Genomic DNA, 57,671 nt, shown 5'->3' with positions numbered 1-57,671 from the left:
GCGCCGTTGTCCATCACGTCGATCATCTTGTTGTAGATGTCGGCAGGTAGGTATTTATACATCTTTTGTCGGCTGAATACGTATTTGCCGAAATACTCTGATGGTCTCTCGCTTGGTGCCTCCACATCGAGTGCATGCTTCTTGAAGGCTTCTTCTACCACTTGGAATCTTAGATTGTTTGCCATATTCTGTTTGGGTTGTTTGTTGTTTGCTTGTTGAAGAGAGTTGATTGTCAGTCGATGAACCGTTTGATGATATCATCGTAATGGTCTATGCGTCGGTCGCGAAGGAAGGGCCACCAACGGCGTACCTGTTCGGAGCGTTGCAGGTTGACATCGATAATGGCTGTGGTTTCGCTGTCGCGTGGTGCTTCGTAGAGCAGTTCACCTTGCGGGCCGGCAACAAACGAGGTGCCCCAGAACTCTATTCCGTTGGTTTGTTTGCTGGGGTCTGGTTCGTGGCCGGTACGATTGACGGTCACTACGGGTAGTCCGTTGGCTACTGCGTGGCCACGTTGTACGGTTTGCCAAGCCATGCGTTGACGTTCTTGCTCATCGGGTGTGTCGCTACTCTCGTAACCGATGGCGGTAGGATAGATCAGCATATCTGCTCCCTGTAGTGCCATCAGGCGTGCTGCTTCAGGATACCATTGGTCCCAGCAAACCAGTACGCCAAGTCGGCCTACAGAGGTCTGGATGGGGTGGAACCCCAAATCGCCTGGTGTGAAATAGAATTTCTCGTAGTATGCTGGGTCATCGGGGATATGCATTTTGCGGTATTTTCCTGCTATAGAACCATCTTTCTCTAATACTACTGCCGTGTTGTGATAGAGTCCGGGTGCACGTCGTTCAAACAAAGAGGTGACGATGACCACTTGGAGTTCTCGTGCCAATGCTCCGAAGAAATCGGTAGAAGGGCCTGGGATGGTTTCTGCCAAGTCGAATAGATCGACATTCTCGGTCTGACAGAAGTATAGCGAATTGTGGAGTTCCTGCAGAACGATGAGTTCTGCACCCTGTTTGGCGAGCGAACGTATGCTCTCTGCCAGTCGTTGGCGGTTGTCTTGTATGTCCGCCGTATTGTGCTGTTGAATGATTCCTGTTTTCATCTTAGTAATACTGCATGGTGCAACAATGTAACGATCCGTGTTGCCGGATGACAGCGCGACAGTCGATACCAATGATTTCTCTATCTGGGAAGGCCTTGCCGATGGTGCTTATGGCTTCTTGGTCAAGGTCCGGTTGGTTGTAGGTGGGTACGAGGACGGCGCCATTTATCACCAGGTAGTTGGCATAGGTGGCAGGTAGTCGCTCGCCATCATCATAGATGGGACGTGGCATGGGTAATCGGAGCAATCGGTAGGGATGTCCGTCGATGGTGCGTAGCTGCTGGAGTTCTTGCTCCATGAGCAACAGGTCGGGATGTTCGTCGTCGGCCCCTATATATAATAAGGTGTCGTTAGGAGCTATGCGTACCAGTGTATCAATATGTCCATCGGTATCGTCCCCTATGAGCGAACCATGGTTGATCCAGACGATGCGTTCTGCTCCGAGCCATTCTTTCAGTTGTTGTTCTATCTCTTGTTGTGTAAGAGGTTGGTTGCGATGTGGCGCCATCAGGCAACAGGTGGTAGTGAAGATAGTGCCTTTGCCATCGCTTTCAATACTACCGCCCTCAAGAACGAAATCGAGGTGTGACTCGTAAATGCCTTTCACCAGCTGTTGTTCGTAGAGTTGTCGGTTGATATCGTTGTCGAGTTCTGCGGCAAATTTCTCGCCCCATCCGTTGAATTTAAAGTCGAGCAGAATCAGTTGGCCGTTTTCTTCTACGGTAATGAAACCATGGTCGCGTGCCCATGTGTCGTTGTGTGGTATGTCATCGACTACGACAACGGTTTCTCTGCTTTCTATTTCTCGCTTCATTTCCTCATATACTGCGGTGATTTCTGGCAGTATAGGAGCCCAGTCTGTATCTTTGTGAGGCCATGTCAGTTGTACCGCACTTTGCGGTTCCCATTCGGCCAACATTCGTCTCTTACTTTTTATCATGAGTGCAAAGGTAGTGCAAATCGGGAGAAGTACAAAAGAAAATCACGAATATATTTGGCTTTTTATTCACTATATTGTATCTTTGCCATCAAAAAAACAACCGATGTTAGAATTACACCATGTAAAGATTGACGGACTCTTGGCTGATTGCTCGCTGACAGTGGGCGATGGTGAGATGGTTGGTGTATATGGTGAAGCAGGGACAGGAAAGACCACTTTGCTTCGGGCTGTGCTCGGGATGGTGTCTATCGACGGAGGGCATATCAGTATCGATGGTGAATTGCTAACTCCATTGTCGGCTCCTTTTTTTCGGCGCGCTACAGCTTATGTGCCGCAACAACTGTCGCTGGTAGAGGGCTATGATACAATAGCACAATGTGACGCAACGGTAAATTCGCTGAAAATCAATAGTCGAGAAACTTCAGTACAAGAATCTTCTCAAGGTGAAGAAGATGGTCGGACTTGGTCGCAACTTACTGCAGACGAGCAGTTTCTGTCGCTTGTGCATCGTGCCGTTGGCTTGCGAAAGACGCTCGTCGTTGTGGATGAACCTTCGTCACAAATATCAGAAGCAACACGACAGGCAGCAGACAAAATGCTTTTGGAAGCAGCTCGCAACGGAGCATCGGTATTGGTTGTTAACCCCCAAATTGCTCAAAAGCAGATACAACTATGAATAGTATCATCTTTCAGTTGTTGGCCGGACTCATGCTGTTGGCCATTCCGTTGACCGTCTTTTATAAGAACGACCGCCGACTACTCTATCGTCTGCTCACTACAACAGGTTGTTGGGCTATTGCCATGTTGGTGCTGGTCGTGGTATTTAATTTTGTGTTTCAATCAGCCGTATGGTGGCTTGACGTTCTGTTGCTACTATTGTTGGAGGTTATAGTAACGATGGTTTGTTGCCGAAAAAAGTGGCTTGTTGTACCAATATTAATAGGAGTGGTTCCTGTTACGTTTATTGTGGGGCTTCTGGTGATGGTGATTATGGGTCAGAATCCCTTCGGTAATATTTGGTTTTGGGTGCCTGTAATGGCTCTGCTTCATGGCGAAGCCTTGAGAGCGAGTAGGAGTGGGTTACTCACTTATGCTTTTAATCGCAAGGTACATGCCAGTATGTTTGAGTATTTGCAGGGAAATGGTGCAACGCAAACAGAAGCCTTGCGCCCATTTCTGGTGCGAGCTATGAGTAAAGCACTTAATCCGTTGCTGACCAAGATGCGCGATACTGGACTCGTGGCAGTTCCTGCAATACTTTGTGTGTTGATGCTCAGTGGGATGCCTCCAATACAGGCAGGTATTTTCGCTGTAGTAGCCACTATTGGAATGGTGTGTTGCTCGGTGTTGTCGATACTGCTTTCTGTTATGGTCTATGAGTGGCTTCGACGCTGAGTGAGGCAGATGGAATATTGATATAGCATAAATAAACGGTATGGAAAACTAAAAAAAAAGCATGGGCTATTGTAATTCCATGAATTTTTTGTAATTTTGCAGACCTAAACAAAGTATAGTAATTTCAATACAAGCAATACAATGGGAGGTTTTTTCGGTACGATCTCGACTAAGGACTGTGTAAACGATGTGTTTTACGGTACAGACTACAATTCGCACTTAGGAACCAAACGCGCAGGATTGGTGACTTTTGATGAGGAAAGCGGTTTTCATCGCTCTATCCACTCGTTGGAACGCCAATATTTCCGTTCGCGTTTCGAAGATGAACTTGACGACTTTAAGGGGCATCAGGGACTGGGTGTTATTAGTGATACAGATCCACAACCCATCATCATCAACTCCCATTTGGGACGTTATGCAGTGGTCACAGTGGCCAAAATCAATAATCTTAGAGAAATAGCTGATGAACTGTTGGCCAACCGCATGCACCTTAGTGAAATGTCGGCGAATGTCATCAACCAGACAGAACTCGTGGCATTGCTTATCAATATGGGAGACTCGTTTGTGGATGGTATCAATAAGGTTTATCAGAAAATACAGGGCTCGTGCTCGATGTTGATTCTTACCGAAGATGGTATTATTGCCGCACGTGACTTCCTTGGACGTACCCCTATCGTTATAGGAAAACGTGATGATGCCTATGCAGTATCAAGCGAAACGACAAGTTTTCCCAATCTTGACTATCAAGTACTGCGCGATGTAGGTCCGGGAGAAATAGTAAAACTGCGTGCCGACGGTATCGAAGTGTTGCAAAAACCTATGAGCCGTTGTCAGATATGCTCGTTCCTGTGGGTGTATTACGGATTTCCTGCCAGCGACTATGAAGGAATCAATACTGAAGCAGTACGCGAGAAGAACGGACGCATTGTGGGTGAGAAGGATACTGAAGTGGAAGCCGACCTAGTTTGTGGTATTCCCGATTCGGGAGTAGGAATGGCACTTGGTTACTCACACGGAAAGAAAGTACCATACAAGCGTGCTGTATTGAAATATACTCCAACATGGCCACGTTCGTTTACTCCTGGCAACCAGAAACGTCGTGACTTGGTGGCACGCATGAAACTCATTCCCAACCCTGCCATTTTGAAGGATCAACGTGTTGTTTTCTGTGATGACTCTATCGTACGTGGTACCCAGTTACGCGACAATGTGCGTACCTTCTTCGATAATGGTGCAAAGGAAGTACATGTACGTATCTCTTGCCCACCATTGGTGTATGGTTGTCCGTTTATCGGTTTTACCTCACAGAAGAGCCCTCTTGAACTCATTACCCGTCGCATCATCAAGGATTTTGAGGGCGATGAAAATGCAAAACTGGCAGAGTATGCAAAAACAGATTCACCAGAATACAAGCGCATGGTGCAGGAAATAGCCAAGCAACTGGGACTGACGAGTCTGAAATTTGCTCATGTGGAAGATCTTGTCGAATCTATCGGATTGCCCAAAGATCGGGTCTGCACCCATTGTTTTGATGGTAGTAGCTATTGTCATGAGCATGACAATGATCCAGAATAATCGTTAAAAAATGATAATGTTCATCGGAAGGACTATGTCTTTCCGATGAAAAACAGTAACTTTGCATATTGATAAAATATCATAGAAGCGTGAAAATACAGCAAGTGCTTGACGCCCTTGAACAGTTCGCGCCTCTGCCCTTACAGGAAAGTTGGGATAATGCTGGCCTGCAAGTTGGATTGACAGAGGCGGAGGTTTCAGGGGCATTATTGTGTCTTGACGTCAACGAAAAAATTATTGATGAGGCAATAGAAAAAGGGTGTAACCTGATTATCAGTCATCATCCACTCTTGTTTCGTGGACTGAAACAGATTTGTGGTGCAGATTATGTGCAGCGTACGGTAATGAAAGCCATAGAGCGACATATCGTTATCGCATCGATGCATACTAATATGGATAATGCCAGAAATGGTGTCAACTGGAAAATTGCAGAACGATTGGGGCTTAAGGAAGTGAAATTTCTCCAAGCTAATGGTGAGGCTGACAGCGCACAATCGGGTAGTGGAGTGATAGGCCTGTTGCCCGAAGCCATGGTTGCCGATGATTTCGTCTTGTTGGTGAAACGACAGTTTGACGTGGAATGTGCGCTCTGCAATGAGCTATTGGGACGTCCAATCCGCAAGGTAGCTCTATGCGGAGGAGCAGGTGACTTCTTGCTTGATGAGGCTGTGAACCAACAGGCAGATGCCTTTATCACAGGAGAAATGCACTATCATCAGTATTTCGGATATGAGCAGAGAATCCAGATATGTGTCATAGGACATTATCAGAGCGAACAGTTTACAAGTGAAATATTCCAAGATGTGATACAACGTCAATATCCTGATGTAAAGACATTTATAGCAGAAACAAATACAAATCCAATTATATATCTATAAGCAAATGGCAAAAAAAGATCCATCAGAAATGCCGGTAGAAGAACGTCTGAAGACGCTCTATCAGTTGCAGACTACGCTTTCGGCTATCGACGAGAAGCGTGCGTTGAGAGGTGAACTACCTTTGGAAGTACAGGACCTGGAAGATGAAATCGAAGGATTGACAACTCGTATCGAGAAAATCCAGGCAGATATCAATGAGTATGAGACTGCCATCGTACAGAAAAAAGGCGATATCGAAAACGCCAAAGTCAGCGTGGAACGTTACAAAAAGCAGTTGGACGAGGTTAAGAACAACCGCGAATATGACACTCTGACAAAAGAAATCGAATTTCAGGAACTTGAAATCGAACTCTGTAATAAGAAAATCAGAGAGGCTCAGAATCGTGTGACAGAGAAGAAAGAGGAGCTCGCTGTCAATAAGGAAAACATCGAAGACCGTCGTCAGGCCTTGGAAGTGAAGAAGAACGAACTCGACGAGATCATGGACGAAACTCGTGCAGAGGAAGAAAAACTGAAAATTAAGGTGAAAGACCTTGAGGCTAAGATTGAACCACGTCTCCTTTCTTCATTCAAGCGTATCCGTAAAAACGCTCGCAACGGTCTCGGTATTGTTTATGTGCAGCGTGATGCCTGCGGTGGTTGCTTCAATAAGATTCCACCTCAGCGTCAGCTCGACATCAAAATGCATAAGAAAATTATCGTTTGTGAGTATTGTGGACGTATCCTCGTAGATTCGGAATTGGCTGGTGTTAAGACCGTTACTCCAAAAGCAGAGGAGAAGAAACCCCGCAAGCGTGCTATCCGCAAAACCACGAAGAAGGTTGCTGATGCCAACGATGAGGCTTAATACAAGTCCTAATTCGTTGATAAAATATAAGGCGCAGAATAATCTGCGCCTTTTGTCTTATTTATGAATTGGGGAAAATAAACTGGTCTTATGAGCTAAATATGAAAATCCTATAAATCTTCATAGTTAGGAATGTCAGGCAGGATGCTGTAGCATCGATGCTCATAGTCCATGCGACAACAGAAGTGTTGCATGCCATTGCTAATCATTAGATAGTCAACATGTAGTAAAAGGTTGTAGGACGAAACTTGGTCGAACACCTTCTGACTTAACGCAACAGTAGGGGCTTTATACTCGATTATCATCATGGGTTGGGCCTGCTTATTGTATAGGATAGAGTCACAACGTAGGCGCTTGCTACCGCATTGTAGCGCAATCTCGTTGCCTAATAATCCTTTGGGGTAGCCTTTTTCTGTCACCAACCAATGTACAAAATGCTGGCGGACCCATTCTTCTGGGGTCAGCTTTACATAGCGACGACGAAGAAAGTCGAATATCTCCGGTTTTTCGCGAGTGCCACCCAACTGGATGGGAAATGAGGGAAGGTTTAATTGAAACATATTGCAAACTTACCGCTTTTTTTCTTGATATTGAAGAAATATCTGAGAAAATTAAATATCTATGAAGAAAAAAGATAGAAACACAAAATAAATGAGTAATTTTGCAGCAATTAAGCACCTAATGAACATTCGAAGGATCATTCTAATGGCCGGAATCGTTGTGCAGGCTCAATGTACTACGATGGCTCTTGCTGGAAACAGTAATGACAGACAGGTTGATTCCATTCACCACGCTATATTGTCGTTCGAAGGACAAGCGCTGTTGGATGCCTATCGGCATGTGTATTATGTTCAAATCTATTCAGGTGATAATGAGCGGCAAACCATTGCTCAAATGCAGCGAGAGGCAGAATTGCAAGATAATATTCCAATGCGCTGTTTGGCAAAGGCGGCTCTTGTCAACTACTATGTATTCAAGGACGGATGTGCCGATTCATTGCGGCATGTGTTTCCTGAGACACACCACTTCCTGCATCAACAGAAGAGCTGGAACTACTATTACTCGACATGGTCTCTGTGGGCTAATTTCCTTATTTTCGCCAATGAAGGCAGTAAAGCGCAGAATGAGGTGCGCAATATGTATGAAGATGCCAAGAAGAGAAATAATATATATGGCATAGGATTGGCGTAGTATGTACTGGCAAACCTATATCGTAATATGGGTGAAAACAAAGAGGCTATACGCAACTATAAGCAGTGCATACAGACCTTGAGTAATATCGAGTCTTATCATGCGGCTCATATCTGTATATATCCATTCTATTGTGGGGCATTGGCAGATGAAAAACTCTATGGTGATTTGAAGGATGCTACGGAACGTTGTCAACAAATACGCCATATATATAAGGAGAAATTGGGCGTCTCTGAAGAATGTTTGAGTAAATCACCCAACTATGTGTATTTCTGTTTGGTGCGCGCTATAGTGCTCAGAGAAGAACATCGGGTGTCAGAAGCATTGAAGATCTTGTAAGGAGCCGAGCGTATCACTCGTAATCGTTCGGATTATGTACGGCGTGATGTGCTTTACCGTATGGCAGAATTATATATCAATGAAGGTGATTATCAGAAAGCCCTTCATTATAATAGTATGGCTGATAGCTGCCGTTCACTATTACTTCATTATATGGGTGATCAGCTGCGCGTAGTGCGACAAAGGGCAGATATATATATTCGAATGGGAAATTGTGAAAAGACTGCTGTAATCCTGCGAAGTGTGATGGATTCTGTTGATGAGAGAAATCTGATAGAAACTCGTAATCAACTTAATGAGCTTAATGCACACTATCAGATAGATAGGCTACGACAGGAACAACAACAGGACAAGGAACATACCATCTATGCTTTTTTTACTTTGGTTATTGTGTGCATGTTGTTGCTTGTTGCCGTTGTGGTTTTCTTTATGCACCGTATTCATAAGAAAAATGCCCAGTTGCTGGTAGTGCTCGACCGTTCGAAAGAAAGTACTCGTATGAAGGATTCTTTTGTCAAGCATATCAGTCATGAGTTGCGCACACCACTTCATATCATTACGGGATTTTCGCAGGTTATGGCAAATCCTGACTATTCACTCAGTACTGAGGCGCGAAAAGATGTGGTGAAACGAATCACCGATAACACCCAGTTGATAACAAGTCTGATTAATGAGCTCCTCGAGTTGTCTGACGAAGAGAGTCGGCATAACTATGCTCCCGACGATGAGATCAATGTAAAAAGGGTTTGTGATGAGATGATTCGCCAATTGGAACAGGCAGATAAAGGACGTTTGCAGGTGCATTATAGAATTGATGTGGACGATGATTTTATGATACATAACAATCTTGTAGGACTCAAGAAAATACTATGGCACTTGGGAAACAATAGTCTGAAATTCACAGAAAACGGTAGTGTGTAGGGTGTCATACAAAACTTTCTACCGATAAGAAATGGGTGGAGTTTCATATGAGTGATACGGGTATAGGTATTCCTGAAGAACTGCGTGAACGTATCTTTGAGAAATTCTATAAGATTGATCCCTTTAAGAAAGGACTTGGACTTGGACTTTCTGTTGCGCGACATATTGCAGAACAAATGGGAGGAACGTTGGTTTTTGATCGTGAATACGAAGGCCCTGGAACGTGTTTCGTAATAAATAAGGTACGTTGTATTCTTTCCTAATAGGGGATCTCGCTCGCTTATTCGTACCTCAGCATCTGCGATGCTCAGGTACTCACGCTCGGAAAAACAAAATATAATTTGGTTTTTCGCTCGCTTATTCGTACCTTTGTAAGCAATATGGCACAAGAGAAAGTGACTTATGAGAATGTAATGCGCGACCTGAAAGCGCGTAAGTTTAAGCCTGTCTATTATCTGATGGGTGATGAAGCTTATTATATCGACAAGATTGCAGACTGGATTGCTGATAATGCACTCCTGCCTGAAGAGCGTGATTTCAACCAAACAGTATTGTTTGGATCAGATGTCAACGCTGCACAGATTGTAGATGCTGCCAAACGCTATCCTATGATGGCAGAACATCAGGTCATTATAGTTAAAGAGGCACAGAATGTAAAAGATACTGAGCCGTTAGAACGCTATTTTAAGTCACCCATGTCTTCCACAATTCTTGTGATGTGCCATAAAAACGGTACTGTGGATGGACGAAAACGCGAATATATGAAAGCTATCCGTGATGCTGGTGTGCTTTTTGAGAGTCAAAAGCTCAAAGACCGAGATTTGCCAGCGTTCATCGAAAAGTATCTTAATGAACGCAATGCATCCATTGATCCTAAATCAACTCAAATTATTGCCGACTATATTGGAGCAGATCTTCATAGATTGGTGGGGGAACTCAATAAGGTGCTTGTTTCGTTGCCTGAATCCAATCGAAGGGTAACACCTCAGGTGGTGGAAGACCAAATAGGGGTGAGCAAGGACTTCAATGTGTTTGAATTGAAGAATGCTATTATTAACCGCGATGTGTTTAAGGCAAACCAGATAATGAATTATTTTGACAGCAATCCAAAGAGTGGGGGGCTCTACTCTGTTCTCCCATTTCTCTTCAATTATTTCCAAAATCTCATGATTGCCTATTATTGTCCAGATCGAGGCAATAGAGATGCTATTGCACAATGGCTGGAAATGCGTAATGCGTGGGGGGCTAACGACTATATCACGGGTATGCGAAATTATACCGCAATGAAGGTTTTCCAGATAATTTCCAAGATTAGAGAGATTGACGCAAAAACCAAAGGTCTGGATAACCCTAATACGCCTCCGGAAGAGCTTGCAAAGGAGTTAATCTTCTATATTTTACACTAAAAAAGAGCCTTTTTGAGGCTCTTTTTTTCTATTTCACAGTTTTTTGAATACATAAAAAAATGGCCTGAAACGTTGATTCTGACTCATCTTTCTGACTTTTTTCCCCTCTGAGAATCGCGTATTTTTGAGCATTTCAGACCTCTGTTCACAATTCATCCAAAATAAAAAAAACTGCGTTTTTGGGAAGTTCAAAATTTGGCGTTAACGTTTATTTTTATTTTGCTTTGTAAATATCAAAATCAAAACATGATGCAATTTTGGTTCAAATTTACAATTTACAAACATAAATATCGAAATTTAACCATCAATTTTGAGCTTTGAATTTCAATATTAAAACATAAAACTTGCAGTATCAAAATCAATATTGATATTTATACATGATTAAGATATATAAATAACATGCTTAAACTCAGTATTTTATGTAAAATACAACAAGGAACCAATAAAAGATTATGTAGTTTTTGCCTACTTAACATTGCATAGATGCTTTCTTCTGAGCATATTTTCGTAAATAACACAATAGTAGCCATATAGTTAAGAAAAAACGCTAAAATCGTGCGGGATATCACTTTTAGTACTTGAAATTTTGGTTTTAAAATCAAAATCTAAAAACAACCCCTTCGATGCTTTGGAGTTTTAAATTCTGAATTTGAAAGCTATAATTTTAAAACGCAAATTCCTTCTACATTTGTTGTGTATCTCAAAAATTCTGTTTACCTTTGTAAACCGAATCCAAAATACTAATTTTGCACTAAAATCATACCTTATGGAGATGAAAGATCGCATCAGGCTCGTCATGGAAGAGCAGCATATGAGTCAACAAGTGTTCGCCGACTTCGTTGGATTGTCGGCTGCAACATTGAGCAGTATATTCAATGGACGTACCCGTCCTACCCTTAACATTGTCGAGGCCATCAAAAAGAAGATACCTGTTATAAACACCGACTGGTTGTTGATGGGTATCGGAGACATGCATATAGGTGCCTCTTCAGAACCTGTCGATAGCTCTTTATCAGCCACTTCCACCCCATCGGAGCCAACATTAGATTTTGATTCTGCAGTTCAAGATCGTGCAGAACCGGCTTATCAACATAGTTATTCACATGGTGTAAAAAGTACACGATTGGATTTTTCTGCATGTGATATGAAAAACATTGACAGACAACCGCGCAAGGTTACAGAGATTCGCGTTTATTATGATGATCAGACCTACGAGACCTTTGTACCTGCGAAATCGAAATGATGAGTGATTATTTATCAGTTTAAGTCCATAGAATATGTTATTCAAGTAGTGGCTTAAGAGATTTTATACGAATCATAACAGTCCCCAACCGATTGCTGCTAAGGTGTCGATTGGGGATTGGATTTTATCCCTCGTATTCTTGCGATGGCATATTTTTCTTGTATTCACGCTCTCTCCACGCTCTCTCCACGCTCTCTCCACGCTCTCTTCACGCGTGAATGATGCTGTCCTTCTTATGATTCTAACATAGGCCATTATTGATGTGGCATGAGGTACTTCGGCTTATTGTTTCCGATTATTGTGAATGTTGTTAGTCTATGTGTTGATAACAACCCTCAAAACATGTTAACTTTGGTTAATATTATGGTTGTAGCTTTATGGTATTTTCGTATGTCTTGTGATATTGTAGTATCTTTGTAGAATAACAAAATATAATAGATTCATGACCATAACTATAATTGTATTGATTATAACTATAGCCATGTTTATCTGGGGAAGGGTGCGTGGCGATATTGTTGCCTTATCTTCTCTCATGGTTCTTACTGCAACAGGTGTTCTAACAACAAGTGAAGCACTAAGTGGTTTTTCATCGCCAATTCTTATCATGATGGTGGGACTTTTTGTTGTTGGTGGAGCAATATTGCAAACCGGATTAGCTCAATCGGCAGGTAATAGCATTTCGAAAATGGCTAAAGGTAATGAGACCAGAGCTTTGATATATGTGGTATTGGCCACTTCTATTATTGGTGCTTTTGTGAGCAATACAGGAACGGTTGCTATTATGATGCCCATCATTATGAGTATGGCTGCAAGTTCCGGCATACGTTCGTCGCGTCTGTTAATGCCAGTTGCCTTTGCTGGTAGTCTTGGTGGTATGCTGACATTGATAGGTACTCCTCCTAACCTTGTTATTAGTGAAACACTTGAAGAGAATGGTTATGCTCCGTTGAAGTTCTTTTCTTTTTTCCCAGTTGGTGTTATTGTGATTGCTATCGGCCTGGCTGTATTGTTGCCAATGAGTTTGTTGCTCATTAAGAAGATAGGCAAACATCAAAACGGTGGTCAAGGCAAGAGCGTTGATGATTTGGCAGTTCAGTATCAGCTTCATGAAAATATCTATAAGTATAGTGTAGGCAACAACAAAGGAGGATTGGCTGGCATGCGAGTGCAAGATTTGGACTTGCAGAATAAGTATGGATTGACGATACTTGAAATACGCAATGAAACGAAGAACGCGTTGGGCAAGGAAATCCGTCAGAATATGGCTTGGGCGGACACTATGATAGTGCAGGGTGACATCTTATATTTCTATGGCGACAAACAGGCAATGGAGACATTTGCCCGTGAGCGTCATCTTGTCAGCATGTCAACCGACCGACTTGATTTCTATGATATAGGCATTTCTGAGATTGTAGTACTTCCCACCTCGCGCCTTATCGGAACCCGTATCAGGGATTCCCGTCTGCGTGAGGATTACTCGGTCAATATTCTCAGTATTCACAGAGATAAGAAGTATATTAAGGAAGAACTCAGTGAACATCGCTTGCAAAACGGTGACATCCTGTTGGTGCAGGGTCAGTGGGAAAAAATCATGCAGATGAACCACGAAAATGAAAACTGGGTAGTATTAGGTCGTCCTGACAAGTTGATGGAGAGGGTTTCCCTTGATTACAAGGCACCAGTAGCTGCAGCTATCATGCTTTTGATGATCGTGATGATGGTGTTCGATTTCATTCCCATAGCGCCTGTGGTTGCGGTTGTGTCAGCAGCCTTGCTGATGGTTTTTGCAGGTTGTTTCCGAAGTGTGGATGCTGCGTATAAGACCATCAATTGGGAGAGCGTTATGTTGATTGCAAGTATGATGCCTATGTCAATTGCTTTGGAAAAGACGGGTGTGTCACAGATAGTGTCTGAAAATCTAGTAAGGAGTCTGGGAGCGTTAGGTCCTTATGCCTTATTGGCAGGTATGTATTTCACCACTTCATTGATGACTATGTTTATTAGCAATACAGCAACGGCGGTATTGATGGCTCCTATTGCCCTTACTGCAGCCCAACAAATCGGAGTGAGTCCATACTCATTCATGTTTGCCGTAACATTGGGAGCCAGTATGTGTTTTGCATCGCCATTTTCAACCCCTCCCAATGCTTTGGTGATGAAAGCCGGTCGATATACTTTTATGGATTATATTATCGTGGGATTGCCTTTGCAGATTATCATAGGCATTGTCATGACGATAATTCTTCCATTGCTTTTCCCATTTTGAGTTGATAGGTAAAAACAGTCCGCAGAAACGTTCCATTTCATGGCACCTTTTCTCGCCATGGCATAGTTCAAGTGAACTTAACTCTGCTCATTTGGCTTAACTTTCATATCATACTATTGCTTCCCTGTGTGTTCGGGTCATCATCGGGATATGTTCGGGTTTTGTTGTTTCATGATGTGATATTTTCTCGCTCTCAACATTCCCACATCGTGGTATTCTCCTGTTCTGTTCCTTGTTTCTCCCATCTTTGTCACATCATTGTCCGCTAAATATTGGGACTTAGTGCGGAGTCACTTGTGACTTACTTAGGAGTTGACTACGACTGTGTGCGGACGGAATGTTTTGTGCGATGAGTGATTCTCTCTTGAACCACGTTGCAAAGATACAACATCCCCAAAAACCAATCATACGTTTCTTGCGATTTGAGGACATTTTTATCAAAATGTTTACTACCCATAAATGAACTTGCTTCACAAGGCGGAAACCAGTTTATATGGCCTTGACGCCAAGGAGAGGGAAATCCTGCCACTTCATCACCCGATTGACAGGTCGTTTTCGATAGAGAAAGAATCTCAATCACAGTTATCTCAATTATAAAATAGTCACATGAAAAACGAAACCCCCTTCTTTATATACTTATAACTATTTAATAATCAATAATATATATATAAGAAAGTAAAGTTAGGGGGTATGTTTTTTTTAATTGAGAGAACTGAGATTGAGATTACGGCACAACAAGTAACAAGTAATTTAAATGATTAAAAAATTAATTATCAATGACTTACGATATTTTTAGTACTACCGCTCCAACGATGCTAAACACTGGTAGGGGCACTCATTTTATCAAATTTATCCTCTCCCAGGCGTCTCGTGAGATGCGAGAACCGCTTGTTCCGATGGTAATACCGGCCTTGGCAACTCACTTACATGAAGTCTCATTGATGTATTCGGACAACAAATATTATGATATCTGCGGACAAATGGGGCATTTGATAGGTCCTTCAGGTTTTGTAAAGGCCCTACAGAGACATCTTCTGGAGTCTATAATGCGCGCAAAAAAGAAGACCCTTCCTGCATATATGATAGAAGGGTCTTCTTAGTATGGCGTAAATGCTTGTAGCCATGTGCTTGTCAATTCTTGATTCTTGTGGCTTTCTGCCTAAGTTTTCTCGCCATGAAATGGCACATTTCTGCGGATAGTGGTTTATTCTACAGAAATTACTTGGCCATTTGGTAGATTTTCACGATGTCAGCAGCATGAAGTATTTTCAGTCCACCGATAGTGGTGGTGTCTCCATTGGTGCATTTCTGTGCCATTTCTTCAATTTCTGCATCGGTGATATCTTTGCCAACGAGAGTATGTATGTCTGTTGGCATACCTATTGAGCGGAAAAACTGCTCCATCGCTTTGATACCCGTTTCAGAAGCCTCCATATCGCTCATATTAGTGGTATCGATGCCCATTACGTTGTGGGCGAAGCGTGCAAAGCGAGGAAGGTTCTCGTTGCGAGTGTATCGAGCCCAGCTCCCCCAAACTGCCGCAAGTCCTGCTCCATGGCTCACGTCAAACAGTCCAGAGAGCTCATGCTCAATATTGTGAGTAGCCCAGTCGCCTGTTGTTCCACATCCTGTGAGGTCGTTGTGTGCCAGAGTACCTGCCCACATGATATTTGCCCGACAGGTATAGTCGGTAGGGTTGGCTAATGCCAAAGGCCCTTCTTTCATGCAAGTGCGTAGTATAGCCTCTGCAATGGCATCAGTTGTTTCCATGTCATCATCTTTGCTGAAATAGCGTTCCATGGTGTGCATCATCATGTCTGTGATACCGCATGCTGTTTGCCAAGCAGGGAGTGTGAATGTCAGTTCTGGGTTCATGATGGCAAATTTGCATCTGAACTCATCTACGCAATAGTCTTTTTTGAGCCAGCTCTCTACCTCATCATTGGTGATTACCGAGCCGTTGCTCATCTCGCTGCCAGCTGCGGGGATAGTCAGGATACAGCCGATAGGAAGATATTGTGTTGCGTGATCCTTGTGCTCGTATAGTGTCCATACATCACCTAGGTAGAATCGTCCAGATGATATGGCTTTGCAGGAGTCAATGACAGATCCTCCGCCTACGGCAAGGAGAAAATCTACATTTTCCTCCTTACAGAGTTCTATGCCCTTTCTTACGAGTGAAAGACGTGGGTTGGGTTTTACGCCTCCCAGTTTTACGTATGCTATTCCTGCTTCTGTGAGGATCTGTTCTACTTTCGCCAAGAGGCCAGAGCGTATGGCGCTTTGTCCGCCATAATGTATTAAAACCTTTGAACCTCCGTGTTTTTTTACGAGTTCTGCCACTTGGCTTTCTGTATTGCGACCAAACGCAACTTGTGTTGGAGCATAATAGTTGAAATTCTTCATATAGCTTGTTTTTTATAGTTTTTCGTATGCAAAATTACGCATTCCTGATGATTTTTCATCAGAAATGCGTAATTAATGGTATGTTCGTGTGAGGACTTCTTTAGTTGGATGCGCTGGTATTTACCACGGGTTGGGCAGCATCATCGCTACAGAGTACGACAAGCAGATTGCTCACCATCGCTGCTTTTTTGTCGTCGTCAAGTGTCATTACTCCCTCGTTGTTTAGTTTGTCGAGTGCCATTTTAACCATTGATACGGCCCCTTCTACAATCTTTTCGCGTGCAGCAATAATGGCTGTAGCTTGTTGGCGACGCAGCATCACGGCAGCAATTTCCGGTGCATAAGCCAGATAGTTGATTCGTGCTTCAATTACTTCTATGCCAGCCATCGCCAGTCGTTCGTCGATATGTGCTTCCAGTTGTTTGTTGATTTCATCGCTTCCGTCGCGTAGTGTCAGCTCTTGGGTGTTGTTGTTTTCGTTGTCATAAGCATATTGTCCAGCCACTTGTCGTAGGGCGGCATCTGCTTGAATGCTTACGAAGAGTTCGAAGGCGTTCATGATTCCTGCTGCGGTAGCGATTCCTTGTGTTTGTTGGCTTGCCATGGTCTGTGAGTCAATTTCAAACATGGCTTTATAGGTATCTTTCAGCTTCCATACCAGTACCATTCCAATCATTACAGGATTTCCCGTTTTATCGTTTACCTTAATGGGTTTCCCGTCAAGGTTACGTGCTCGGAGTGATAGTTTCTTTTGGTTTATGAAGGGGTGTATCCAATAGAAACCGGCCTTGGTGAAGGTTCCTTTGTATTTGCCGAAAAACATCAGGACACGAGCTTCTCCCGGTTCTACGAGGATGAATCCTCCTGCCATGATAAGCGAGAGTAGTATAAGAAGTCCTCCGGCAATACCGCTGGTGATGGAGCAGGCGAGTTCCCATTCTTCCATGCTGATGGCTGTAATGACTAATGCAATACCTCCGAAGAAGCATAACAGATTGAGCACGAGCATTATGATACCGTTGAGACACATGCCTGAGTAGTTGAATTCTTTAGTTTCCATATGATTAATTGTTTTTTAATAATAATATTTAATTGTGATCATTTCTATGGCGTTAACCTATGGGGATTCGTCGGTCGGTTTACCAAGATTGATGCAAAGGTATATGTTTTTTTTCAGATTCGTTTACATCAAACGGAATTTCTGATATTCAGATTCGATTATTCTTCGATATGCGATAGGGAATGGATGAAGTTTCCCAAAAGATTGAATGGTGACTCTTGTGGGAAAACATACATGTATCTGAAGGAGTGTCTCACGTGCCAGATAAGAGAACTGGAATTGTTGGTGCCGACAAAGACATGGTCTCCTTGTGTGAAGTACCATTCATCGAGTTCGTTGCCTGAAATCTTCATGAATTCGCGTATCAGTTGCTGTGCTTCTTTGGGTGAAGATGCCTCTGCAAATGGGATATTGCCGGCATCGAAGTCGAAGAGACTGACCAATACGGAAGCTGTCAGACTGGCAACATGTTCCATGTAGAGTTGTGTTATCCATGAACGGATGTGTTCATAGTCGATGTTGTCGCGTGTGGTTCGTAGATAGATGGCCAGTTCTACGAAGCGCCGTAGATGTATGCCTTGTGTGAGTAGGTTGCGCGAGATTCCTACCAACCGTAGCATGAAAGCCTTAGTAGCTTGCAGGCTTTCTATCGATATTTCCTTTTCAGCTTGTTGGAGCAGTCGGCGCAGTTTTCTGTTGAGTAGGGGATTGGACAACCGTTGTTCTTCGGTTTCTTGTTTGTCGATATCGGCTTCTGCTTGCTCTGAAACGGCATGAATAGTTGCTTGTTGCCAGTTGGCCAATAGACTTGCGTCAAGACGTAGGAAGAAGTCATCGGCAGACTGTCGTATTCCGTCAAATACCCATGGTGTAATATCATGGATTTGTGCAAAGACGAGTGCGCGTTCCCATTTCCATGCCGACATGGGTTCAAGCGTCAGATGCTCGTTGAAAGCCCCTTCGCGTAGCAGACGGATACAATTGCGCTGGATGATGTTCATAATCAGGATACGTGTTTAGGATAACGCAACAAGATGGCGAGTAGGGCAGTAAAGCCGATTGCCATTGGATAATAGAGATAAGGCAGAATGCTGATGGGGTTGAGTGCAGCCAGTCCTGCAGCCATTAGCATTTGTGCTCCATAGGGTATAAGTCCCTGCATCATGCATGAGAAGGTGTCGAGTATGGATGCGCATTTCCGATTATCTACTCCGAAACGGTCGCCTATTTGCTTGGCAATACCTCCTACGGTAATGATTGCCACGGTATTATTGGCTGTACAGAGGTCAACGAGCGATACCAGAGCGGCGATAGCGAGTTCTGCTCCCCGTTTGGTGTGGATATGACGCGTCATGCGCTGGATAAGGAAGTCTATTCCTCCCTGGTGTTTGATGATTTCCAGCAGGCCTCCTGCCATCATGGTGATAATGATGAGTTCACCCATTCCCATGATACCTTGCCCCATGGATCCCATCCATCCGTAGAAGTCAAACGATCCGTCGATAAGGCCTATGGCTCCTGTGAGTGCGATGCCCAGCGTGAGTACTGCCATGACGTTCATTCCGCAAACTGCTGTCAGCAGAACGACGAGGTATGGTATAACCTTTAGTAGCGATACTGGTCCTACCTTTTGTGGTGCCTGAGTATGGAGTCCCATGACCACATATATGGCGAGGATAGCGATGGCTGCAGGAATGACGATATAGGAGTTGACTCGGAATTTGTCTGAGAGTCTGCAACCTTGGGTTGAGGTAGCAACAATTGTCGTGTCGGATATGAATGAGAGGTTGTCGCCGAAGAACGAACCGCCAACTACGACTGCCACCATGAGTGGTAGTGCTGTACCGGTCTGACTGGCAACGCCTGCTGCAATAGGGGTCAGGGCGACGATTGTGCCTACGCTTGTTCCCACAGAGAGCGAAATGAAGCAAGCCGCCAGAAACAGTCCTGCCAGCAGCATGTTGGCGGGCAGTAGTGTAAGTGCTAAATTGACGGTAGCGTCGATAGATCCCATGGCCTTTGCGCTATTGGCAAAGGCTCCTGCCAAGATAAAAATCCATATCATCAGCATCATCTGTCCTGTTCCTGCTCCTCGGCTGTAGATGTCTATGCGTTTGCGTAGTGGGATTCCTCCTGCCATAATGACCGCATAGATAGAGGCCACCATGAAAGCCACGGTGATGGGCACTTTGTAAAAGTCACGAGCAATGATACTCGTGACTAGATATAGGACGATGAACACCAATAGTGGTGATAGTGCGATGATGCCTTTTTTCACGATTGTGTTACACCTTTTTTGTGATTATACTTTTATTATAACGTAACTCCATTTTTGAAGATGGATATTTCGCGATAGCCATGTTCTTCGTTTCGTGCCTGTTGTCCGCTTGCCACAGCCAGTACTTTGTCGATGAATTCAGGCAGCAGTTCTTGCATGGTGCGTCCTTCTATGAGTTGTCCGGCAGAGAAATCTACCCAATGTGGTTTGTTTTTTGCCAAAGTGGGGTTGGTGGCAATCTTCATGGTGGGTACGAAAGTGCCGAATGGTGTTCCGCGTCCGGTAGTGAAGAGTACGATATGGCAACCGCTGGCAGCCAGAGCGGTAGATGCAACGAGGTCGTTTCCTGGTGCAGAAAGCAGGTTGAGTCCGTCGTGTTGCAGTCGGTCTCCGTATTCCATGACGCCGCTCACAGGTGCTTTTCCGCATTTTTGTGTGCATCCTAATGCTTTGTCTTCGAGGGTGGAAATGCCTCCTGCTTTGTTTCCTGGGCTTGGGTTTTCTCCTACGGGTTCTCCGTGTGCGAGGAAATACTCTTTGAAGTTGTTGACCATAGAAACGGTTTGCTGGAAGAGTTCTGGAGTTTTGCAGCGGTTCATGAGAATGGTTTCTGCTCCAAACATTTCAGGAACTTCTGTCAGAACGCTTGTTCCGCCTTGTGCTACGAGCCAGTCGCTGAATTCTCCCACGAGTGGGTTGGCTGTGATTCCGCTGAATCCGTCGCTACCACCGCATTTCAGTCCGATGCGGAGCTTGCTGACGGGTACGTCAACGCGCTTGTCCTGACGTGCGTTTTGATAGAGTTGGCGTAGTTCCTGCATGGCGGCTTCTACTTCGTCTCCTTCAACACGTTGTGTGACAAGCAGTTTGATGCGGTCTTTGTCGTAGTCTCCCAACATAGCCATGAAGTCTTCGGGTTGATTGTTCTCACATCCGAGACTGAGTACGAGTACACCACCTGCATTGGGGTGTAGGCAGATGTCGCGTAGCACTTTTCGAGTATTCTCGTGATCGTCTGAGAGTTGTGAGCATCCGAAATTGTGGTGCCAAGTCCAAATGGCGTCAATACCTTCGCAGTGGGTTTCTGCTTGCAGTCTGTGTGCCAGTTGTTCTGCAATTCCGTTGACGCATCCCACGGTCGGAACGATCCATATTTCGTTTCGTACGCCTACGTCGCCGTTTTTGCGTAGATAACCTTTGAAGGTGCGGTGTTCGTCGGCAATATTGAGTGTTGCATCAACGGGTTGATAGGTGTATTCAAGTGTTCCGCTGAGGTTTGTTTTCAGATTGTTTTCGTTTACCCAGTCGCCTGCTTTTAGGTCAGTCTTTGCATGTCCGATAGGGTAGCCGTATTTGATGATGTCTTCGCCTTGTTTCACATCCTTGATGAGCACTTTGTGTCCGGCAGGAGTGTCTTGATTGACGATAATCTGTTGGTCGTCGATTTCGATGATGTCGCCTTTCTGTTTGGCTTCGAGACATACTACAACCGAGTCGGCTGGATTGATTTTGAGATAAGTCTTGAGTGGTTTCATTTTGTATAGTAGTTTAGTTTGTTTTCTGAAGCTGTTTATCCGATGTTGTTACGTCGGTAGAAGTCGATATTCTCCTTGGTGAGGAGTTCGATGGGCATATAATTGATGGGTTCCACCTTTTTTTTCAGTACGATGGCTCGGAAAAGTGCATCGACACAGGTGTATCCTTGCATGAATCCATGCTGTGCGATAAGAAATGAGATGCTTCCCTGGCGTACGCATTCAGCATTCTTGGGCACCATGTCGTATCCCATAATCTGCACGTTTCTTCTGTTGGAGCGTAGTAGAAATTCTCCTACCAGATGTGCCTTCGAATTAAAGGTGATGCAATGGTGTATGAGTGGATGCGAGGTGAAGAATTCTTCGAGAATATCATCGTATTGTTCGCGTTCGGTGTCGAGTGACAGGTTAACTTCTGTAATCGTTACATCAGGGAAATGGTCGTGCATGTAGTGTCGGAATCCCGTTTCTCGGTTTTCTTGTTGTTTTGATGCCACGTTGCCGTTGCGCATTTGTTTCATCAGCATGATTTCTGTCTCGTGAGGAGCGAGCATCATGAGCATGCGTGCTGCAAAATATCCGCTGGAGAATGAGTCTTGTCCGAAGAATGTCAGCGGTTTGAGGTCCGGCATGTATGAGTCGAGTAGTACGAATGGAATCTGCCATTGGTGAATCAAGTCGCAGTATTTGCGCATGACGTCGATTTTTGTCGGCACCATGATGATGCCGTCTGGTTCTTCCTTGAGACATTCGTCCATAACCTTTTCAAAAGTGTCTGTCGCAAACCTATTGTAATAGAGCAGTTTGACCGAGACTCTGAAGTCACGGAAGCGTTCGCATGCTGCCAGGGTGCCTTCTTCCACTTCGTCCCAATATGCTTCCGATTCGTGTTTGGGAAGGATGCAAAAGAATCGGTACGACTTGTTGTACGCCAGTGCAGAGGCATACATATTGGGCTTGTAGTCCATTTCTGCTAAAGCCTTTTCTACTTTCTCGAGTGCGCTTTTCGACACGTTGGGACGCTTATGGAGCACCCTATCGACCGTGCCGACGCTGACGCCAGCACGTTCGGCAATATCCTTGATTCTTATTTTGCCTGTATCCATAGTTGTTGCAAAGGTAATGTAATTCGCTCAAAATACAAAAAGAAAACTCGTTTTTCTTTGTCTGTTTCTTAAGATGTAGTCTGTCCTTGGTATCAGAAAATGGCATAATAGTATCATGTTTGGTTGTGGAGGAGGGATTGAGTGGTTATATGTTACCGATTTTTAGCCTTTGCTCTCGGCTTCGGGATGCCTTGACCTTTGGTCGAGCCATTTTCGCCTCGGCATAGTCTTAAAGTAAACTTAAGCCTTTGCTCTCGGCTTCGGGATGCCTTGACCTTTGGTCGAGCCATCTTCGCCTCGGCATAGTCTTAAAGTAAACTTAAGCCTTTGCTCTCGGCTTCGGGATGCCTTGGGAATGGCTTCGGGATGTTTACAAGCGATAAGTCCTAAGTGAGTCCTAAGTAAGTCCCAAGAAATAACAGACGATAATGGGAGTTTGATGGTAAGAAATGAAGAGTGGCAAGCTGTGGCGGAATCATGCGAAAGTTGTATAAAGGTATTGTGGATGTTCTGAAGAAATTCTATCAAGTGCTGAAGAAACTCTGAAACATATATATAAAATAGGTGTATGATAACCAATACGGAATAGCATGACTCTTATAGTCTGTTTCTGCCGTCTTTAGGGGCAAAAAAAGGTCAGACTAAAACGTTTACGGCATATTTAAATCGAAAAAACAGTATAGAATTTGCACGTTTGAAATTTAATATGTACTTTTGCAAACAAAATATCAAACAGCAGATAATTACTAAAACAAATGGCAAAAATCGTAACATTGGGCGAAATTATGCTTCGCCTGTCACCCAACGGCAACGACCGTTTCATTCAGAGTGAATCATTCCGCATCATCCCCGGTGGAGGTGAGGCTAATGTGGCAATCTCAGTGGCTAACTATGGTCATGAAGCCTATTTTGTCAGCAAACTGCCCAAGCACGAGATTGGTCAGATTGCCGTTAACGCACTGCGCCGCTATGGCGTGAATACCGAATTTGTGGCTCGCGGTGGTGACCGTGTCGGTCTTTACTATGCAGAGACTGGTGCTTCTATGCGCCCATCAAAGGTTATCTACGACCGTGCCAACAGCGCTATTGCCGAGGCTGATGCATCCGATTTCGACTTTGATAAAATCATGGAAGGTGCTCAGTGGTTCCATTGGTCAGGCATTACTCCTGCCATTTCTGACAAAGCTGCCGAGCTGACCCGTCTGGCTTGTGAGGCTGCTAAGCGTCACGGAGTGACCGTTTCTGTTGACCTGAACTTCCGTAAGAAGCTCTGGACCTCAGAGAAAGCAATCTCTATCATGCGTCCACTTATGCAGTATGTTGATGTATGTATTGGTAACGAGGAAGACGCAGAACTCTGTCTCGGATTCAAACCCGATGCCGATGTAGAAGGTGGAAAGACCGATGCTTCAGGTTATGAGACTATCTTCAAGCAGATGAAGGAAACTTTCGGCTTCAAATATGTAGTATCTACTCTTCGTGAGTCTTACTCAGCAACCTTCAACGGTTGGAAAGCTTTGATCTACGATGGCAAGGAGTTCTATCAGTCGAAGCGTTATGAGATCAACCCCATCATCGACCGCGTAGGTGGTGGCGACTCATTCTCTGGTGGTCTGATCCATGGTCTGCTCACCAAGAAAACTCAGGGTGAAGCTCTTGAGTTTGCAGTAGCTGCTTCAGCTCTGAAGCATACTATCAACGGCGACTTCAACCTTGTAAGTGCTGACGAGGTAGAGGCTTTGGCTGGCGGAAATGCCAACGGACGTGTTCAGCGCTAATCATTCTAATCATAGCAATCATTATGAGTAAATTTGATAAGATAGCCGTACTGAAGAAAATCGGCGATACAGGAATGGTTCCTGTATTCTACAATAAAGACCTTGAGGTTTGTAAGAATGTGGTAAAAGCCTGCTACGAAGGTGGTGTCCGTGCATTCGAATTTACCAACCGTGGCGATTTCGCCCACGAGATTTTTGGTGAACTCGTGAAATGGGCTGATAAAGAGTGCCCCGAACTGGCTCTCGGTATCGGTTCTGTAGTTGACGCTCCCACAGCAGCTCTTTATCTGCAGTTGGGTGCCAACTTCGTGGTTGGTCCATTGTTCAATCCCGAAATTGCTCCCGTGTGCAACCGCCGCCTTGTGCCTTATTGCCCAGGCTGCATGACAGTCAGCGAAATCGGTAAAGCCCAGGAACTGGGATGCGACCTGACCAAGGTGTTCCCTGGCGATGTGGTAGGTCCCAACATGGTAAAAGGTCTGAAGGCTCCAATGCCTTGGTCAAAAATCATGGTTACAGGTGGTGTGGCTCCAGAAGCCGAAAACCTCAAAGCATGGTTCAAGGCTGGCGTCTATTGCGTAGGTATGGGCTCGAAGCTCTTCCCCGCTGACAAGGTAAAAGCCGGCGACTGGCAGTATGTTACCGACAAGTGCAAGGAAGCACTTGGCTATGTAGCCGCTGCTCGCGCATGATGACTCACTCCCTTTGCTAAAAGGAGAAAATCATCGGCTTATTATCATCATAAACAAAAGGAGATTAAGATATGAAACACGATGCGATAAAAGCAGAGAGTTCATTTCTTAATCTCCTTTACGTTTTTTTTATTGCACCATTAGCACTCCTTCTGCTGACGAGCTCATGTCAGGCTCCTCCACGGCAAGATGTACAACAATTCAACGACAAGGCCTATGAAGCCCATTACCGCTCGTTGGATTCTGTGGAGCATTATGCCCGAAAAGCCCTCCAACTGGCACAGTATGACGATGACGGAAAGGCAGAAGCACTCAACAATCTGGCCTTCGCCAATATTGTCCGGATGGATTATGCCAAGGCAGAACAGCAACTGACAGAGGCTGCTACGCTAACCGACAATCAGATAGAACAACTCGTCTCGCAAGTGCAACTGATGCGACTCTGTCAACGTCGTTCTCGCAATCGTGATTTTTATGAGCATCGCGAACGAGCACTAAACTGTTTGCGCCGTATCAACGAAGAGCGTGCAGCACTCTCGCCAAGAGATACCCGACGGATGATTTATGCCGAGAGCGAATTGGCCATCGTCAATTCCACCTACTATTATTATGTAGGTTTGGAGCGACAAGCCTCCAATGCCATTCGACAAATCAACGAGGATGATGTGCGTCGCGACACAGCACAGTATCTTAATTACCTCTACAATATCGGCGCAGGAGGTATTATCATAGAGGGAACAGCCGAAGATATTGCCAACGAAGAAATAGAAAATCTTTTCCATTGTGTTTCCATGGCAGAACGTTGTCATTATCCCTACTTTGAAGCCAACGCCAAAGAGGCTTTGGCAGAACGTCAGAATGACCTGCAACTGGCAGAAGAGGCACTCATGCTGTTCCGGCAGTTTGGCGATGTCTATCAGATTGCAGGTGCACACCGCACGCTGGCCACATGCTACCATGTCATGGGAGACGACCGCCAAGCCCTCAAACACCTTTACCAAGCATTGGCAGACAAACGCATCAATCAGGCTCCAGACCTTGTGGCAAGTATTCGCGAACAGATGAGTGTGGCCTATGCGGCTCTCAACGATAAACCCCAAAGCGATTATAACCGCAATGTTTATATCGATATACAGGAACGCACTCGTCAGGATCGTGAATTAGAAGCACGCGCCAATATGTATGAAGTGGCTTCCATGCAACTTAACGTCATGATAATAGCCGTTATCGTGGCCATCTTCCTGCTGATACTGTTACTTTGGATCTTCAACCGCATGAACCGCAGGCAGAAGCAGGACAACCAACTGACAGAGATCCTGGAACAAAAGCAAGAAGAAGTTGCAGAAGCATGGATGAGGGTGGAGCGCAACGAAAAACAGCATTTGGAACAGCGGGCCAAGGTCGCACTTGTCATCAGCATCATACCACTCATAGACCGTATTCTCCATGAAGTGAAGCGACTCGGGGACACTCCTCATGCTAAACCTTCGACTGATGAACAGCAGAATATGCTCAAGATACGGCAGGAACGGCTTGGCTATATTCAGGAACTGACCGATCAAATCAATAAATATAATGATGTGCTGACACAATGGATTCAATTGCGTCAAGGCAGTCTGAATCTCCATATCGAGAGTTTCCCACTTCAAGGACTCTTCGATATTGTTGCCCATAGTCGTACAGGATTCAATATGAAACAAGTGACACTCGAAGTGGAACCAACTACCGCAGTAGTCAAGGCCGACAGAGTGCTCACCCTCTTCATGCTTAATACGTTGGCAGATAATGCCCGGAAGTTTACAGAACGTAATGGACTCGTGACGGTCAGCGCCAGCGAAACTGAAACATACGTGGAGGTAACGGTTAGCGATACCGGCAAAGGAATGGACCAACAGACCCTCGACCATCTCTTCGATGCCAAGCCAGTAATAGATCATGTGGGCGAAACGCCAACAGGAGAACAACGCTCGCATGGCTTCGGATTGATGAACTGTAAAGGTATTATTGAGAAATACCGTAAGATAAGCAGCATCTTCAGCGTCTGTACGCTGACTGCAGAAAGCGCAGTAGGAAAGGGGAGTAGGTTTGCTTTCCGATTGCCCAAAGGAGTTCGTCGTACGCTCACAGTATTGTTGTTGCTAATGGTAGGGTGGAACACCATGGTCGCTCAATATAACCGCAATCAGGCTCATATCTATGCAGACTCAGCCTATTTCTCCAATATCAACGGAACGTATGAACGCACGTTGGAATTTGCAGATTCATGCATGAAATACCTTAACTTGCAGTATCTCAAACAACGTTCTGACAGCCGCCTGCTCATGAAACTGATTGACGAGAGTGCCACACTATCGCCAGAAATAGCGTGGCTGCACGATAGTGTTGATGTCAACTATCAAGTAGTGCTCGACATTCGTAATGAGAGTGCGGTGGCAGCCCTTGCCCTTCACGATTGGCAACTCTATGCTTATAATAACAAGGCCTACACCCAACTGTATAAAGAACTCTCAGCAGACAATACCCTTGCTGACTATTGCCGAAAAATGCAGCAATCGCAATCTAATAAGCGTATCGCGGTCATTCTGCTCATCATCATCCTCATGCTTCTCATCCCAGCCTACTATATGCAATATTATCGGCATCGACTATATAAACAGTTCAATAGGGAGAAAAAACAACGCATAGATATCGAACTGGCGGATGACGAATTGCGGCGGGCAGAACTTGAATGTAGCAATCTTCATGTTACCAATGCCGTACTTGACAACTGTTTGTCAACGCTAAAACATGAGACCATGTATTATCCCAACCGCATCCGACAGTTGGCTTCTGCAGATGATCAGAACAATCTCGCAGAAGTGGTCAGCTACTATCGCGAACTCTATGGTATTCTCAGCGAACAAGCACTTCGACAAGTGGAACGCTTCCATCTTCATCTCAAGGCTGTCGATTGCTATGGTCATCAAGTTTTGGGAGATAGCCATGCGCTGAATGTGATGTGGCAAATCTTGGTGCAAAAAGACAGCGAGGTTAGTGTAGAGAGCAAAGACAACCGTTATTGGCTCTTTACTATTACCCAACCACACATGAATATTTCAAAGGAGGAGGCAGAAACACTCTTCACCCCTTCCTCTTCAGAACATATACCTTATCTGTTATGCCGACAGGTGGTGCGCGATCATGGAGAAACAACAAACTTGCGTGGTTGTGGCATTTGGGCAACAGTAGAGGATGGTAAAACTTATGTGAAATTAACATTACCCAAATATGGAAAACTTTAAACTTATTATCGTAGAAGATGTGCCGTTGGAACTTAAAGGCACGGAAGGAATCATCAGAAACGATATTCCTGAAGCCGACATCATAGGTACGGCAAGCAATGAAGCTGACTATTGGAAGCTGATCCGTCAGCAAAGACCGGACTTGGTATTGCTTGACCTCGGACTTGGAGGTTCTACAACTGTTGGTGTGGAAATCTGTCGTCAGACCAAACAAAACTATAAAGAGGTAAAAGTGCTGATTTTTACCGGCGAGATTCTCAATGAGAAACTCTGGGTTGATGCACTCGATGCGGGAGCAGACGGCATCATTCTTAAAAGTGGAGAATTGCTGACTCGTTCAGATGTCGGAGCTGTGATGGAAGGCAAACAACTGGTATTCAACGAACCTATACTCAAAAAGATTGTTGAGCGTTTCAAACGGGATGTTACCATGCAACTGGTACGTCAAGAGGCTTTGGTCAACTATGAGATTGATGAATATGATGAGCGTTTCCTGCGTCATCTGGCCCTCGGCTATACTAAAGAACAGATTACCAACCTGCGGGGAATGCCCTTTGGCGTGAAGAGTCTGGAGAAGCGACAGAATGAACTGGTCCACAAACTCTTTCCTGAAGGAGAGAGTGTTAACGCCACCCGTTTGGTGGTAAGAGCCTTGGAGTTGCGTATCCTCGACCTTGACAATCTTGAACCTGACGCAGAGTGATGAAACTGACCGATTAGAGGTGAAGAGAGTAATCAGTATGAGTATGTCGATATGGTGAAAAAGCGATTAGCATATTTTGCAACAACCTTGGCAATGGCAGAGGTGGCGTTAATCTTGTTTTCGTGGATATGGAGTGCGGCATTTCCAAACGATCAAGTTCGTTCTCTTCTGTCTAGTGAAGGATTGCGCTGGTTTTTCGGACATTTCTCTGAGATATTGGCAACGCCATTGATGGTGAATATATTGTTGATGGGAATGGCTTATGGTTGCTTGCGCCGATGTGGAGTATTGGCCTACAGCAATACCTATCGCGAACGCCGTGCCTTGCTGATGAGTCTGGGACTCTTGGTGGTCTATGCTGTGGCATTACTTTTGCTGACCATACTGCCCCATGCCGTGTTGTTGAGCGCTACCGGACATCTGTTTCCGTCGCCATTCGCTTCAAGCCTCCTTCCTGTATTGGCATTCTCCATCGTCACCTCATCCATGTTATATGGAGCGGTAATGGAGCGAATCCGTCATATCGGGCATGTCTATGACTCGTTGTTGGATGGACTCCGTAGTATTACTCCTTTCATACTTTTCTATATACTATTCATGCAAATCTATGAGTCCATACGCTTTGTGTTTGGCTAATCCCTCATTTTTAGGTATTGTGGCATTGGGAGAATAGGCGTACCTTTGCAACGTGTTAAGAACATCACAGACACAAAAATGGTAATAGTATTTGTTTAGTTTAGTATGAAATCGGTCGGTATGCTGCCGACCGTTTTTCTTTTCCATCTCTGATGGCGATTCTCGATTACAGATATTGCACATTCCGTTTTGTGGTGTGCAAATAGAAGGGGCGGTTGTATTTTTCCCAAGCATTACGTGCAGTAAAATTTGGTATTTCGGGTTCTAATTTGTATCTTTGCACCAAAGATATAAGTAATAAGATATGTTTGAAAACTTAAGTGAAAGACTTGAACGTTCGTTCAAGATACTGAAAGGTGAAGGAAAAATCACCGAGATTAACGTGGCAGAAACCTTAAAGGATGTGCGTCGTGCATTATTGGATGCTGACGTCAACTATAAGGTAGCCAAGAGCTTTACTGATACGGTAAAGCAGAAAGCCATGGGTATGAATGTGCTGACTGCTGTGAAGCCCAGTCAGTTGATGGTGAAGATTGTACACGACGAACTGGCTGAACTGATGGGCGGTAAAGCTGTCGAACTTACATTAGAGAATCGTCCTGCCATCGTGCTGATGTCGGGTCTGCAAGGTTCGGGTAAGACAACGTTCAGCGGAAAACTTGCTAATATGCTGAAAAACAAACAGCATAAGAATCCATTGCTCGTGGCATGCGACGTCTATCGTCCTGCTGCTATCCAGCAGTTGCACGTAGTGGGCGAGAGTGTTGGTGTACCTGTATATTCCGAGCCAGATAATAAAAATGTTGTAGAGATTGCCAATAATGCCATTCGTGAAGCGAAGGCTAAAAACTATAATGTTGTCATCATCGATACTGCTGGTCGCTTGGCCGTTGATGAGGAGATGATGAACGAGATAGCTACGCTCAAAGAGGCTGTCAATCCAGATGAAACGCTCTTCGTGGTTGACGCCATGACGGGTCAGGATGCTGTTAATACTGCCAAGGAGTTTAACGATCGGCTTGACTTCGATGGTGTAGTACTCACCAAACTCGATGGTGACACCCGTGGTGGTGCTGCCCTTTCCATTCGTACTGTTGTAACCAAACCCATCAAGTTTGTGGGAACAGGTGAAAAGATGGAAGCTATTGATGTATTCCATCCTGATCGAATGGCAGACCGTATTCTTGGAATGGGTGATATCGTATCACTTGTTGAACGTGCTCAGGAACAGTTTGATGAAAAACAGGCCAAAGAACTTGAGAAGAAGATTCGCAAGAACAAGTTTGATTTCAACGACTTCATGAGTCAGATTCAGCAAATCAAGAAAATGGGTAATATCAAAGATCTTGCAGCCATGATACCTGGTGTAGGAAAAGCTATCAAGGATGTGGATATCGATGATAATGCCTTTAAAGGTGTTGAGGCCATCATTCAGTCGATGACACCCAAAGAACGTGCAAACCCAGATATCATCAATCAAAGTCGTCGTCAGCGTATAGCAAAGGGTAGTGGTTCAAAGATAGAAGATGTGAACCGCCTGCTCAAACAGTTTGAGCAGACCCGTAAGGTGATGAAGATGATGACAGGCGGCAATAGCTCGAAAATGATGCAGATGGCTAATGCCATGCGCCACATGAAGGGTGGAATGCCCAAGATGTAATGTTCTTATAGATAAAGGACACAGAAACATAACAATTCAAACGAAATAAACTTTATGCAACTGATAGACGGTAAAGCAACCGCAGCGGCTATTAAGGCTGAAATAGCGGAAGAAGTGAAAGGCATCATGGCCAATGGAGGTAAGCAACCTCATTTGGCAGCAGTGTTGGTAGGTCACGACGGTGGTTCGGAGACCTATGTGAAAAATAAAGTACTGGCTTGCGAAGCTTGTGGATTTAAATCAACCCTTATCCGCTATGAGGACAATATTACTGAAGAGGAACTGCTGAAGTGCGTCGATCGGTTGAACAAAGATGCCGATGTCGATGGATTCATTGTACAGTTGCCATTGCCCAAACATATTGATGAGCAGAAAGTAATTGAAGCCATCGACTATCGAAAGGATGTGGATGGATTCCATCCCGTCAACGTAGGACGTATGGCTATTGGATTGCCTTGCTTCATTTCGGCCACACCATTGGGCATTATTACTTTGCTCAAGCGCTATAATGTTCAAACAAGTGGCAAGAAGTGTGTCGTATTGGGCAGAAGCAATATCGTGGGCAAACCTATGGCACAACTCATGATGCAGAAACAATATGGCGATGCTACCGTTACTGTTTGTCACTCTCATTCGGAGAACCTCAAAGAGGAATGTAGAAATGCTGATATCATCATCGCTGCCATTGGACGTCCCGACTTCGTTACAGCAGACATGGTGAAGCCTGGTGCAGTTATTATTGACGTGGGCACCACTCGAGTACCTGATGCCACACGCAAAAGCGGATTCCGTCTTAATGGTGACGTCAAGTTTGATGAGGTAGCACCTAAGTGTTCGTTTATCACTCCCGTGCCCGGTGGAGTAGGGCCGATGACTATCTGCTCGCTGATGAAGAATACTTTGGCTGCTGGTAAGAAGGAATACTATAAATAGAGAATAATGACAGCTCAGGAATATTATGAACAAGGTAATGCTTGCCGCAGACAGGCCGACTGGCAAGGAGCTATCAACAATTACTTGAAAGCCATCGAGATTGACCCAGAGAGTCCTGCTGTCGAAGCAAAGCAAATGCTTGACGATATCCTGAACTATTATCACAAGGATTCGTATAACCCATAAAATATAAAAATTATGGCAAAGGTTAAAGGAGCTGTTGTGGTTGATACCGACCGCTGTAAAGGATGTGCGCTGTGTGTAAGTGCTTGTCCACAAGGCGTTATTGTATTGGCCAATCGTGTCAATGTGCATGGCTATCCCTATGTGGAACCTACACAGATAGACAAGTGTATAGGTTGCACTTCGTGCGCCATTGTGTGTCCGGACGCTTGTATTACTGTCTATCGTCAAAAAATGGAGGGATAAGATTATGGTAGAACAGGAAGTAACACTCATGAAAGGCAATGAGGCCTTGGCCCATGCTGCCATCCGCTGTGGTGCTGACGGATATTTCGGATATCCTATTACTCCGCAGAGTGAGGTCATCGAGACTCTGGCAGAACTGAAACCCTGGGAAACCACCGGTATGGTGGTGTTGCAGGCTGAAAGTGAAGTGGCGTCTATCAATATGATCTATGGTGGAGCCGCTGCAGGAAAGCGCGTGCTCACCTCGTCATCATCGCCAGGCATCGCATTGATGCAGGAAGGTATTACCTATATGGCTGGTGCAGAACTGCCCGGTGTGTTTATCAACGTGCAACGCGGAGGACCCGGACTGGGAACCATCCAACCCTCACAGGGCGACTATTTCCAAGCTACTCGTGGAGGAGGTAATGGTGACTATAATACCATCGTCTTAGCTCCTGATAGCGTTCAGGAAATGGCAGACTTTGTGGATCTCGCATTTACGCTGGCTTTCAAATATCGTAACCCTGCCATGATTTTGGCTGATGGTGTGATAGGACAGATGATGGAAAAGGTTGTTTTGCCACCCATCAAACCGCGTCGCACAGAAGAGGAAATCAGAAAAGAATGTCCTTGGGCTACTATCGGACGCACCAAAGACCGCAAACCCAATATCATCACGTCGCTCGAACTCAAACCTGAGGCTATGGAGCTACGAAATCTTCATCTCCAAGAGAAGTATAAGACCATCCGCGAGAAGGAAGTACGCTATGAAACCATCCAGTGTGATGATGCAGATTTTATCGTTGTGGCCTTCGGTAGTGCAGCACGTCTGACACAGAAAGCTATGGAAATGGCTCGCGAAGAAGGACTGAAGGTGGGACTGTTGCGCCCCATCACGCTGTGGCCATTCCCGTCAGAAGCTATCGCTCAAGTGGCAAAAGGCAAGAAAGGCGTACTTGTGGTAGAAATCAACGCCGGACAAATGGTACAGGATGTGCGCCTGGCTGTTAACGGCGATATCGCTGTAGAGCATTTCGGTCGCTTGGGAGGTATTGTTCCCGAGCCAGAGGAAATCGTTGAAGCTATAAAGAAGATGAGGTAACTATGGAGAACGAAATCATTAAACCGGAGAATCTGGTATATCAGAAACCGACCCTGATGAACGACAACCACATGCATTATTGCCCTGGTTGTTCACATGGTGTGGTACATAAGTTGGTGGCTGAGGTCATCGAGGAAATGGGTATGGCCGATAAAACCATTGGCGTGTCACCAGTGGGATGCGCCGTCTTTGCTTACAACTATCTGGACATCGACTGGCAGGAAGCTGCCCATGGACGTGCTCCTGCTGTGGCTACTGCCGTTAAACGGCTTTGGCCTGACCGTCTTGTGTTTACCTATCAAGGTGATGGCGACTTGGCTTGTATTGGAACATGTGAGACCATCCATGCCTTGAATCGTGGTGAACATATCGCTATTATCTTCATCAATAATGCTATATATGGTATGACAGGCGGACAAATGGCGCCTACTACCTTGATGGGAATGAAGACTTCTACCTGTCCTTATGGTCGTCAGGCTGATCTTCATGGATATCCCCTTCACATCACCGAGATTGCTTCTACACTCGAAGGCACATGCTATGTGACTCGTCAGAGTGTGGAAACTGTGGCTGCCATACGTGGTGCCAAGAAAGCCATACGTAAGGCTTTCGAAGCTTCGATGGCAGGAAAGGGAAGTAGTCTTGTAGAGATTGTATCAACCTGCAATAGTGGATGGAAAATGTCACCTAAGGCCGCTAACGAATGGATGGAAGAACACATGTTCAAATACTATCCAAAGGGTGACCTCAAGGACACTACGGGACTTTAGTCAATCAACAGGAAATAAACAACGAAGCAATGAAAAAAGAAATCATCATATCCGGTTTCGGAGGACAAGGTGTACTCTCTATGGGTAAAATCCTGGCCTATTCGGGACTGATGGACAATAAGGAAGTGACATGGATGCCTGCTTACGGCCCAGAACAGCGTGGTGGTACTGCCAATGTCACAGTCATTGTGAGTGACGAGAAGATATCGTCACCAATCCTCAGTAAGTTTGACATTGCCATTGTGCTCAACCAACCTTCGCTGGAAAAGTTTGAACCAAAACTCAAACCTGGTGGCATTCTGATATACGACAGTTTCGGAATCATTAATCCTCCTACACGTAGCGACATCACAGTATATCGTATTGATGCGATGGACAAGGCTGCCGAGATGAAAAACGGTAAGGTGTTCAACATGATTGTGTTGGGTGGACTGCTCAAGGTTGCCCCTGTTGTAAGTACTGCTGGCGTAGAGAAAGCTCTTTTCAAAACGTTGCCTGAACGTCATCATGGTCTTATTCCGCTGAATATGCAAGCCATTGAAGAGGGTGGTAAGATTATCGCTAAACAGTAACAGAACAGTTGAAATCATAAAAGAAGAGTGAAGAATCAGGTTCTTCACTCTTTTTTTACGTTCTGAATGATGCGCTTTATGGGGCGATATTCAATTCTATCACCCCACCATAAGGTGTCTGATGCTTCCATGCCTCTTCTGGGGAATAGAGCTTGGCATAGATGGAAGCTGCGGCAAGTACACCACCGTGGGCGAAGATGACCACCCGATGGTAGTTGTGATCTTTCAATTCGTCGAAGAAGGAGGCTACCCGTTGATACTGCATTGGAAAACTCTCGCCATTGGGTGTCGGCAAATGCAGATAATCATCATACCATTGTTGCAGATAGGGGGCTGTAATGTTGTCGTAGCGTTGCATTTCCCAATCGCCCATGTTCATTTCCATCAATCGCTTGTCGGCGTTGGCAGAGGCAAAGCCACAATAGTCTGCCAACAATCGCGCCCTGGTAAGTGGTGAAGTGAATGCAGCATCAGGAAAACCATCCTTCCAATATGTTTCAAGCTGTGTTTTTGTTTGTTCTGCTTCTTGCTGAAAAGTATCGGCTACGCTAACGTCTGTCTGACCATAACAGGTGCCTGGTGCAACATTGACACGGGTGTGTCTGACCATAATGATATTCATACGCTATGGGAATGATTTCTATTGTTTGTTATTGTTTTGCAAAGATAGGGAAAAAATGTTTTGATTGAAAATATTCTGGTTAATTATTCGCAGAAAGCAATAAAAAACAGTATCTTTGCATCATGAATAGGATTTATAAGAATATTTCCTTTTGGACACACATTTGTCTATTGTTGCTTATGTTAGGCATGCCTCACCGACTTTTAGCCGATGACCGCATTCTCTATGTGACTTCTTATGAACCCGACAACAAGATAGTTGCTGATAATTTGGGAGAGTTTTCCAATTATGTCAAGACAAATATTCCCAATTCGCGTCTTTTTGTGGAGAGCATGAACTGTAATGGAATGATTGACATAAAAGACTGGCGCAAATGGATGGAAGGCATCATCAGCAAATACAATAATGGTCACATGCGCCCCGATATCGTAGTGCTGACGGGCTGTGAGGCAGTATCTACTTTCCTTTCTATTCCAAACCCAAAGTATAAGAAAATCCCAGTGCTCGTAGGTGGTTGTAGCTTTTCCATGGTGGAATTGCCGGATGATACAACCGATGTGGCATCGTGGACCCCTGAATTAAAATACTTGCGCTCTGATTATCAGGACTATAATCTTATTGGTGGTATTCTGACGCGCTATTCTGTTGAGAAAAATATAGAGTTAGCCAAACGGATGTATCCTCATGCGAAAAACTATTATTTCGTTTCCGATAATTCGTTGGGCGGTGTGTCATTGCAAGCCTTGGCACGCAAGGATATGCGGCAAGCTAAGTTCAGCAATATTAAGATGCATTATTATGATGGGCGTACAGGCTTTTTTGATACGTTAGCCAAGAAAATAAAACGGCTTAATCCCGAAACTGATGTACTTCTGATAGGCTCTTGGCGACTTGATGCTAACAACAGTTTCAATGTGAGCCATTCTGCAGAACTGTTTCGTACGCTCAATCCGTCAGTACCGGTATTCTCTGTTGCGGGATCGGGTATGAATGGATGGGCTGTGGGTGGTTGGATTCCTGAATATGCTAACAAGAATGAGAAACTTGGTGAGATGTGTAAGGATTATCTTGAAACACGCTCTGACCAAGGATGGGTATATCTGAATGAAGGTTTTGTCTTCGACTATCGGCGCATGCAGGATTTAGACATCAGCGAGAGCCGGTTGCCCGAAGGTTTTACGATTATAAATGAGCCGAAACCATTCTTCGAGAAACATAGTGTGGTTATCGACTACATCCTTTTTGCCACGGTGTTTCTCAGTATAGGACTCAGTATTGCCATTGTGGCACTTATCAAGTCTCACCGCTTACGCAAAGAACTGATTCAGAAAGGAAAGGAATTGGAAGAGGCACGTGATAAAGCCGAGGAAGCTAATCATATGAAATCGGCTTTTCTTGCCAATATGAGTCATGAAATCCGCACGCCACTCAATGCTATTGTGGGATTCTCAGATTTGTTGGCTACACAGTCAGAAGATTTGGGCGTTCAAGAGAAAAACCATTTCAGCAATGTCATACAAGAGAATACCAATGCGTTGCTCAATCTCATCAACGATGTGCTCGATCTCTCGCGTATAGAGAGTGGACATGTAAGGATGGAGTTGACTCTGTGTGATGTGAAGCAATTGTGCCAGACAACAATAGAATCGGTAGAGATGACGTGTCGTAAACCCATACATTTCGTTTTTGAGTGTGACGAACCGTCTGTTCATTTCGTTACCGATAAGACACGTCTGCGGCAAGTACTTGTCAATCTGCTTACCAATGCCATTAAGTTTAGTGACAAAGGTAATATTACAGTGTCACTTGTTGTGGACCATGATGACGAGAGTGCTTCGTTTGCTGTTACCGATCAGGGATGTGGCATCAAACCGGAATATGCTGAAAAGATTTTCGATCGTTTTGTCAAACTTGACCAGTTTACCAAAGGCACTGGTCTTGGATTGCAGATATGTCGTCAGATCATAGAGATACTTGGAGGACGTATATGGCTCGACAATACCTATCATGGTGGCGCTCGCTTCCGTTTTGTTCATCCTACCAATCTGGAGGAGGCAATGCCAGAACCCTTACCGTATCATGTATTCTGAATGATTGCAGTTTAAGTTGTGCTATTTATTCCCGGTGTGTTCGGGTCGTCAACGAGATTTGTTTGGGTTTTGCTGTTTCATCATGTGATATTTTGGGGGCTTCAGGAATTTGGAGTGATGGCATATTAAATAATCTATGATTGTTTTAAAATTATCTTGTATAAGTTGTTTACAGCAAAGAGTTTACTTAATACTTGGGCTATTAAAAACAATCTCTTCTTACATTATATGCAAATTAAGACTTTTGAATTCTCTTAGTCTTGTATATTAAGGGTTTTGTGGGAAACAGAATTTCCCAAATTGCTGATATACACCATCATTGATCGTTCATCACTCGAAATGTCAGATGAACCTTACTATATTGATGCGAAACAGAAAGCCCCGATTTCATCTTTCATGAAATCGGGGCTTTTACTTATAGTGCTTCGTCGTCAGGCCGTTGTATCGATGGTTTCTTGATCTTGGGTAGATGTTTCTTTTTACGGAGATAAGCGGCTTTGCGAGCCTCATATTCTTCGAAATGCTTCTCCAGAAAATTATCGGCCATAATGATGACTATTGGTTTCTACTGTATATGACGGTAATGTGGAGTGGGGTATGGGCATTCTCGCTACCTCCCACAAGACGAACACTGGTCAGCGACATCTCGTTGTTGATACCGGTAATAGTGGTTGTCGTCTGATAGTAAGATGTTGACGAGGTGGTCACAGTCTTGACAGGCACCAATACAACCTTGTTCCAATTAGGATGTGTTGCAGTATAATTGCTACCACCAGCCTGCTTCTTCTTATAGAGATGATTGATGAGGTTGGAGATATTGCTGTATGTATAGGTATTCTTTGTACTGCTGTATGTTGCCAAATACGATGTCTTGTTGTCTGTGACTTTCAGATTCTCAAAGAACGAATAGAGACTGTCTTTCTCTACCATCAACAATTGTGTGGGTTGCTGAAGGAGGTTATCGCTGAGATCGTTTTGGGTATTCATCTTGTTGAATACAATCTTAGCAGACGTGATCGTATCATTCTCATGGTTGCGCTTGATGTCATCAATGGGCAGGGTCACTTCTGTGAAAATACCGGCAGGTGTCTTCAGATAGGTGCAACTATTGTCTGAAGCCAAGCGAGCCACAGTCTTCTTGTCGTTGGTGATACGGGTTGTCTGCAATACTTCCTCTGTGCCGTTAAAGGTTTTGCTACCCACGTAGGTCTTGCCACCCTCTTTGCCACGGAAATAAATCATCAGCTGTGTACGACTCACCTCGTTCATCAGTCCCAGTCCGTCTGTAATCTTGAAATAGAAACCGGGACATACTTTATGGATGAAGTTATATGAGTTCTTAAAGTATTCTGGATGAGCATAGTAGGTGCGCATCAGGTAGGTACCATAGTTGTTGTAGGTATTACCATCCTTGTCGGTATATTCCTTGTTGAGGGGAATGCTGACATACTCATAATAGGAACCTGATTGCTGCACTTTACGCAGACTGTCACTCAACTGAAGATTGACGATAGAGAAAATCTTGTTTTCGTGCAGTCCGTCTTCACGGATATGACCCTTTGCAGCAGGATCGAAATTAGTATAGTAGGTTTTTCCTTCTTCTACAGGATTGCCAATCTCAAAAACAGAGAGTTTCAAAGCTGCGAGAGAGTCACCTTGCCACTTGTTGACAACAACATTCAGTACGCATGAGTCTGCTACGATTTCATTGTCAATCAGACTTGCCACACTATCCTTTGGAGGGAAGATGGCATTGCTTTCGTTTTCAAGCAAGGTAAACTGCGACATGTAGTCACTCGTGATATATGATCCGGTCTCTGGATCTTTGATGCGACCGAGATAGCTGTATTCACTTCGTGAAATCACCGAATCGACCACAAGCGACCGAGAACTCACCTGAAAAGAGTCGGTTGCAATAGCAAACAAGTCAGCGCTGTCGCTAATAGAATTACCGACGTTTGCTGTTTCCTCGTCGCAAGAGCAGATTGCCATCAGTGGGAGGACAATAGCTGCTAATAGTGTTTCCTTTGTCATTGAAGTAATGATTATCTTAATGATATCCTAATTTATCTTTTACCTTATTAAGGTTTGCATTAAATCTTTTCGTAGAACTCCTCATAAGCCTTACCGAAATCAGCACCGGGATAGGCGAGAGTGGGGATGCCCTGCTCTGCGGCGTAGTTCATCCAGTCTGCTTCTGTGTCTTGATGGGCAGCAATGACACCGTCGCTATAGTCGATAGCCAACTTAGCCAGTTCTGTAGCATCAAATACTTCGTTGTATTTTGTGAGGGTGTCGGCTGTAATATCGCGGAACTCAAGACACTTTTTGAAGTTGGGCGCCAAATCACTTGTCATCTGGTTGGGGAACAACGAGGTGACTACCTTGGTATTGGCAAATGAAGGTTCATCATAATAGGCCTTTTTGATAAACAAGGGTACTACGGCTCCCATCCATCCCTGTACGTGGATGATATCGGGTACCCAACGGAGCTTCTTAACAGTTTCCAATACGCCACGAGCGAAGAAAATTGCACGCTCGCCATTGTCTGCATAGTCCATACCGTTTTCATCCTTGTCCATCTGACGACGAGTGAAATAATCATCGTTGTCAATGAAATATACCTGTATGCGAGTCTGGACGATAGAAGCTACCTTGATAATCAATGGATGGTCGGTATCGTCGATGATAAGATTCATACCTGAGAGACGGATCACTTCATGTAGTTGACCGCGACGTTCATTGATATTACCCCATTTGGGCATGAAGGTGCGAATCTCGTGACCACTCTCTTGCATGACTTGAGGCAATGCCTTACCCATGTGTGAAAGGTCTGTTTCCGGTACATAAGGAACAATCTCTTGGTTGATGAACAATATCTTCTTTGCCATATTATTGAATGATTTAATCTTTGCAAAGATACGAATTTTTTTTCAAAAAATGATTTGTAAATGCGATATTTTAAGGTTTTTGTACCTTCTTTTGGCATATTTTCACCAAATCCTTTCATTATTTGATAAAAAAGTAGTTATTTTGCACTCGCTTTAGAAAAACAAAGAAATTTGAAATGAAAGTTTTCAGTAAAATCGTAGATCTTCAAAACCAATTGTTTGAAGACCGAAAAAATGGAAAAGAAATAGGTTTGGTTCCTACCATGGGTGCCCTCCATGAAGGACATGCATCGTTGGTTAGACGTAGTGTCAAGGAGAATGGCATTACCGTAGTGTCGGTGTTTGTCAATCCTACACAGTTCAACGACAAGAATGATTTGAAAAATTACCCACGCACGCTTGATGCCGACTGTCAGTTGCTCGATGCGTGTGGAGCTGATTATGTGCTGGCTCCTTCTGTGGAGGAGATGTATCCTACTCCAGACACTCGTCAGTTTGAATTTCCGCCAGTTTCAACGGTAATGGAAGGTGCACACCGTCCCGGACACTTCAATGGTGTGTGTCAGGTGGTGAGCCGCTTGTTTTATATCGTTAAGCCCAATCGTGCCTACTTTGGTGAGAAAGACTGGCAACAGATTGCTGTGGTCAAGGCTATGGTGAAACAACTCGGTTTGAAAGTGCAGATTGTGGAATGCGACATCGTGCGCGATGCTGACGGATTGGCACGCAGTTCACGCAACACCCTGTTGGCTAAAGATGAGCGCGCCATAGCACCTGCCATCTACAAGACCCTGAAGGAAAGTATCTCTTACGCTAAGACGCATACTGTGGGCGAAACCCATGATTTTGTGGTCAATACCATCAATGCGGTGGATGGCCTTGAAGTGGAATATTTCTCTATCGTTGACGGTAACACCTTGCAGGATATTGCCGCTTGGGACGATACTCCCTACGTCGTAGGTTGCATCACAGTATATTGTGGAAAGACTCCAATCCGACTCATTGATCACATTAAATATAAGGCATAGTCATGATGATAGAGGTAATGAAGTCAAAACTTCACTGTGTGACAGTGACAGAGGCAAATCTTAACTATATGGGAAGTATCACCATCGATGAAGATTTGATGGATGCTGCCAATATGATAGCAGGGGAGAAAGTCCAGATAGTAGATAATAATAATGGCGAACGCTTTGAAACCTATATTATTAAGGGAGAACGAGGCAGTGGCTGTATTTGCCTGAATGGTGCTGCAGCACGTAAAGTGCAAGTTGGCGATGTGTGCATCATCATATCCTATGCCTTGATGGATTTTGAAGAGGCTAAATCGTTTACGCCGACCGTTGTCTTTCCTAAAGCAGACAACAGCCTGTAATCAAGTGCTAATGTCAGGGTAAACATCGGCAGAGAAGATGACTGCCTGCAATCGTACAGCAACAATATAGTCTCTGCATCAATCAGATAAACAAAAATAAAGGAGGGAACCTCAGTAGAGGCTCCCTCCTTTATTTAGTATGAATAGAGATTACTCGATTACTACAAGTGCATCATCTTCCATGACGCTCTGTCCAGGCTGAACGCATACTGCGGTAATCTTACCGCTCTTCTCTGCCTCGATATTATTAGCCATCTTCATAGCTTCCAATACCAAGACTACGTCGCCTGCCTGTACTTCGTCACCTACATTGACGCGAATCTCTGTGATGACACCTGGCAGTGGAGCCTTAAGTGCATTGTTGGAGTTGGCTCTTCCTGATGGAGCTTCTGATGGAGCTGCTGTGGGCTTTGCCACAACAGGCTTCACAACAACCTTCTCCACTTCAGGTTCTGGTTCCATTTCCACTTTGTATTCTTCACCATTGACATTGACGGTAACCATGTTCTCGACAACGTCACCAATGGCTACTTCATACTTGTTGCCATTAATTGTATATTTGTATTCTTTTTTCATCGCGCTTTGTGTTTAGGGATGTTCTGTCATAGTCAGAGCATATCCATTCCACTGGGTCTGCTTGTCATCAATAGTGATGATGCATGACTCTTTGTCGTGGACATTATTGCCTTTGAACTCATGAAGAGCCATGGCAATAGCTGCATATACTTCATTCTTCATAGACGGGATATTTTACATCGGAATGTTACCGTGCTTCTTAGCGGGCAGTGCATCACGCTTGGTGGCAAGCTGAGCAAGCGCACGGCAGATGCGGAAACGAGTGTTACGTGGTTCAATCACGTCGTCAATATAGCCATATTTTGCTGCCTGATAAGGATTGGCAAAGAGTTCGTTGTACTCTTCTTCCTTCTCGGCAATGAATGACTTAACATCTTCACCTGCTTCTTTCTTGGCTTTAGCTTCCTTCGCATAGAGAACAGCAGCAGCACCACTTGCTCCCATAACAGCGATTTCAGCTGAAGGCCATGCGTAGTTGAGGTCGGTATGGAGCTGTTTTGAACCCATAACGATATGAGAACCGCCGTATGACTTACGCAGGGTAACAGTAATCTTGGGCACTGTAGCTTCACCGTAAGCGTAGAGCAACTGAGCACCGTGCAGAATGACTGCGTTGTACTCCTGGCCTGTGCCGGGGAGGAAGCCTGGTACGTCAACGAGTGATACAATGGGGATGTTGAATGCATCGCAGAAACGTACAAAGCGTGCACCCTTACGTGAAGCATTTACGTCAAGCACACCTGCATAGCAAGAAGGCTGGTTGGCTACGATGCCGACACTCTGACCATTGAAACGAGCGAAACCTACGATGATGTTCTTAGCAAACTTAGGCTGTACTTCAAAGAACTCGCCATTATCGATGATAGCACCAATTACCTTGTACATATCGTATGCCTCATTGGGATTCTCAGGGATGATCTCGTTGAGGGAATCCTCCAAGCGGTCAATGGGGTCGTTGCATTCCTTGCGAGGAGCTTGCTCCATGTTGTTAGATGGAATATAGCTCAACAGGCTCTTCAGCATTTCAATAGCTTCTTCCTCTGTTTTAGCGGTGAAGTGGGTTACACCACTTTTTGAAGCGTGAACGCTTGCACCACCGAGGTGCTCCTGGTCGATATCTTCACCTGTTACGGTCTTTACTACTTTTGGACCTGTGAGGAACATGTATGAGGTGCCTTCCATCATCAGAGTGAAGTCGGTAAGAGCAGGAGAGTAAACTGCACCACCTGCGCAAGGACCGAAGATACCTGAAATCTGTGGGATAACACCCGAAGCGAGGATGTTACGCTCGAAGATTTCTGCGTAACCTGCCAAAGCGTTGATACCTTCCTGAATACGGGCACCACCTGAGTCGTTGATACCAATCAGGGGAGCACCCATCTTCATGGCCATGTCCATCACTTTGCAAATCTTCTGGCTCATGGTCTCAGAGAGAGAACCTGCATGAACTGTGAAGTCCTGGGCAAAGATGAATACCAGACGACCGTCGATAGTACCGCTACCGGCTACTACACCATCGCCAAGGAACTGCTTCTTCTCCATGCCGAAATTGTGGCAACGGTGTTCCTTGAACATATCGTATTCTTCAAAAGAGCCTTTGTCGAGCAACATCTCAATGCGCTCACGTGCTGTATATTTTCCTTTGTCGTGCTGCTTCTGGATGGCTTTCTCACCACCACCGAGACGAGCTTTCTCACGCTTCTCGATGAGCTGCTTGATTTTTTCTAACTGTTTAGACATAATTGTATTTTGATTCTTAACTTGAATGATCTATTAGTGTTCGCAAAGCTCGGTAAGGATACCTGCGGTTGATTTGGGGTGGAGGAATGCAATGTTGAGGTTCTCAGCACCTTTACGGGGAGCCTGATCAATCAGACGAACGCCCTTTTCGCTAACCTCTGCCAATGCATTGGCAACACCGTCTTCTACACAGAAAGCTACGTGGTGTACACCCTTGTTGCCTTTGTCAAGCCACTTCTGGATAGTGCTTTCGGGTGATGTCGGCTCCAGCAGTTCGAGTTTCACTTCACCACACTTCAAGAATGCGGTTTTAACTTTCTGATCCTCTACCGTTTCAACGGCATAACACTTGAGTCCCAATACGTTTTCGAAGTAAGGGAGGCTCTCTTCGATGCTCTGGACTGCGATGCCCAGATGCTCAATGTGCGAAATTTTCATGTTGTTTTAAATTAATGTATTTAAATCTGCTGCAAAGATACTAATAAAAAGTTACGGAAACGAAAAACACCAATGAATTAACACTAATTAAAAGTCGATTGTGATTCTTCCGTTTACTTGTCTGCCCGTAAGATAGTTGGGGACTGCATACTGTTGATTGGTCACATCGGTTACCCAATAGTAGTTGCTGACATTGGCTGTACCAAACACATTGAGCAGGTCTATACCGAGCCAGATATGGCGCAGACCCTTGCGCTTGGATGAGGTCTGTCCTGCTATCAGATAGTTCATTCCGATGTCGGCTCGCTTATAGCTTGGCGCACGGAATTGCTGTTCTAATCCGCGGTGTGGCGCACCAAAGGGGAGTCCGTCTGTGAAAGCAAGGCGAAGCGTCATCTTCCATCGTTCGGTACCGGGGAAATAGTCTGTGAAATGAAGGTTGACACCCCACCTTTGGTCGGTGGGTAATGGTGTGCTGATACCATTGATGTCTTGTCGGGTACTCATCAGCGAGAGGGTCAGCCATGAGTCTGTGCCTGGAACAAACTCACCAAAGAGTTTGAAATCGATTCCTGTGGCATGGCCTTTGGCGATGTTATTACCCTCATAGACGATTTTCATGTTTTGCATGTTATATGGAATAAGGTGGTCTAATTTCTTATAGTAGGCTTCTGCTGTGAATCGGAAAGGTCGTCCCAACATACGGAACTGATAATCGAATCCACCTACGATGTGGATGGAGCGTTGACTTTTGATATGACTGTTGAGCGCCACGGTCGTTACACCATTGGCGGTGGTCGTATCGCGCATCTCTTTATAAAAAGGTGACTGGTAGTAGATGCCTGTTGCCAAACGAAATGTCATGTCGGTATTGAAGGCTGGTATAATGGCAAAACTCAGTCTCGGAGATAGTGTTGACTCGCTATTGAAATTCCATCTTGCCCATCTTAAGCCGATATTCAAGGTGCAATAGGATTGATGGCTGTCGGTGCCCAACTGCCATTTTATCTGGTCTTGTAGGTATGCTTCTGTTCGGGTGGATGTCACTTGTTGGCGACTGCTCATCGAGTAAATCATGTCAAGGCGGTCGCTCTTATGGGGGATGTTATAGCCGCTGGAGTCACGCATCTCATATTCTTTCGACTGCTCCTTGACGTGCTCCCATTTCATTGTGAAACCTGCTTCCCAATGATGGCGGCTGTTGCGATGGGATGCTGTCAGTTGGAGTTGTTCTGCATGAGCAGTCAGGTAATTACGGGCATGTTCCCGATAGGTGCCTACTCCGAGGTTTTCAGAAGTCTGTGTATCATCGAGCCAATATTGTCCCTGTATGTCATAGCGTTCCTGCTCGCGGGTATGGAAGGCTGACCCTTGCAGACGCACTATGGTTTTATTGGAGGGACTAAAACTGACGGAAGTCATTCCTGTGGCAGTACGAAACAGATCACGCTCCTGTCCGTCGAAATATACTTTGAAGGTCTTTGCGTTCTGTATCGTTCCGAATGAGGTCTCTCGGTCTGTGGGTGTGAAGTGGTATCTGTTTTCTGAATAGTCTCCTAATGCCTCAATTTCCCATTGTTGGTTTGGACGCCAACTGAGATAGGCTTGGTAGTCGAGGTATCGTGGTTTATATTCTCCTTTTGTTTCCAAACTGCCCAGTAGGTATCTGTTGGTTTTATAACGCAACCCATGAGACATAGAGAAATGCTTGTTGCCATAGCCCACATAAGCTGATCCACCTAACAGGCTTACTTGTATATTGCCTTCCCATTGTTTCGGCCTGCGATAGGTGATGTCGAGCACGCTGGACATCTTACCGCCATATTTTGCTTCATAACCTCCCGACGAGAATCCTATCTTATCGACCAGGTCTGAATTGATAATGGAGAGTCCTTCGTGTTGCCCGGTTTTTGCCAGAATGGGACGGTAGATTTCCGTACCATTCAGATATACTGAGTTTTCGTCAAACGAACCGCCTCTGACATTATATCTACTCGACAGTTCGTTATGGGTGGAGACGCCTACTTGCTGTTGAACGAGTTCCTCTATGCCGTTGCCTGCTGTTGATGGTGCATGGCGGACAGCATCGGATTTCAGTTGTTGCATGGTATTGGTTTGGCGCTTTTGTTGTGTCACTACAACTTCGTTGAGTGTAGTGGCAGGGTAAAGCGTCACTACCATGCGTTGACGTCCTTTGGGACGGCGTAGGGTGCGTGTCTTGGTTTGGTAGCCAATCATCGAAAAACGCACCTTGACAGAGTCTGCCGATTTAAGATGGAGTGAATATTCGCCTTTGATATTGGCAATGGTTGTGGCATGTTGCTCCTGACAACTGACTGTTGCCAAGGGTAGGCCGTGACCGTCTTCATCGAGAATTTTTCCCGAAAGTGAGAACGACTGTGCCTCTGCCCATGAATAGGTGAGTAGTGCGAGTATAGTGATGATGACTCTTTGCAGTTTCATTATCAGTATAACGAGTGCGGGGCGGATTTATTGTGTGAAATGTGATGTTTTCATACGCCAAACGCTTGGCGTTATGCAGAAACCCCCGACAAGTCGCTCTGTTGTGTGGCGATTGTCGGGGGTGATATGGTCAAAAGGGTGGGGAATGGCTTATACCAGTTCCACCTTATTAATATCTTGTTCCTTTTCGCAATAGTGACAGGTGAGGATGCCGTTGGTGACATGGAAATAAGTAGGCATCGGTTCGTTGTTGGTAATACACTTTGGATTGTTGCATTTCACAATGCCTTTGATCTCATCGGGTGTACATACCGTTTTTTTCTCTACTACTTCGTAGCCACGGATGATATTGAGCACAATATTAGGTGCTACGACCGACAACCGTGAGATTTCTTCGTCGGTAAACCATTTGTCCTCTACTTTAATAATACCTTTCTTGCCGAGTTTCTTCGATCTGTAGTTATAGCCGATAGTGACGGTAGAACTAAGTTTGTCAAGATTGAGCAACTGTGCCACCTGATATGTTTTCTCAGAAGGTATGTGGTCTATTACGGTGCCGTTTTCGATGGCGGCAACCAACATTTCGTTTTTGTTCATGGGATAATGGTTTGATCGTTTCTTACTTGGTACAAATCGATGCCGAGCACATCGCAGAAGATGGCTTCGCGCGCAAAGAGTCCGTTGCCTGCCTGTTGGATATAGTAAGCATGTGGATTGTCGTCAACATCGTATGCAATTTCGTTGACACGTGGCAGGGGATGAAGAATCTTCATGTTGGGCTTTGCCAGTTTCAACATATCGTTGTTGAGGATATATACATTCTTCACGCGTTCGTATTCCATAAGGTCTGAGAAGCGTTCTTTCTGTACACGTGTCATGTAGAGGATGTCGGCATCAGCAATGACTTTCTCGTTGAAAGCGGTATGCTCCTGATATTTGATGCCGTGCTCTTCACAATAGATTTTGTATTCCTTCGGCATGGCAAGTTCTTTCGGAGCCACAAAATGGAATGTGGGGTTGAAGTGACGCATGGCCATCAGAAGGGAGTGGACGGTACGTCCATATTTCAAGTCTCCCACCAGGTAGATGTTGAGGTTGTCAAGGGTACCTTGGGTCTTGTAGATACTGTAAAGGTCAAGCATACATTGTGAGGGGTGCTGGTGGGCACCGTCGCCCGCGTTGACAATGGGCACATCGGTAACTTCCGCAGCATACTGTGCAGCGCCTTCAATATAATGGCGCATCACGATAACGTCTGCGTAGTTGGCAACCATAGAAATGGTATCTTTCAGCGTTTCGCCTTTTGTACCACTGGTAATCTTCGGATCTGCGAAACCGATGACGCGTGCTCCGAGTCTGTTGGCTGCTGTTTCAAAACTAAGTCTGGTGCGGGTGGAAGGTTCAAAGAAGAGTGTAGCCACAACCTTTCCTTTGAGTAACTCGCGGTTGGGATGGCGCTCAAACTCCTGTGCCATCTCAATCATATAGAGAATTTTTTCTCGTGTGAGATTGGCAATAGTCACAAAATCATGCTTTTCCATATTAGGTGTTTGTTAATATGATGCAAAGTTAAAGCAAAAAATCGAATTATCGACAGTTTGCAGCTATTTTATTTTGTAATTTTCGTAATTTAGACTAACTTTGCAAAATCTTAGTCGGTTGGTATTGCTTTTCCTATGCAAGCATCCCCCCTCGTTACTTACGTCAAGAATATACATTAATTAATATCTATATATGAAACAGACAAAGATTGTTGCCAGCATCAGCGACCGAAGATGCAGTCAGGATTTTATTCGACAACTTTTTGATGCCGGTATGAACGTGGTGCGCATGAATACCGCCCATGCTTCAGAAGACGGTCTGCGTGAGATTATCCGCAATACACGTGCTGTGAGCCACCATATTGGCTTGCTCATTGATACTAAAGGTCCTGAGGTACGCACTACCGGTTGTGACCAGCCGATTGATTATAAAACGGGCGATGTGGTGAAGATCTTCGGTCGTCCTGAAGTGGATACAGAGCATGATATCATCAATCTCTCTTATGTTGATTTTGCCAACGATGTGCAAGTGGGCGACCACATTCTCTTCGATGATGGTGCACTCGATATGTTGGTACTGGATATCAACGGACCTGCTGTTATTGCACAGGTACAGAATGATGGACAACTGGGTAGCCACAAGAGTGTCAATGTACCGGGACGTCATATCGACCTGCCTGCATTGACCGACAAAGACCGTCATAACATCATGTTGGCTATCGAAGAAGATATCGATTTCGTTGCTCATAGTTTTGTGCGTTCTGCTGCCGATGTTCGTGCCGTACAGGCGATTCTCGATGCTTATCATTCTGATATCAAGATCATTTCAAAGATTGAAAACCAAGAGGGTGTTGATAATATCGATGAGATTATCGATGCCAGCTATGGTATCATGATTGCGCGTGGTGACCTTGGTATAGAGATTCCCATTCAGCGTATTCCTGGTATTCAGCGTCAGATTATCCGTAAGTGCGTGCAGAAACGCAAACCTGTTATCGTGGCAACCCAGATGCTGCATACCATGATCAATAATCCGCGTCCTACACGTGCTGAGGTGACCGATATCGCCAATGCTATCTATTATCGTACCGACGCATTGATGCTTAGTGGTGAAACAGCCAGCGGAAAATATCCTGTTGAGGCTGTACAAACCATGGCGACCATTGCCGAACAGGCTGAATGTGACAAATTGCGCGAGAACGATATCGAGGTTCCTCTGTCTCCCAACTGCGACATTCGTGAATTTATGGCGCATAGTGCCATTGAGGCAACAGAACGCTTGGGTGTCAAAGGTATTATCATCGATTCGATAAGTGGCAGGACTGCCCGTGATTTGGCTGCATTCCGTGGTCCCAACCCCGTACTTGCTGTTTGCTATAACGAGAAACTTCAGCGTTTGCTCAACCTGTCGTATGGTGTTATTCCTGTTTTCCAGAAAGACCATATCTCTAAGCAGCGTCTTTTCCAAGCTGCGGTTCGCATGCTTCGTCAGAAAGGTTATCTTCAGGCTGACGACAAGATTGCCTACCTATCGGGAAACATCAGCGATGGTGGTGGAACAAAACTTTTGGAAATCAATACCGTTAGCGAGGTATCTAAATTCCATCTTTCAGAATAAAGACATACACATTATTACATATCTTAATGCCCGACCATTGACGAATATGCTTCATCTATGGTCGGGCATTGTTTTGTAGTGTCATTTCAAAGATAGTGAAAGTTTAATAGAAAACAAACTATTTCTTAGTTTCACGTGTGCCACCTTTTACTATTGCACATACTGGTATGCCAGTCGCTCTGTACCGTTCCAGCAGTGGATAACGCCACAGTATCGAAATCCCTCTTTCTGCATCAGGTGTTGCATCACTTTGTTGTCGGCATGTGTGTCAACTCGGATGTTCCGATATTGCCGGCGTGCAAAGTCCAGTACAACTCGGATAACCCCTTTCACCTCTCCACTACTTGCCACCCTATGGATGACAGCATACGGTTCATCGTTTAACCATTGTCCGTCGTAGATGACATTGTAGGTGGGATCTGTTCCACCACGTAATACAAAGGTGGCAACAATGGTGTTGCCCTTTTGTATTACATAGCTGTCGCCATTATCCATATCCTCACGAAGGAGTTGATCACCAGGATAGTTCTCGTCCCATTGTCCTGGATTGCCTGTTTCACTCATGAATTTCCGGGCAATGGCAAAAATCTCCTTGAGGCGTGGCAGGTCTTCTGGTGCAGTCTGTCTGATGACGAGATGGTCTGCGAGTGTGATGCTATCTCCCTCGTTTCTGATACACCAAAACGGAATATTTTTTTCTTGGCAAAATGGTTCCATGCGCCAGGCAGAGTCAAAACCGCTCATCACAAAGTGCATGGGAACCAATAATCCTACTTTAAAGCGCTCTATAAACTGGCGTGCTCCTAATGTATATCCATTGCCAATACGACCATCTATGGGGAACATAACCACATCGAAGCTATCGGCAATCTTCTTGATGTCTTTCAACTCGCCCAAAAACTGTTTCTCTTCTGCCACAGGGTCTATCCATTGGTCACATTCTTCACTATACACTTTTCCTTCAGGAGTGCCCTCTGCCAAAAAACGGGCAAACCAGTTGCAGAGGTCACCTGCATGGAAGATGCGGTAACCGGCGGTCTCTATTATCCAACTGACCCCACTGTCGTTACTACCAGTAGCAGTCACTTGGATATGGCTGTCGTTCCACACCATACCCTTGGTCATCCACACGTCAGCATCCTCTTTGCACGCTCTATGATGTTTCAGAATATCCTTTGATAGAATATAGGTGATATCAGGCGTGGTGGCTTTCCATGTGAAGATCTCTTTCGTGAAGTGGTCTTCATGGAAATGACTGACAAAGACATATATTGGTTTCTGACTTTGTGGTCCAATAAAGCGCTCCATCTTTTGGGCAGGATCCATCCAGTAGTCAAATACTAGCACGCAATGGTCTGTTTCCAAAACAAAACCGCTGTGGAAGAGATAGGTGAGTCGTATCATCGTGTCTTTTGTTGTCCGAATGCTTATCAGGTTCTTATTCCAGATATCTGATCATGTCATCGCGTCTTGGCTTTGCGTCTGGAGTCTCTGCTGGATAACCTAAGGCAATACAGTAGAGTAGCTGATAACCCTTGGAGAATGCCATGCGGTCAAGGAATGGCTTGGCAGATGGAGAATCTTGTATCCAGCGTGCAGAACTTCCCAGACAGCATGAACCGATACCTTTATCCCATGCCGAGAGAATGATATTCTCACCCAGCAGTCCACAGTCTATCTGCGACATGTCGTATTCGGTATTGTTGGCGATGCAGATCACACAGGGAGCATTCACAAAGATGTTCTTAAAACCTTTACGCTCAGCAATCTTCGGATTGTCTTTTACTACGGCTTGCGTAATAGAGTCGATGAGGGCAGGAGAGTCAATCACTCTGATTTCATACGACTGTAGGTTTTGACCGTTTGGGGCATTGATACCACATTTCAGAATCTCATTCAGGGTCTCACGATTGATGACAGAGTCTTTGTATGCGCGGATACTTCTGCGACTCATCATCACATCGGTCACCGTTTTTGCAGTATCTGTTGCGGTCGTTACCTGTTGCTTGTTCTCGTTGCATGCCGTCAGCGTCAGCGCGACAGCCATTCCTAATAAAATCTTCTTCATTTTCATTTCTGCTAACTGTTATTCCTAATGAATGGTATCAATGTAACTTATATCACCTCAAATCCGCAACCTATAGGGTTTCGTGGGAATTTACTTGTAAAACGACAAAAATTCTTTTATTGTACATATTCCTTGGGCATAACAGAAACGTCGTAAACACAAAATTCCCTTACCCCATAAAGCGACTTGAGGTAATACACCGGTTTAACCAGAAAAGCATGGCCTTTAACCAAAGTCTGTCTTGAACAGGTTGGCATAAGCATAGTTGTCTGAATAAATGTTCAATACATGCCTACGTGACGTCTTAATCCATTTTGCAGGAACAGAGATGAACTTGAACACAAAGGTCTTGATTCTGCTGGTGGCACGCAATCCAAATTCATGGGTTTTCAATCTCTGCATAATAGCTTTGTAGAAGTTTCTGATGAGAGCTGTCATAAGCAGGAATACAGTATTCTGTGCCATGAACGATTTTGGCAACCGATTCCAGCCAAAGCCATTGTTCATGTCATCGAAGATGCGTTCCTTGCCACCACGAAGATTGTAGAATTCCACAATGTCTCTTGCACTCGACTTGTAATCGTTAGTCAGTATACATCTGTAGGTATATTCGCCTTCCCAAATGTCAAGGTCTCCCTCTATTCGCCTTTGTCTCTGTATGACAAGACGATACGGTTTTCCTTTCCATTTCTCAACAAGGATGGAATTCAGCTCAAATTCAATACCGTTGATTTCAACAGTTTTCCATCCAGTCAAGGCAAACATGGAATCGTAGAAGGAAGAGCATCTGTTGGCACGAATATAAAAATGCCTGCAATGAGCCTCTACCATATCTACGATTTCCTCCGAGCATGAGCCGCAATCCATGCGGGCACGGGATATATATACTTCTGATGCCTCCAGTCGCTTGAAGATTCTTTCCAAAGTCTCTCTTTGGTTGAAGCGCACGTTTGTGTTGCCGTCTCTATTTTCAATACCGACAATCATGTCGTTAATGACTGCCACACCTGGACTATAGCCCAGGAACTTCTTGTAGGTTGGTTTTGCATCATGCTTCTCTGTTTCAATGAACTGATGGTCAAAGTCAAAATCATACTCTTGACCGGATTTCAATTGACCAGTAGCAAGCAGGGCTTTGATCAATAAGCAGTTCATCTTGTCTGCAGTATTGAAATCATAGGAGTTGCCAGAAGCAGATTTATAGGTGATGTTCTTACAAGTCAGTTCTTCGATAGCACGCAATATGGTGTCTGCGCTGCAAGTGCGAAGAGTTGGATGAAGAGACAAATGTTTCATCAAGTGAGTTGTAACATCCTCAATACATGAGCCGCCACAAAGATATACGCACATCAGAGAGCGTAGAATTTCGCTATATTGATAACCAAACATAGTGCATCTCAATCCCAAGGTGGAATCTATGGTTTGAGCTAAAAGAGCATCAAATTGCTCCATAATAGAAAAAATTCCTCCAAAAGGAGTGAGTTTCTCAGATTTTATTTGTACTTTTGCCATGTCATTCAGAGTTTTATTTGTTTTTTATTTGCAACACTAAGATAAGTGAAATTTCTGACATGGCAAAATCCTGAGCAACTTTTTGTTGCTCAGGCACTTATAAATAATGTTAAATTATAGTGTTGCGGAATTAAGGTTTGTACCTTTGCCGCGCCTTGTTACGATTTTCGCTTGTTTTCTAATTGCAACACTAAGATAAGTGAAAATTCTGACATGGCAAAATCCTGGGCAACTTTTTGTTGCTCAGGAACTTATAAATAAAGTTAAATTATAGTGTTGCGGAATTAAGGATTATAAGAAAACAAGTATGGACTTTAATAAAGCTCGATTATTATATCTTATCGTATTTTTCCTGTATTCCGGCCTAAGTGTGTCCGGACAATCGATTCATGTTTCAGGAAGAGTACTTCAACAAAATACGCAAACACCTGTTGAGTTTGCTAATGTCGTTCTATTCAAACAAGATTCAGTCTTTCTGAAAGGAACAACGACAGACACTATCGGAAGATTTGAATTTGAAAATCTTCCCACAGATAATTATGTGCTGTCAGTATCCTGTTTAGGATTTGAAACAAAGCGGATTTTGATACAGAATCTGACGGAATCAGCACAAATAGATGTGTATTTGAATGAAAATGTTTTGTTACTTGGGGAAGTGGTGATTTCTGCTTCTTCCACAATAAACAAGATTAACCAACGGATTGTGTTCCCGACAAAATTGCAAATCAGCCATTCTGCCAACGGAATGCAATTGCTGAATACAATGATGCTTCCCGGCTTGAACATCAATCCGATGCTGAATACGATTTCATCATCCGACGGCGGGAAAGTCATTTTGCAGATTAACGGCGTAAATACCACGCCGGAAGAAATTCAGACCTTGCAACCCCGCCAAATCAAGCGGATAGAATATTCGGATTATGCAGGTATCCGATACGGACATGCTTCCAAAGTTATCAACTACGTGGTAGTAAGGGATGATAAAGGCGGTGTTGTTGGTGTGGATTTGATGAACTCGCTGAATATCCTTGCAGGGGGCGATGTTTTCTTTGCCAAATTCAACAAAGGAAAATCGGAATATGCTTTGAACTACACCGCAGCGTTTCAACGCATCAACACGAATAACAGAAATCGCACAGGTAGTTATCAGTTTGAAAATTCATCCCCTATATTGAGGGAAGAAATCAGTGCCGGAGGTGATTATTCGTACCAAATGCATGATTTTTCGCTGACATACAACTATCAGCAGAGCGATTCGGCTTTTTTCAATGCCAAGTTGAAATATAATCTGAGCAATCAGCCTCACAACGATTTCAACAGTTTTCTAAAAGAGAATGGCACGGACAAAGGGTTGATTTTTGACGGAAGTCAGCAAAAAATTAATGTTCCTACCATCGACTTGTATTACCAGTATGGTTTACCCAAAAATCAGAAAATATATGCTAATGTGGTGGGGAGTTATGCGAACGCAGCATCTTCGCGGAATTACTGCGAATACAACGATGTTGATACTCTTTACAGCGAACGTTCGGAACTGTTTTCCGATAAATATTCACTGATTGCCGAAGGCATATACGAAAAAGGATTTGCCCATGGAAATTTGAAATTCGGGATAAAACATATTCAGTCGTTTACAGAGCAGACAATTAATCAGGGCGAGGAATTCAAATCGGATTTGAATCAGGCGGAATCGTCGGTTTTTGCAGAGTGGTTTTATAGTAAGGGCAAATTCAGCTATAGCTTGGGACTTCGCCTGAATCGCCTGCATTTTTCCAATGTATCTGTTACCAAAAGCTATTACCATTTCTTACCCAAAGCGATGGTTGGCTATCGGTTCAGTGATAATTCTTTTATCCGGTATGATGCGGAGATGAGTCAAACGAATCCAACCCTGATGGAGTTGGCCGACACGGAAATCCGTCTTGACTCGTATCTTGCCGAGAAAGGGAATCTGTTGCTTCAACCGTACCTGAATCTGAATAATAATTTATATTACGAAAACAGAAAAGGGTTGTTCGCTTTCAATGCAAGCCTGCATCATCACTACAAACACAATCCTATCATGGAATCGAAAAGAGAACATGGAAATGTGTTCCTGACAATGCCCGAAAACATGAAAGATTGGAATAAGTATAATGCGGAGATAACATTGAAAGTAGGGATGATAAAAAACTTCCTGCAATTTTCGGTTACAGGAGGCTTCAACCACTTTGACAGTCGTGGGAACAACTATTCGCATACCCATTCTAATTTTTATTACAGGGCAGATGTTTTGGCAATGTATAAGAAATGGATGCTGATAGGCCAGCTACAGCCTTTTGACGAAAGGTTATACGGCGAAACCGTCATAAAGGATGGTAATTATCACTACTTGGCTATCCGGTACAATGCGACTAATTTTTCTTTTGGCATAGGTGCGTTCAATCCGTTTAAGAATGTTTCCCGAACCATTATGGAAAACAAAAATGCACAAGCGCCTTTCCGAAGAGAAAGTTTTAGCGATGCATCCCGAATTCTCGTTGCCACGCTCACTTGGAATTTTAATTTCGGAAAAACTCATCTTGTCGGTACTAAATCGCTGAATAATCAGGATACCGACTACGGAATCAAAGGAAGTTATAAGTAAGATTAGGTGTTGATTTCAACAAATTCTGTATTATGTATTTCTGGCAAATCTATCACTAATTATCTTTCAGCGACATGTTGTTGCTTCGCGTTCACTGAATCCTATCGGAATTCAGTGAACGCCTTTGTGTGTCGTCAACTGACGATATCATCCTTTTTTTTACTCAAAATCAATAAAAATGAAAGATAAGATAAAAAACATTGCAGAAAAATTAGAACATCAAATCAGGATGCATGAACTCGATTTAAATGACAGGATTAAAGATATTCCTCAAATAATATTGCTGTTGGAACAGGGGTTCTCGGAATTGAAAGAAATAGTTTCGTTTTATAAGTTCAAAAGTGAAATGGATGAAATATTCTTTTTCAAGATAATAAAACCCAAGTTTTTTAGTAAACTAATCTATTACAGGAAAGTGTATAACATCGAAATGATGCGCCCCAACGGACAAGATTGTGTGCTGAAAAATTATTTCATCAATGAACTGAATCAGTTAGAGAATTTCTACAATAAGAACATTGATTTCTATAAATACTACCGTTCGGGAAGTACGCATTTGGATAAGTACTTTTTTCTGAGAGGAAAACAAGATATTCAAATGACAATGGAAACATTTTATTTTGAAAGAGACCCTAATTTTTCTACGATTTGCGATTTTAAAGTTGCAAAAATAGTAGCAAACGAAATGTTGCGAATTTATCTGAATCCTAAAATCCGCAACTATCATCCAATACACGATTAAGGGTAGATTTATGAGTCGTTAGTAGCAGCTTTCAGTAAAAAGCAACAGCACAACATCAATATGTAGCCACCATCCCCTTACCCCACGATGCGACTTGAGGTAATACGCAGATTCAAACCGGAAAGAAAGGATTCTTATCCGAATTCTGTTTTGAAGGGTTTTGCATAAGCTCGGTTCTCTGTGTAGATATTCAGCACGTATTGCCTTGCAGTCATGATCCACTTGGCAGGTACGGAGATGAATCTGAAGACAAAAGCCTTTATGCGACTCGTTTTCTTGAGCCCAAAAGCCTTGGTGTCAAGCCTGCTCATGATGGTCTTGTAGAAATTGTGTATCA

At 44.3% G+C, this 57,671-nt stretch carries 53 protein-coding genes and 3 pseudogenes (1 of these 56 running past the window's edge); 30 read left to right on the top strand and 26 right to left on the bottom strand.

The features are described from left to right. The 3 genes in view from CIK88_RS00275 to CIK88_RS00265 are tightly spaced (at most 47 nt apart) and all read right to left on the bottom strand, a layout consistent with a single transcriptional unit that may run on beyond the window. A protein-coding gene (locus CIK88_RS00275) for a glutamine synthetase III (protein ID WP_094391450.1) crosses the window boundary here: on the bottom strand, positions 1 to 185 show its 5' portion. Its footprint begins 2,008 nt before the window's first position; only the first 185 of its 2,193 coding nucleotides appear in the window; the start codon lies at positions 183 to 185; the stop codon falls past the left edge of the window. Between the two features lie 47 nt (positions 186 to 232). Further along, on the bottom strand, positions 233 to 1,108 hold the full coding sequence (locus tag CIK88_RS00270; RefSeq protein ID WP_173815633.1) for a carbon-nitrogen hydrolase: 876 nt from the start codon (positions 1,106 to 1,108) through the stop codon (positions 233 to 235). Between the two features lies 1 nt (position 1,109). Beyond that, positions 1,110 to 2,048 (bottom strand): agmatine deiminase family protein, encoded by a 939-nt coding sequence (locus CIK88_RS00265; protein ID WP_094433930.1) that lies wholly within the window; start codon positions 2,046 to 2,048, stop codon positions 1,110 to 1,112. Between the two features lie 103 nt (positions 2,049 to 2,151). Here CIK88_RS00265 and CIK88_RS00260 point away from each other — a divergent pair, with 103 nt between their 5' ends. The 5 genes from CIK88_RS00260 (at position 2,152) to CIK88_RS00240 (ending at position 6,743) form a co-directional block, all read left to right on the top strand. Then, positions 2,152 to 2,724, top strand: a complete 573-nt coding sequence (locus CIK88_RS00260) for an ABC transporter ATP-binding protein (protein ID WP_158214616.1) — start codon at positions 2,152 to 2,154, stop codon at positions 2,722 to 2,724. Continuing rightward, positions 2,721 to 3,443: an ABC transporter permease gene (locus tag CIK88_RS00255; protein ID WP_094391453.1), complete on the top strand. Its 723-nt coding sequence runs from the start codon at positions 2,721 to 2,723 to the stop codon at positions 3,441 to 3,443. Before CIK88_RS00260 ends, CIK88_RS00255 begins: the two co-directional genes overlap by 4 nt. Positions 3,444 to 3,584: 141 nt before the next feature. Further along, positions 3,585 to 5,018 carry an amidophosphoribosyltransferase gene (locus CIK88_RS00250; RefSeq protein WP_094391454.1) on the top strand — a complete coding sequence of 478 codons (1,434 nt, stop codon included), beginning with the start codon at positions 3,585 to 3,587 and terminating at the stop codon, positions 5,016 to 5,018. An 89-nt stretch (positions 5,019 to 5,107) separates the two neighbouring features. After that, a complete protein-coding gene (locus CIK88_RS00245) occupies positions 5,108 to 5,896 on the top strand; it encodes a Nif3-like dinuclear metal center hexameric protein (RefSeq protein ID WP_094433928.1) in 789 nt (262 codons plus the stop codon). A 4-nt stretch (positions 5,897 to 5,900) separates the two neighbouring features. Continuing rightward, on the top strand, positions 5,901 to 6,743 hold the full coding sequence (locus CIK88_RS00240) for a zinc ribbon domain-containing protein (RefSeq protein WP_094389686.1): 843 nt from the start codon (positions 5,901 to 5,903) through the stop codon (positions 6,741 to 6,743). A 110-nt stretch (positions 6,744 to 6,853) separates the two neighbouring features. On the opposite strand, the gene CIK88_RS00235 is transcribed toward CIK88_RS00240, so the two are convergent. Further along, on the bottom strand, positions 6,854 to 7,303 hold the full coding sequence (locus tag CIK88_RS00235; protein ID WP_094389685.1) for a type I restriction enzyme HsdR N-terminal domain-containing protein: 450 nt from the start codon (positions 7,301 to 7,303) through the stop codon (positions 6,854 to 6,856). A gap of 121 nt (positions 7,304 to 7,424) precedes the next feature. Here CIK88_RS00235 and CIK88_RS00230 point away from each other — a divergent pair, with 121 nt between their 5' ends. From CIK88_RS00230 to CIK88_RS00200, 7 genes and pseudogenes are all read left to right on the top strand, one after another. Next, positions 7,425 to 7,934, top strand: coding sequence for a hypothetical protein (locus CIK88_RS00230; RefSeq protein WP_094433927.1), 510 nt, complete (start codon positions 7,425 to 7,427; stop codon positions 7,932 to 7,934). A 27-nt stretch (positions 7,935 to 7,961) separates the two neighbouring features. Further along, a complete protein-coding gene (locus tag CIK88_RS00225) occupies positions 7,962 to 8,273 on the top strand; it encodes a hypothetical protein (protein ID WP_094389683.1) in 312 nt (103 codons plus the stop codon). 60 nt (positions 8,274 to 8,333) lie between these two features. After that, entirely contained in the window at positions 8,334 to 9,194 is an 861-nt protein-coding gene (locus tag CIK88_RS00220) for a sensor histidine kinase KdpD (RefSeq protein WP_094433926.1), read from the top strand. 23 nt (positions 9,195 to 9,217) lie between these two features. Then, a pseudogene (locus tag CIK88_RS00215) lies at positions 9,218 to 9,457 on the top strand (sensor histidine kinase); the annotation flags it as partial. A 117-nt stretch (positions 9,458 to 9,574) separates the two neighbouring features. Further along, positions 9,575 to 10,600, top strand: a complete 1,026-nt coding sequence (gene holA / locus CIK88_RS00210) for a DNA polymerase III subunit delta (RefSeq protein WP_094433924.1) — start codon at positions 9,575 to 9,577, stop codon at positions 10,598 to 10,600. 772 nt (positions 10,601 to 11,372) lie between these two features. Next, positions 11,373 to 11,843: a helix-turn-helix domain-containing protein gene (locus CIK88_RS00205; protein WP_094389688.1), complete on the top strand. Its 471-nt coding sequence runs from the start codon at positions 11,373 to 11,375 to the stop codon at positions 11,841 to 11,843. A 442-nt stretch (positions 11,844 to 12,285) separates the two neighbouring features. Beyond that, a complete protein-coding gene (locus tag CIK88_RS00200; RefSeq protein ID WP_094433923.1) occupies positions 12,286 to 14,109 on the top strand; it encodes an SLC13 family permease in 1,824 nt (607 codons plus the stop codon). Between the two features lie 1,218 nt (positions 14,110 to 15,327). Here the strand turns inward: CIK88_RS00200 and CIK88_RS00190 are convergent. The 6 genes from CIK88_RS00190 to CIK88_RS00165 form a co-directional block, all read right to left on the bottom strand. Further along, positions 15,328 to 16,515 (bottom strand): iron-containing alcohol dehydrogenase, encoded by a 1,188-nt coding sequence (locus tag CIK88_RS00190; protein WP_094389678.1) that lies wholly within the window; start codon positions 16,513 to 16,515, stop codon positions 15,328 to 15,330. 100 nt (positions 16,516 to 16,615) lie between these two features. Next, positions 16,616 to 17,575, bottom strand: coding sequence for an SPFH domain-containing protein (locus tag CIK88_RS00185; protein ID WP_094389677.1), 960 nt, complete (start codon positions 17,573 to 17,575; stop codon positions 16,616 to 16,618). A gap of 158 nt (positions 17,576 to 17,733) precedes the next feature. Then, positions 17,734 to 18,576, bottom strand: a complete 843-nt coding sequence (locus CIK88_RS00180; RefSeq protein WP_094389676.1) for a hypothetical protein — start codon at positions 18,574 to 18,576, stop codon at positions 17,734 to 17,736. Positions 18,577 to 18,578: 2 nt separating this feature from the next. Next, on the bottom strand, positions 18,579 to 19,853 hold the full coding sequence (locus tag CIK88_RS00175; RefSeq protein ID WP_094389675.1) for a Na+/H+ antiporter NhaC family protein: 1,275 nt from the start codon (positions 19,851 to 19,853) through the stop codon (positions 18,579 to 18,581). 35 nt (positions 19,854 to 19,888) lie between these two features. Continuing rightward, on the bottom strand, positions 19,889 to 21,388 hold the full coding sequence (locus CIK88_RS00170; protein ID WP_094433922.1) for a UxaA family hydrolase: 1,500 nt from the start codon (positions 21,386 to 21,388) through the stop codon (positions 19,889 to 19,891). Positions 21,389 to 21,423: 35 nt separating this feature from the next. Beyond that, the gene (locus tag CIK88_RS00165; RefSeq protein ID WP_094433921.1) at positions 21,424 to 22,494 is read right to left on the bottom strand and encodes a LacI family DNA-binding transcriptional regulator; all 1,071 of its coding nucleotides are present in this window, start codon (positions 22,492 to 22,494) and stop codon (positions 21,424 to 21,426) included. Positions 22,495 to 23,249: 755 nt separating this feature from the next. On the opposite strand from CIK88_RS00165, the gene CIK88_RS00160 reads away from it, so the two are divergent. From CIK88_RS00160 to CIK88_RS00105, 12 genes are all read left to right on the top strand, one after another. Continuing rightward, entirely contained in the window at positions 23,250 to 24,272 is a 1,023-nt protein-coding gene (locus CIK88_RS00160) for a sugar kinase (RefSeq protein ID WP_094389672.1), read from the top strand. A 23-nt stretch (positions 24,273 to 24,295) separates the two neighbouring features. Further along, the gene (locus tag CIK88_RS00155; protein WP_094389671.1) at positions 24,296 to 24,964 is read left to right on the top strand and encodes a bifunctional 4-hydroxy-2-oxoglutarate aldolase/2-dehydro-3-deoxy-phosphogluconate aldolase; all 669 of its coding nucleotides are present in this window, start codon (positions 24,296 to 24,298) and stop codon (positions 24,962 to 24,964) included. 71 nt (positions 24,965 to 25,035) lie between these two features. Next, positions 25,036 to 28,245, top strand: a complete 3,210-nt coding sequence (locus CIK88_RS00150; protein WP_094433920.1) for a DUF5112 domain-containing protein — start codon at positions 25,036 to 25,038, stop codon at positions 28,243 to 28,245. Further along, positions 28,232 to 28,948 (top strand): DUF5932 domain-containing protein, encoded by a 717-nt coding sequence (locus CIK88_RS00145; RefSeq protein ID WP_094389669.1) that lies wholly within the window; start codon positions 28,232 to 28,234, stop codon positions 28,946 to 28,948. The genes CIK88_RS00150 and CIK88_RS00145 overlap by 14 nt, the downstream gene beginning before the upstream one ends. Positions 28,949 to 28,999: 51 nt before the next feature. Beyond that, positions 29,000 to 29,584: an AbgT family transporter gene (locus CIK88_RS00140; protein ID WP_144007286.1), complete on the top strand. Its 585-nt coding sequence runs from the start codon at positions 29,000 to 29,002 to the stop codon at positions 29,582 to 29,584. A 304-nt stretch (positions 29,585 to 29,888) separates the two neighbouring features. Next, positions 29,889 to 31,244, top strand: a complete 1,356-nt coding sequence (ffh, locus tag CIK88_RS00135) for a signal recognition particle protein (protein ID WP_094433919.1) — start codon at positions 29,889 to 29,891, stop codon at positions 31,242 to 31,244. 54 nt (positions 31,245 to 31,298) lie between these two features. Beyond that, positions 31,299 to 32,177, top strand: a complete 879-nt coding sequence (gene folD, locus CIK88_RS00130; protein ID WP_094389666.1) for a bifunctional methylenetetrahydrofolate dehydrogenase/methenyltetrahydrofolate cyclohydrolase FolD — start codon at positions 31,299 to 31,301, stop codon at positions 32,175 to 32,177. A gap of 6 nt (positions 32,178 to 32,183) precedes the next feature. Continuing rightward, a complete protein-coding gene (locus tag CIK88_RS00125; protein WP_094389665.1) occupies positions 32,184 to 32,363 on the top strand; it encodes a tetratricopeptide repeat protein in 180 nt (59 codons plus the stop codon). Between the two features lie 12 nt (positions 32,364 to 32,375). Beyond that, the gene (locus CIK88_RS00120) at positions 32,376 to 32,606 is read left to right on the top strand and encodes a 4Fe-4S binding protein (RefSeq protein ID WP_094433918.1); all 231 of its coding nucleotides are present in this window, start codon (positions 32,376 to 32,378) and stop codon (positions 32,604 to 32,606) included. 4 nt (positions 32,607 to 32,610) lie between these two features. Continuing rightward, complete coding sequence (locus CIK88_RS00115) at positions 32,611 to 33,690, top strand: 3-methyl-2-oxobutanoate dehydrogenase subunit VorB (RefSeq protein WP_094389663.1); 1,080 nt, start codon at positions 32,611 to 32,613, stop codon at positions 33,688 to 33,690. A 2-nt stretch (positions 33,691 to 33,692) separates the two neighbouring features. Then, entirely contained in the window at positions 33,693 to 34,460 is a 768-nt protein-coding gene (locus CIK88_RS00110; RefSeq protein WP_094389662.1) for a thiamine pyrophosphate-dependent enzyme, read from the top strand. Positions 34,461 to 34,489: 29 nt separating this feature from the next. Beyond that, positions 34,490 to 35,032 carry a 2-oxoacid:acceptor oxidoreductase family protein gene (locus CIK88_RS00105; RefSeq protein ID WP_094433917.1) on the top strand — a complete coding sequence of 181 codons (543 nt, stop codon included), beginning with the start codon at positions 34,490 to 34,492 and terminating at the stop codon, positions 35,030 to 35,032. Positions 35,033 to 35,108: 76 nt separating this feature from the next. Here the strand turns inward: CIK88_RS00105 and cobC are convergent, their stop codons facing one another. After that, positions 35,109 to 35,654 (bottom strand): alpha-ribazole phosphatase, encoded by a 546-nt coding sequence (gene cobC, locus CIK88_RS00100; protein WP_094433916.1) that lies wholly within the window; start codon positions 35,652 to 35,654, stop codon positions 35,109 to 35,111. A gap of 188 nt (positions 35,655 to 35,842) precedes the next feature. Here cobC and CIK88_RS00095 point away from each other — a divergent pair, with 188 nt between their 5' ends. Next, the gene (locus tag CIK88_RS00095) at positions 35,843 to 37,744 is read left to right on the top strand and encodes a HAMP domain-containing sensor histidine kinase (RefSeq protein ID WP_158214615.1); all 1,902 of its coding nucleotides are present in this window, start codon (positions 35,843 to 35,845) and stop codon (positions 37,742 to 37,744) included. A 415-nt stretch (positions 37,745 to 38,159) separates the two neighbouring features. Here CIK88_RS00095 and CIK88_RS00090 read toward each other — a convergent pair whose 3' ends face one another. From CIK88_RS00090 to CIK88_RS00080, 3 genes are read right to left on the bottom strand one after another with little or no spacing between them, the layout of a single operon-like run. Continuing rightward, positions 38,160 to 38,291, bottom strand: coding sequence for a dehydrogenase (locus CIK88_RS00090; protein ID WP_094389973.1), 132 nt, complete (start codon positions 38,289 to 38,291; stop codon positions 38,160 to 38,162). 8 nt (positions 38,292 to 38,299) lie between these two features. Then, entirely contained in the window at positions 38,300 to 39,778 is a 1,479-nt protein-coding gene (locus CIK88_RS00085) for a DUF4270 domain-containing protein (RefSeq protein ID WP_254046356.1), read from the bottom strand. 59 nt (positions 39,779 to 39,837) lie between these two features. Beyond that, positions 39,838 to 40,635: a glycogen/starch synthase gene (locus CIK88_RS00080; protein ID WP_094433913.1), complete on the bottom strand. Its 798-nt coding sequence runs from the start codon at positions 40,633 to 40,635 to the stop codon at positions 39,838 to 39,840. 176 nt (positions 40,636 to 40,811) lie between these two features. Between CIK88_RS00080 and panC the strand changes: the two genes are divergently transcribed. Beyond that, on the top strand, positions 40,812 to 41,663 hold the full coding sequence (gene panC / locus CIK88_RS00075) for a pantoate--beta-alanine ligase (protein WP_094389970.1): 852 nt from the start codon (positions 40,812 to 40,814) through the stop codon (positions 41,661 to 41,663). A gap of 2 nt (positions 41,664 to 41,665) precedes the next feature. Further along, positions 41,666 to 42,010: an aspartate 1-decarboxylase gene (panD, locus tag CIK88_RS00070; RefSeq protein ID WP_094389969.1), complete on the top strand. Its 345-nt coding sequence runs from the start codon at positions 41,666 to 41,668 to the stop codon at positions 42,008 to 42,010. A gap of 150 nt (positions 42,011 to 42,160) precedes the next feature. Here panD and CIK88_RS00065 read toward each other — a convergent pair whose 3' ends face one another. The 7 genes from CIK88_RS00065 to pyrB form a co-directional block, all read right to left on the bottom strand. Beyond that, positions 42,161 to 42,586: a biotin/lipoyl-containing protein gene (locus CIK88_RS00065; protein WP_094433912.1), complete on the bottom strand. Its 426-nt coding sequence runs from the start codon at positions 42,584 to 42,586 to the stop codon at positions 42,161 to 42,163. 12 nt (positions 42,587 to 42,598) lie between these two features. Beyond that, positions 42,599 to 42,748, bottom strand: coding sequence for a hypothetical protein (locus CIK88_RS12455; RefSeq protein WP_173815098.1), 150 nt, complete (start codon positions 42,746 to 42,748; stop codon positions 42,599 to 42,601). A 12-nt stretch (positions 42,749 to 42,760) separates the two neighbouring features. Then, positions 42,761 to 44,326, bottom strand: a complete 1,566-nt coding sequence (locus CIK88_RS00060) for an acyl-CoA carboxylase subunit beta (RefSeq protein ID WP_094391598.1) — start codon at positions 44,324 to 44,326, stop codon at positions 42,761 to 42,763. A 33-nt stretch (positions 44,327 to 44,359) separates the two neighbouring features. Beyond that, the gene (gene mce / locus CIK88_RS00055; protein ID WP_094391597.1) at positions 44,360 to 44,764 is read right to left on the bottom strand and encodes a methylmalonyl-CoA epimerase; all 405 of its coding nucleotides are present in this window, start codon (positions 44,762 to 44,764) and stop codon (positions 44,360 to 44,362) included. Positions 44,765 to 44,851: 87 nt separating this feature from the next. Then, on the bottom strand, positions 44,852 to 47,227 hold the full coding sequence (locus tag CIK88_RS00050; protein ID WP_094433911.1) for a TonB-dependent receptor: 2,376 nt from the start codon (positions 47,225 to 47,227) through the stop codon (positions 44,852 to 44,854). Positions 47,228 to 47,377: 150 nt separating this feature from the next. After that, positions 47,378 to 47,824 (bottom strand): aspartate carbamoyltransferase regulatory subunit, encoded by a 447-nt coding sequence (locus tag CIK88_RS00045; RefSeq protein ID WP_094433910.1) that lies wholly within the window; start codon positions 47,822 to 47,824, stop codon positions 47,378 to 47,380. Next, complete coding sequence (gene pyrB / locus CIK88_RS00040) at positions 47,821 to 48,768, bottom strand: aspartate carbamoyltransferase (protein WP_094391594.1); 948 nt, start codon at positions 48,766 to 48,768, stop codon at positions 47,821 to 47,823. The genes CIK88_RS00045 and pyrB overlap by 4 nt, the downstream gene beginning before the upstream one ends. A gap of 193 nt (positions 48,769 to 48,961) precedes the next feature. Between pyrB and pyk the strand changes: the two genes are divergently transcribed. Beyond that, positions 48,962 to 50,386 carry a pyruvate kinase gene (pyk, locus tag CIK88_RS00035; RefSeq protein WP_094391593.1) on the top strand — a complete coding sequence of 475 codons (1,425 nt, stop codon included), beginning with the start codon at positions 48,962 to 48,964 and terminating at the stop codon, positions 50,384 to 50,386. 150 nt (positions 50,387 to 50,536) lie between these two features. On the opposite strand, the gene CIK88_RS12740 is transcribed toward pyk, so the two are convergent. The 4 genes and pseudogenes from CIK88_RS12740 to CIK88_RS00020 form a co-directional block, all read right to left on the bottom strand. Beyond that, a complete protein-coding gene (locus CIK88_RS12740; RefSeq protein ID WP_371591459.1) occupies positions 50,537 to 51,016 on the bottom strand; it encodes an N-acetyltransferase in 480 nt (159 codons plus the stop codon). Positions 51,017 to 51,031: 15 nt separating this feature from the next. Continuing rightward, positions 51,032 to 51,787 (bottom strand): annotated as a pseudogene (locus CIK88_RS00030) (MBL fold metallo-hydrolase); the annotation flags it as partial. Between the two features lie 37 nt (positions 51,788 to 51,824). Continuing rightward, positions 51,825 to 52,460 (bottom strand): nitroreductase family protein, encoded by a 636-nt coding sequence (locus CIK88_RS00025; protein WP_094433909.1) that lies wholly within the window; start codon positions 52,458 to 52,460, stop codon positions 51,825 to 51,827. Positions 52,461 to 52,679: 219 nt separating this feature from the next. Continuing rightward, positions 52,680 to 53,966, bottom strand: coding sequence for an IS1380-like element IS942 family transposase (locus CIK88_RS00020; protein WP_006847166.1), 1,287 nt, complete (start codon positions 53,964 to 53,966; stop codon positions 52,680 to 52,682). 307 nt (positions 53,967 to 54,273) lie between these two features. Between CIK88_RS00020 and CIK88_RS00015 the strand changes: the two genes are divergently transcribed. Both CIK88_RS00015 and CIK88_RS00010 read left to right on the top strand, forming a co-directional pair. Next, positions 54,274 to 56,592, top strand: a complete 2,319-nt coding sequence (locus CIK88_RS00015; protein WP_094433908.1) for a carboxypeptidase-like regulatory domain-containing protein — start codon at positions 54,274 to 54,276, stop codon at positions 56,590 to 56,592. Between the two features lie 178 nt (positions 56,593 to 56,770). Further along, complete coding sequence (locus CIK88_RS00010) at positions 56,771 to 57,334, top strand: RteC domain-containing protein (RefSeq protein WP_052484764.1); 564 nt, start codon at positions 56,771 to 56,773, stop codon at positions 57,332 to 57,334. Positions 57,335 to 57,468: 134 nt separating this feature from the next. On the opposite strand, the pseudogene CIK88_RS00005 reads toward CIK88_RS00010, so the two are convergent. Further along, a pseudogene (locus CIK88_RS00005) lies at positions 57,469 to 57,671 on the bottom strand (IS1380 family transposase); the annotation flags it as partial.

The sequence above is a fragment of the Prevotella sp. P5-50 genome, from assembly GCF_002251295.1.
GTDB lineage: Bacteria > Bacteroidota > Bacteroidia > Bacteroidales > Bacteroidaceae > Prevotella.
The sequence above is the reverse complement of the archived record's forward strand: the minus strand, read 5'-3'. Positions and strand labels throughout refer to the sequence as shown.

Bases quoted from the DNA above. Each gene is read 5' to 3' on its own strand.
- CIK88_RS00270 (WP_173815633.1), bottom strand. From the start codon at position 1,108: ATGAAAACAGGAATCATTCAACAGCACAATACGGCGGACATACAAGAC.
- CIK88_RS00265 (WP_094433930.1), bottom strand. From the start codon at position 2,048: ATGATAAAAAGTAAGAGACGAATGTTGGCCGAATGGGAACCGCAAAGT.
- CIK88_RS00260 (WP_158214616.1), top strand. From the start codon at position 2,152: ATGTTAGAATTACACCATGTAAAGATTGACGGACTCTTGGCTGATTGC.
- CIK88_RS00255 (WP_094391453.1), top strand. From the start codon at position 2,721: ATGAATAGTATCATCTTTCAGTTGTTGGCCGGACTCATGCTGTTGGCC.
- CIK88_RS00250 (WP_094391454.1), top strand. From the start codon at position 3,585: ATGGGAGGTTTTTTCGGTACGATCTCGACTAAGGACTGTGTAAACGAT.
- CIK88_RS00240 (WP_094389686.1), top strand. From the start codon at position 5,901: ATGGCAAAAAAAGATCCATCAGAAATGCCGGTAGAAGAACGTCTGAAG.
- CIK88_RS00235 (WP_094389685.1), bottom strand. From the start codon at position 7,303: ATGTTTCAATTAAACCTTCCCTCATTTCCCATCCAGTTGGGTGGCACT.
- CIK88_RS00230 (WP_094433927.1), top strand. From the start codon at position 7,425: ATGAACATTCGAAGGATCATTCTAATGGCCGGAATCGTTGTGCAGGCT.
- CIK88_RS00225 (WP_094389683.1), top strand. From the start codon at position 7,962: ATGGGTGAAAACAAAGAGGCTATACGCAACTATAAGCAGTGCATACAG.
- CIK88_RS00220 (WP_094433926.1), top strand. From the start codon at position 8,334: ATGGCAGAATTATATATCAATGAAGGTGATTATCAGAAAGCCCTTCAT.
- holA (WP_094433924.1), top strand. From the start codon at position 9,575: ATGGCACAAGAGAAAGTGACTTATGAGAATGTAATGCGCGACCTGAAA.
- CIK88_RS00205 (WP_094389688.1), top strand. From the start codon at position 11,373: ATGAAAGATCGCATCAGGCTCGTCATGGAAGAGCAGCATATGAGTCAA.
- CIK88_RS00200 (WP_094433923.1), top strand. From the start codon at position 12,286: ATGACCATAACTATAATTGTATTGATTATAACTATAGCCATGTTTATC.
- CIK88_RS00190 (WP_094389678.1), bottom strand. From the start codon at position 16,515: ATGAAGAATTTCAACTATTATGCTCCAACACAAGTTGCGTTTGGTCGC.
- CIK88_RS00185 (WP_094389677.1), bottom strand. From the start codon at position 17,575: ATGGAAACTAAAGAATTCAACTACTCAGGCATGTGTCTCAACGGTATC.
- CIK88_RS00180 (WP_094389676.1), bottom strand. From the start codon at position 18,576: ATGAACATCATCCAGCGCAATTGTATCCGTCTGCTACGCGAAGGGGCT.
- CIK88_RS00170 (WP_094433922.1), bottom strand. From the start codon at position 21,388: ATGAAACCACTCAAGACTTATCTCAAAATCAATCCAGCCGACTCGGTT.
- CIK88_RS00165 (WP_094433921.1), bottom strand. From the start codon at position 22,494: ATGGATACAGGCAAAATAAGAATCAAGGATATTGCCGAACGTGCTGGC.
- CIK88_RS00160 (WP_094389672.1), top strand. From the start codon at position 23,250: ATGGCAAAAATCGTAACATTGGGCGAAATTATGCTTCGCCTGTCACCC.
- CIK88_RS00155 (WP_094389671.1), top strand. From the start codon at position 24,296: ATGAGTAAATTTGATAAGATAGCCGTACTGAAGAAAATCGGCGATACA.
- CIK88_RS00150 (WP_094433920.1), top strand. From the start codon at position 25,036: ATGAAACACGATGCGATAAAAGCAGAGAGTTCATTTCTTAATCTCCTT.
- CIK88_RS00145 (WP_094389669.1), top strand. From the start codon at position 28,232: ATGGAAAACTTTAAACTTATTATCGTAGAAGATGTGCCGTTGGAACTT.
- CIK88_RS00140 (WP_144007286.1), top strand. From the start codon at position 29,000: ATGGTGAAAAAGCGATTAGCATATTTTGCAACAACCTTGGCAATGGCA.
- ffh (WP_094433919.1), top strand. From the start codon at position 29,889: ATGTTTGAAAACTTAAGTGAAAGACTTGAACGTTCGTTCAAGATACTG.
- folD (WP_094389666.1), top strand. From the start codon at position 31,299: ATGCAACTGATAGACGGTAAAGCAACCGCAGCGGCTATTAAGGCTGAA.
- CIK88_RS00125 (WP_094389665.1), top strand. From the start codon at position 32,184: ATGACAGCTCAGGAATATTATGAACAAGGTAATGCTTGCCGCAGACAG.
- CIK88_RS00120 (WP_094433918.1), top strand. From the start codon at position 32,376: ATGGCAAAGGTTAAAGGAGCTGTTGTGGTTGATACCGACCGCTGTAAA.
- CIK88_RS00115 (WP_094389663.1), top strand. From the start codon at position 32,611: ATGGTAGAACAGGAAGTAACACTCATGAAAGGCAATGAGGCCTTGGCC.
- CIK88_RS00110 (WP_094389662.1), top strand. From the start codon at position 33,693: ATGGAGAACGAAATCATTAAACCGGAGAATCTGGTATATCAGAAACCG.
- CIK88_RS00105 (WP_094433917.1), top strand. From the start codon at position 34,490: ATGAAAAAAGAAATCATCATATCCGGTTTCGGAGGACAAGGTGTACTC.
- cobC (WP_094433916.1), bottom strand. From the start codon at position 35,654: ATGAATATCATTATGGTCAGACACACCCGTGTCAATGTTGCACCAGGC.
- CIK88_RS00095 (WP_158214615.1), top strand. From the start codon at position 35,843: ATGCCTCACCGACTTTTAGCCGATGACCGCATTCTCTATGTGACTTCT.
- CIK88_RS00090 (WP_094389973.1), bottom strand. From the start codon at position 38,291: ATGGCCGATAATTTTCTGGAGAAGCATTTCGAAGAATATGAGGCTCGC.
- CIK88_RS00085 (WP_254046356.1), bottom strand. From the start codon at position 39,778: ATGACAAAGGAAACACTATTAGCAGCTATTGTCCTCCCACTGATGGCA.
- CIK88_RS00080 (WP_094433913.1), bottom strand. From the start codon at position 40,635: ATGGCAAAGAAGATATTGTTCATCAACCAAGAGATTGTTCCTTATGTA.
- panC (WP_094389970.1), top strand. From the start codon at position 40,812: ATGAAAGTTTTCAGTAAAATCGTAGATCTTCAAAACCAATTGTTTGAA.
- panD (WP_094389969.1), top strand. From the start codon at position 41,666: ATGATGATAGAGGTAATGAAGTCAAAACTTCACTGTGTGACAGTGACA.
- CIK88_RS00065 (WP_094433912.1), bottom strand. From the start codon at position 42,586: ATGAAAAAAGAATACAAATATACAATTAATGGCAACAAGTATGAAGTA.
- CIK88_RS12455 (WP_173815098.1), bottom strand. From the start codon at position 42,748: ATGAAGAATGAAGTATATGCAGCTATTGCCATGGCTCTTCATGAGTTC.
- CIK88_RS00060 (WP_094391598.1), bottom strand. From the start codon at position 44,326: ATGTCTAAACAGTTAGAAAAAATCAAGCAGCTCATCGAGAAGCGTGAG.
- mce (WP_094391597.1), bottom strand. From the start codon at position 44,764: ATGAAAATTTCGCACATTGAGCATCTGGGCATCGCAGTCCAGAGCATC.
- CIK88_RS00050 (WP_094433911.1), bottom strand. From the start codon at position 47,227: ATGAAACTGCAAAGAGTCATCATCACTATACTCGCACTACTCACCTAT.
- CIK88_RS00045 (WP_094433910.1), bottom strand. From the start codon at position 47,824: ATGAACAAAAACGAAATGTTGGTTGCCGCCATCGAAAACGGCACCGTA.
- pyrB (WP_094391594.1), bottom strand. From the start codon at position 48,768: ATGGAAAAGCATGATTTTGTGACTATTGCCAATCTCACACGAGAAAAA.
- pyk (WP_094391593.1), top strand. From the start codon at position 48,962: ATGAAACAGACAAAGATTGTTGCCAGCATCAGCGACCGAAGATGCAGT.
- CIK88_RS00025 (WP_094433909.1), bottom strand. From the start codon at position 52,460: ATGAAAATGAAGAAGATTTTATTAGGAATGGCTGTCGCGCTGACGCTG.
- CIK88_RS00020 (WP_006847166.1), bottom strand. From the start codon at position 53,966: ATGGCAAAAGTACAAATAAAATCTGAGAAACTCACTCCTTTTGGAGGA.
- CIK88_RS00015 (WP_094433908.1), top strand. From the start codon at position 54,274: ATGGACTTTAATAAAGCTCGATTATTATATCTTATCGTATTTTTCCTG.
- CIK88_RS00010 (WP_052484764.1), top strand. From the start codon at position 56,771: ATGAAAGATAAGATAAAAAACATTGCAGAAAAATTAGAACATCAAATC.